At 68.3% G+C, this 55317-nt stretch carries 54 protein-coding genes and 1 riboswitch (2 of these 55 only partly in view); of the genes, 30 read left to right on the forward strand and 24 right to left on the reverse strand.

The window, feature by feature from the left end:
* From LDO27_RS00410 to LDO27_RS00420, 3 genes are all read left to right on the forward strand, one after another.
* On the forward strand, positions 1 to 398 hold the final stretch of the coding sequence (locus LDO27_RS00410) for a LysR substrate-binding domain-containing protein (RefSeq protein ID WP_224038969.1). The gene continues 514 nt to the left of window position 1, outside the view; only the last 398 of its 912 coding nucleotides appear in the window; its start codon lies beyond the left edge, outside the window; its stop codon occupies positions 396 to 398.
* Positions 399 to 519: 121 nt separating this feature from the next.
* On the forward strand, positions 520 to 1452 hold the full coding sequence (locus tag LDO27_RS00415) for a CmcJ/NvfI family oxidoreductase (protein ID WP_224038970.1): 933 nt from the start codon (positions 520 to 522) through the stop codon (positions 1450 to 1452).
* 24 nt (positions 1453 to 1476) lie between these two features.
* A complete protein-coding gene (locus tag LDO27_RS00420; RefSeq protein ID WP_224038971.1) occupies positions 1477 to 2127 on the forward strand; it encodes a 2-hydroxychromene-2-carboxylate isomerase in 651 nt (216 codons plus the stop codon).
* Between the two features lie 56 nt (positions 2128 to 2183).
* Here LDO27_RS00420 and LDO27_RS00425 read toward each other — a convergent pair whose 3' ends face one another.
* From LDO27_RS00425 to LDO27_RS00435, 3 genes are all read right to left on the reverse strand, one after another.
* Positions 2184 to 2636 carry an SRPBCC family protein gene (locus LDO27_RS00425; RefSeq protein WP_224038972.1) on the reverse strand — a complete coding sequence of 151 codons (453 nt, stop codon included), beginning with the start codon at positions 2634 to 2636 and terminating at the stop codon, positions 2184 to 2186.
* An 80-nt stretch (positions 2637 to 2716) separates the two neighbouring features.
* Entirely contained in the window at positions 2717 to 3568 is an 852-nt protein-coding gene (gene fghA / locus LDO27_RS00430) for an S-formylglutathione hydrolase (protein ID WP_224040743.1), read from the reverse strand.
* A gap of 11 nt (positions 3569 to 3579) precedes the next feature.
* On the reverse strand, positions 3580 to 4686 hold the full coding sequence (locus tag LDO27_RS00435) for an S-(hydroxymethyl)glutathione dehydrogenase/class III alcohol dehydrogenase (protein WP_222209214.1): 1107 nt from the start codon (positions 4684 to 4686) through the stop codon (positions 3580 to 3582).
* A 259-nt stretch (positions 4687 to 4945) separates the two neighbouring features.
* Here LDO27_RS00435 and LDO27_RS00440 point away from each other — a divergent pair, with 259 nt between their 5' ends.
* On the forward strand, positions 4946 to 6319 hold the full coding sequence (locus LDO27_RS00440) for a hypothetical protein (protein WP_224038973.1): 1374 nt from the start codon (positions 4946 to 4948) through the stop codon (positions 6317 to 6319).
* Here LDO27_RS00440 and LDO27_RS00445 read toward each other — a convergent pair.
* Positions 6307 to 7050 (reverse strand): alpha/beta hydrolase, encoded by a 744-nt coding sequence (locus LDO27_RS00445; protein ID WP_224040744.1) that lies wholly within the window; start codon positions 7048 to 7050, stop codon positions 6307 to 6309. The two genes, LDO27_RS00440 and LDO27_RS00445, sit on opposite strands and share 13 nt — an antisense overlap.
* Before the next feature lie 501 nt (positions 7051 to 7551).
* On the opposite strand from LDO27_RS00445, the gene LDO27_RS00450 reads away from it, so the two are divergent.
* The 9 genes from LDO27_RS00450 (at position 7552) to LDO27_RS00490 (ending at position 17966) form a co-directional block, all read left to right on the forward strand.
* Positions 7552 to 8325 (forward strand): hypothetical protein, encoded by a 774-nt coding sequence (locus tag LDO27_RS00450; protein ID WP_222209209.1) that lies wholly within the window; start codon positions 7552 to 7554, stop codon positions 8323 to 8325.
* A 92-nt stretch (positions 8326 to 8417) separates the two neighbouring features.
* Positions 8418 to 9158, forward strand: coding sequence for a hypothetical protein (locus LDO27_RS00455; protein ID WP_224038974.1), 741 nt, complete (start codon positions 8418 to 8420; stop codon positions 9156 to 9158).
* A 7-nt stretch (positions 9159 to 9165) separates the two neighbouring features.
* Positions 9166 to 10524, forward strand: coding sequence for a hypothetical protein (locus tag LDO27_RS00460; RefSeq protein WP_224038976.1), 1359 nt, complete (start codon positions 9166 to 9168; stop codon positions 10522 to 10524).
* 22 nt (positions 10525 to 10546) lie between these two features.
* A complete protein-coding gene (locus tag LDO27_RS00465; protein ID WP_224038978.1) occupies positions 10547 to 12463 on the forward strand; it encodes a hypothetical protein in 1917 nt (638 codons plus the stop codon).
* Positions 12464 to 12475: 12 nt separating this feature from the next.
* Positions 12476 to 13498, forward strand: a complete 1023-nt coding sequence (locus tag LDO27_RS00470; RefSeq protein ID WP_224038979.1) for an aminotransferase class I/II-fold pyridoxal phosphate-dependent enzyme — start codon at positions 12476 to 12478, stop codon at positions 13496 to 13498.
* Between the two features lie 77 nt (positions 13499 to 13575).
* Positions 13576 to 14322, forward strand: a complete 747-nt coding sequence (locus LDO27_RS00475) for a hypothetical protein (RefSeq protein ID WP_224038981.1) — start codon at positions 13576 to 13578, stop codon at positions 14320 to 14322.
* Positions 14323 to 14379: 57 nt separating this feature from the next.
* Complete coding sequence (locus LDO27_RS00480) at positions 14380 to 16026, forward strand: penicillin-insensitive murein endopeptidase (RefSeq protein WP_224038983.1); 1647 nt, start codon at positions 14380 to 14382, stop codon at positions 16024 to 16026.
* Between the two features lie 27 nt (positions 16027 to 16053).
* Positions 16054 to 17145 carry a hypothetical protein gene (locus LDO27_RS00485; protein WP_224038985.1) on the forward strand — a complete coding sequence of 364 codons (1092 nt, stop codon included), beginning with the start codon at positions 16054 to 16056 and terminating at the stop codon, positions 17143 to 17145.
* The gene (locus tag LDO27_RS00490; RefSeq protein ID WP_224038987.1) at positions 17142 to 17966 is read left to right on the forward strand and encodes an amidohydrolase family protein; all 825 of its coding nucleotides are present in this window, start codon (positions 17142 to 17144) and stop codon (positions 17964 to 17966) included. The genes LDO27_RS00485 and LDO27_RS00490 overlap by 4 nt, the downstream gene beginning before the upstream one ends.
* Positions 17967 to 17996: 30 nt before the next feature.
* On the opposite strand, the gene LDO27_RS00495 is transcribed toward LDO27_RS00490, so the two are convergent.
* The 9 genes from LDO27_RS00495 to LDO27_RS00535 form a co-directional block, all read right to left on the reverse strand.
* Complete coding sequence (locus LDO27_RS00495; protein WP_224038988.1) at positions 17997 to 19388, reverse strand: sigma-54-dependent transcriptional regulator; 1392 nt, start codon at positions 19386 to 19388, stop codon at positions 17997 to 17999.
* A 331-nt stretch (positions 19389 to 19719) separates the two neighbouring features.
* Positions 19720 to 21012, reverse strand: a complete 1293-nt coding sequence (locus LDO27_RS00500; protein WP_222209368.1) for an NTP/NDP exchange transporter — start codon at positions 21010 to 21012, stop codon at positions 19720 to 19722.
* A 66-nt stretch (positions 21013 to 21078) separates the two neighbouring features.
* Positions 21079 to 22011, reverse strand: a complete 933-nt coding sequence (locus LDO27_RS00505; protein ID WP_224038990.1) for an aldo/keto reductase — start codon at positions 22009 to 22011, stop codon at positions 21079 to 21081.
* Between the two features lie 196 nt (positions 22012 to 22207).
* Positions 22208 to 22996: a DUF6338 family protein gene (locus LDO27_RS00510; protein ID WP_222209166.1), complete on the reverse strand. Its 789-nt coding sequence runs from the start codon at positions 22994 to 22996 to the stop codon at positions 22208 to 22210.
* A gap of 3 nt (positions 22997 to 22999) precedes the next feature.
* Positions 23000 to 23173: a hypothetical protein gene (locus LDO27_RS00515; RefSeq protein ID WP_222209163.1), complete on the reverse strand. Its 174-nt coding sequence runs from the start codon at positions 23171 to 23173 to the stop codon at positions 23000 to 23002.
* 87 nt (positions 23174 to 23260) lie between these two features.
* Positions 23261 to 24622, reverse strand: coding sequence for a GntP family permease (locus LDO27_RS00520; RefSeq protein ID WP_224038991.1), 1362 nt, complete (start codon positions 24620 to 24622; stop codon positions 23261 to 23263).
* 209 nt (positions 24623 to 24831) lie between these two features.
* Positions 24832 to 25224, reverse strand: a complete 393-nt coding sequence (locus LDO27_RS00525) for a RidA family protein (RefSeq protein ID WP_224038993.1) — start codon at positions 25222 to 25224, stop codon at positions 24832 to 24834.
* Positions 25225 to 25250: 26 nt separating this feature from the next.
* Complete coding sequence (locus LDO27_RS00530; protein WP_224038995.1) at positions 25251 to 26732, reverse strand: N-acyl-D-amino-acid deacylase family protein; 1482 nt, start codon at positions 26730 to 26732, stop codon at positions 25251 to 25253.
* Positions 26733 to 26734: 2 nt separating this feature from the next.
* The gene (locus LDO27_RS00535; RefSeq protein ID WP_222209155.1) at positions 26735 to 27631 is read right to left on the reverse strand and encodes a MurR/RpiR family transcriptional regulator; all 897 of its coding nucleotides are present in this window, start codon (positions 27629 to 27631) and stop codon (positions 26735 to 26737) included.
* Positions 27632 to 27819: 188 nt separating this feature from the next.
* Between LDO27_RS00535 and LDO27_RS00540 the strand changes: the two genes are divergently transcribed.
* The 3 genes from LDO27_RS00540 to LDO27_RS00550 all read left to right on the forward strand — a co-directional run bounded on the left by LDO27_RS00540 (position 27820) and on the right by LDO27_RS00550 (position 30794).
* The gene (locus LDO27_RS00540; protein ID WP_224038996.1) at positions 27820 to 29094 is read left to right on the forward strand and encodes an amino acid deaminase; all 1275 of its coding nucleotides are present in this window, start codon (positions 27820 to 27822) and stop codon (positions 29092 to 29094) included.
* Positions 29095 to 29176: 82 nt separating this feature from the next.
* A complete protein-coding gene (locus tag LDO27_RS00545) occupies positions 29177 to 30112 on the forward strand; it encodes a sugar kinase (RefSeq protein ID WP_224038998.1) in 936 nt (311 codons plus the stop codon).
* A 37-nt stretch (positions 30113 to 30149) separates the two neighbouring features.
* Positions 30150 to 30794 carry a bifunctional 4-hydroxy-2-oxoglutarate aldolase/2-dehydro-3-deoxy-phosphogluconate aldolase gene (locus LDO27_RS00550; RefSeq protein WP_222209148.1) on the forward strand — a complete coding sequence of 215 codons (645 nt, stop codon included), beginning with the start codon at positions 30150 to 30152 and terminating at the stop codon, positions 30792 to 30794.
* Positions 30795 to 30950: 156 nt separating this feature from the next.
* Here LDO27_RS00550 and LDO27_RS00555 read toward each other — a convergent pair whose 3' ends face one another.
* Complete coding sequence (locus tag LDO27_RS00555) at positions 30951 to 31817, reverse strand: AraC family transcriptional regulator (RefSeq protein WP_224039000.1); 867 nt, start codon at positions 31815 to 31817, stop codon at positions 30951 to 30953.
* 128 nt (positions 31818 to 31945) lie between these two features.
* Between LDO27_RS00555 and LDO27_RS00560 the strand changes: the two genes are divergently transcribed.
* The 5 genes from LDO27_RS00560 to LDO27_RS00580 all read left to right on the forward strand — a co-directional run bounded on the left by LDO27_RS00560 (position 31946) and on the right by LDO27_RS00580 (position 36599).
* Positions 31946 to 32365: a putative quinol monooxygenase gene (locus LDO27_RS00560; protein ID WP_224039001.1), complete on the forward strand. Its 420-nt coding sequence runs from the start codon at positions 31946 to 31948 to the stop codon at positions 32363 to 32365.
* A 383-nt stretch (positions 32366 to 32748) separates the two neighbouring features.
* A complete protein-coding gene (locus LDO27_RS00565) occupies positions 32749 to 33165 on the forward strand; it encodes a GNAT family N-acetyltransferase (protein ID WP_224039003.1) in 417 nt (138 codons plus the stop codon).
* A gap of 211 nt (positions 33166 to 33376) precedes the next feature.
* Complete coding sequence (locus LDO27_RS00570; RefSeq protein ID WP_224039005.1) at positions 33377 to 33901, forward strand: GNAT family N-acetyltransferase; 525 nt, start codon at positions 33377 to 33379, stop codon at positions 33899 to 33901.
* Between the two features lie 692 nt (positions 33902 to 34593).
* Positions 34594 to 34767 carry a hypothetical protein gene (locus tag LDO27_RS00575; RefSeq protein ID WP_224039007.1) on the forward strand — a complete coding sequence of 58 codons (174 nt, stop codon included), beginning with the start codon at positions 34594 to 34596 and terminating at the stop codon, positions 34765 to 34767.
* Positions 34768 to 34898: 131 nt separating this feature from the next.
* Positions 34899 to 36599: a phospholipase D family protein gene (locus tag LDO27_RS00580; protein WP_224039009.1), complete on the forward strand. Its 1701-nt coding sequence runs from the start codon at positions 34899 to 34901 to the stop codon at positions 36597 to 36599.
* Between the two features lie 136 nt (positions 36600 to 36735).
* On the opposite strand, the gene LDO27_RS00585 is transcribed toward LDO27_RS00580, so the two are convergent.
* The 4 genes from LDO27_RS00585 to LDO27_RS00600 form a co-directional block, all read right to left on the reverse strand.
* Positions 36736 to 36867 carry an entericidin A/B family lipoprotein gene (locus LDO27_RS00585; RefSeq protein ID WP_041680161.1) on the reverse strand — a complete coding sequence of 44 codons (132 nt, stop codon included), beginning with the start codon at positions 36865 to 36867 and terminating at the stop codon, positions 36736 to 36738.
* Positions 36868 to 36985: 118 nt separating this feature from the next.
* Complete coding sequence (locus tag LDO27_RS00590) at positions 36986 to 37486, reverse strand: DUF6644 family protein (protein ID WP_224039011.1); 501 nt, start codon at positions 37484 to 37486, stop codon at positions 36986 to 36988.
* Between the two features lie 42 nt (positions 37487 to 37528).
* Positions 37529 to 37891: a DUF6152 family protein gene (locus LDO27_RS00595; RefSeq protein WP_224039013.1), complete on the reverse strand. Its 363-nt coding sequence runs from the start codon at positions 37889 to 37891 to the stop codon at positions 37529 to 37531.
* A gap of 91 nt (positions 37892 to 37982) precedes the next feature.
* Complete coding sequence (locus LDO27_RS00600) at positions 37983 to 39296, reverse strand: hemolysin family protein (protein ID WP_222205288.1); 1314 nt, start codon at positions 39294 to 39296, stop codon at positions 37983 to 37985.
* A gap of 140 nt (positions 39297 to 39436) precedes the next feature.
* Here LDO27_RS00600 and LDO27_RS00605 point away from each other — a divergent pair, with 140 nt between their 5' ends.
* Positions 39437 to 40345 carry a helix-turn-helix domain-containing protein gene (locus LDO27_RS00605; RefSeq protein WP_224039015.1) on the forward strand — a complete coding sequence of 303 codons (909 nt, stop codon included), beginning with the start codon at positions 39437 to 39439 and terminating at the stop codon, positions 40343 to 40345.
* Here LDO27_RS00605 and LDO27_RS00610 read toward each other — a convergent pair.
* On the reverse strand, positions 40333 to 40947 hold the full coding sequence (locus LDO27_RS00610) for an acyloxyacyl hydrolase (RefSeq protein ID WP_224039016.1): 615 nt from the start codon (positions 40945 to 40947) through the stop codon (positions 40333 to 40335). The two genes, LDO27_RS00605 and LDO27_RS00610, sit on opposite strands and share 13 nt — an antisense overlap.
* A gap of 156 nt (positions 40948 to 41103) precedes the next feature.
* Positions 41104 to 41265: riboswitch (FMN riboswitch) on the forward strand.
* A gap of 216 nt (positions 41266 to 41481) precedes the next feature.
* Here LDO27_RS00610 and ribB point away from each other — a divergent pair.
* Together ribB and LDO27_RS00620 are read left to right on the forward strand one after the other, a co-directional pair.
* Complete coding sequence (ribB, locus tag LDO27_RS00615) at positions 41482 to 42210, forward strand: 3,4-dihydroxy-2-butanone-4-phosphate synthase (protein WP_222205296.1); 729 nt, start codon at positions 41482 to 41484, stop codon at positions 42208 to 42210.
* A gap of 115 nt (positions 42211 to 42325) precedes the next feature.
* Entirely contained in the window at positions 42326 to 42973 is a 648-nt protein-coding gene (locus LDO27_RS00620) for a surface-adhesin E family protein (protein WP_224039018.1), read from the forward strand.
* A gap of 42 nt (positions 42974 to 43015) precedes the next feature.
* Here LDO27_RS00620 and LDO27_RS00625 read toward each other — a convergent pair whose 3' ends face one another.
* Complete coding sequence (locus LDO27_RS00625) at positions 43016 to 43417, reverse strand: hypothetical protein (RefSeq protein WP_224039019.1); 402 nt, start codon at positions 43415 to 43417, stop codon at positions 43016 to 43018.
* A 686-nt stretch (positions 43418 to 44103) separates the two neighbouring features.
* Between LDO27_RS00625 and LDO27_RS00630 the strand changes: the two genes are divergently transcribed.
* Positions 44104 to 45570, forward strand: coding sequence for a glucan biosynthesis protein G (locus LDO27_RS00630; protein ID WP_224039021.1), 1467 nt, complete (start codon positions 44104 to 44106; stop codon positions 45568 to 45570).
* A complete protein-coding gene (mdoH, locus tag LDO27_RS00635; protein ID WP_224039023.1) occupies positions 45543 to 48098 on the forward strand; it encodes a glucans biosynthesis glucosyltransferase MdoH in 2556 nt (851 codons plus the stop codon). Before LDO27_RS00630 ends, mdoH begins: the two co-directional genes overlap by 28 nt.
* 58 nt (positions 48099 to 48156) lie before the next feature.
* On the opposite strand, the gene LDO27_RS00640 is transcribed toward mdoH, so the two are convergent.
* Positions 48157 to 48639, reverse strand: a complete 483-nt coding sequence (locus LDO27_RS00640) for a hypothetical protein (RefSeq protein WP_222206224.1) — start codon at positions 48637 to 48639, stop codon at positions 48157 to 48159.
* Positions 48640 to 49039: 400 nt separating this feature from the next.
* Here LDO27_RS00640 and LDO27_RS00645 point away from each other — a divergent pair, with 400 nt between their 5' ends.
* The 4 genes from LDO27_RS00645 to LDO27_RS00660 all read left to right on the forward strand — a co-directional run bounded on the left by LDO27_RS00645 (position 49040) and on the right by LDO27_RS00660 (position 52025).
* Entirely contained in the window at positions 49040 to 50254 is a 1215-nt protein-coding gene (locus tag LDO27_RS00645) for a Bcr/CflA family multidrug efflux MFS transporter (RefSeq protein WP_224039025.1), read from the forward strand.
* Between the two features lie 335 nt (positions 50255 to 50589).
* Positions 50590 to 50871, forward strand: a complete 282-nt coding sequence (locus tag LDO27_RS00650) for an HU family DNA-binding protein (protein WP_020202816.1) — start codon at positions 50590 to 50592, stop codon at positions 50869 to 50871.
* A gap of 189 nt (positions 50872 to 51060) precedes the next feature.
* A complete protein-coding gene (locus LDO27_RS00655; RefSeq protein ID WP_222205311.1) occupies positions 51061 to 51546 on the forward strand; it encodes an acyl-CoA thioesterase in 486 nt (161 codons plus the stop codon).
* Positions 51543 to 52025, forward strand: coding sequence for a CreA family protein (locus tag LDO27_RS00660; RefSeq protein ID WP_377747412.1), 483 nt, complete (start codon positions 51543 to 51545; stop codon positions 52023 to 52025). The genes LDO27_RS00655 and LDO27_RS00660 overlap by 4 nt, the downstream gene beginning before the upstream one ends.
* A 16-nt stretch (positions 52026 to 52041) precedes the next feature.
* Here the strand turns inward: LDO27_RS00660 and LDO27_RS00665 are convergent, their stop codons facing one another.
* The 3 genes from LDO27_RS00665 to LDO27_RS00675 form a co-directional block, all read right to left on the reverse strand.
* A complete protein-coding gene (locus LDO27_RS00665; protein ID WP_224039027.1) occupies positions 52042 to 53790 on the reverse strand; it encodes a class I adenylate-forming enzyme family protein in 1749 nt (582 codons plus the stop codon).
* Positions 53791 to 53905: 115 nt separating this feature from the next.
* Positions 53906 to 54670 carry an SDR family oxidoreductase gene (locus LDO27_RS00670; RefSeq protein WP_224039028.1) on the reverse strand — a complete coding sequence of 255 codons (765 nt, stop codon included), beginning with the start codon at positions 54668 to 54670 and terminating at the stop codon, positions 53906 to 53908.
* Between the two features lie 185 nt (positions 54671 to 54855).
* Positions 54856 to 55317, reverse strand: the 3' portion of a protein-coding gene (locus LDO27_RS00675) for an arylamine N-acetyltransferase family protein (protein WP_224039029.1). It continues 396 nt past the right edge of the window; only the last 462 of its 858 coding nucleotides appear in the window; the start codon falls outside the window, past its right edge — the gene reads right to left on this strand; the stop codon is at positions 54856 to 54858.

The raw sequence follows: 55317 nt of genomic DNA on the forward strand, positions 1-55317 counted from the left end.
TCTGTCATCCGTCCTTGCCGGTCCAGGGCCTGATGGCGCCGGGAGATCTCGCGGGGCAGGTGCTGCTGGAGTTCGACGATCCCGGCCGGCCCTGGCTTCACTGGGAGGACTGGCTGGCGGCGCTCGGGTGGAGCGGCGCGCGGCCACGCGCCGTGCTGCGCTTCAACCAGTATGACCAGGTCGTGCAGGCTGCCATGGCGGGGCAGGGCATCGCCCTCGGGCGCGTCGCGCTGATCCAGCCGCTGCTCGACGATGCGCGCCTGCGCCGCATGCCGTGCGCAGGCGCGGGTCCGGTCAACGAGCACGCCTACTGGCTGCTGCGGGGCGACGCCGGGCGGCCGGACGTCGACGCGGTGGTGGAATGGATCCTGGCAGAGGCGGGAGAGGTGGCTGGCTAGCGCTTTCGCATGCGCCTTGTGCATGCGAGGCGTGCGTATTCCGCGCTTGAGACGCGCCGGCCGCTGGGCTTGAATGGCAGGCAACCGCGCCGCTTCGGCCCGGCATCCACCGGAGCCTTCCATGACTCTCGCCGCTCCCTCCCTGCTGCCGCAGGGCCCGGCCGCCTCTGCCGCCGTCATCGCCCGTACCGGTCCGCGCTTCGCGCCGGCCCGCCTTTCACCGCCGGCGGTACAGGCGACGCTGAGCTATCTGTCGCCGACCCACGAACGCCCCTACAACTACGCCTACGAGCCGCCGCCCGGCGCGGCCTGGGAAAACTACCGGGCCGATGCGCGCCCGGTATGGATACGGGATGCGCGCGCGCTCGGTGCCGCACCGCTCGTGGACCGCGAGGGATTTGCGCTATGGGACGCGCCTTCGTCGCTGGGGGACCCGGAGGACTTCGCCGACGCTGCGCTCGTGACAGAGCGCTACTACCCCGAAGTCGCCGAACTGGCGCGTGCGGCCACCGGCGCCCCGCACGCCTATGTGTTCGACCATCTGGTGCGCAGGCGCGACGCGCAGGCCGGCCCCCTCGGCTTCGGCCGGCCGGGCCGGGGACAGCCGGCCGGCGCAAACGGCCGGGTGCACAACGACTACACCGAGACGTCGGGTCGCCGCCGGCTCAGGCTCGTGCTGGGAGAGGCCGCCGCCGTCGGGGTCGGCCGCTATGCCATCGTCAATGTGTGGCGCTCGCTGAGCGGCCCGGTGCTCGACACCCCGCTGGCGCTGTGCGACGCGCGCAGCGTCGATGCCGCGGATCTGGTCGGTGCCGATGTCCGCTATCCCAACCGGACCGGCGACATCTACCTGATGCTCCATTCGCCGCGGCATCGCTGGTTCCATTTTTCGGCCATGGATCGGCACGAGGCGCTGGTGTTCAAGCAATACGACTCCAGCATCAGCGGCGTGGCGCGCTTCACGCCGCATGCGGCCTTCGACCACCCCGAGGCTCCTCCCGATGCGCCGCCGCGCGTGAGCATCGAAGCGCGCTGCCTGGTGATCTACGACTGACCACCCCCGATGCCGGAGGCCGCCATGTCCGCTCCCTTGCTCAACCCCGCCGCGCCGCTCGAATTCTGGTTCGAGTTCGGCAGCAACTACTCGTATCCCAGCGTGATGCGTATCGAGGCGCTGGCCCAGCGCCATGGCGTCACCGTGGTGTGGAAGCCCTTTTTGCTTGGCCCGGTGTTCCGGTCGCTGGGCTGGCAGACGTCGCCTTTCGTCGCGCAGCGGGAAAAGGGCGCCTATGTGTGGCGCGACATGGAGCGGCTGTGCGAGCGCTACGCGCTGCCGTGGCGCCGGCCCAGCGCGTTCCCGCGCCGGGCGCTGCTGCCGATGCGCGTGGCGCTGCTCGGCGCGGACCAGCCGTGGATGGGCAAGTACTGCCGCCGCATGATGCTGCTCAATTTTGCCGAGGACCGCGAGATCGATACGCCGGCCGCCGTGGCGCAGGTGCTGGAAGGTATCGGACTGGCCTCCGAACCGTGGATCGAGGCCGCCCAGTCGGCGCTGAACAAGGAGCGGTTGCGCCGGCAGACCGAACGGGCCCGCGAGCGCGGGATCTTCGGCGCGCCGACCTTCTTCGCGGGAGACGAGATGTTCTGGGGCAATGACCGACTGGAGGATGCGCTGGTCTGGGCGGCGAGATCGCGCGGCTGGGGCGGCACCGTCGCGAGCGCTGGATAGCGCGCGGCGCTCCGGCCGAAGTGGACTTCAGCGGTCGGCGATGACGGCGATGACGACTATGCCGGCTCGCGCAGCGCCTGGTCCAGAACGCCAAGCATCTTGTACCAGGCCGCTTCCACCTGCTCCACCTGGCCTTCGGCGCCGGCCGGCAGCGTATGCGTCAGTGCCAGCGCGCAGCCATCGGGCGCTGCCTCGATCGTGACGTTGACCCGGGAGTCGCCGGGCTCGCCGCCGATGGCCCAGGTAAACGTGAGCGCCATCGGCCGATCCAGCCGCAGGTATTCGCCGACATGCTCGATGCGTTCGCCACCCCGCTCCACCAGGAAGGAAAAGCGCCCACCGACCCACGCATCCCGGTTCAGGTGAACGATGCGTTCCTCGCGCACGGCGGGCCCGAACATCCAGCGCCCGAGCATCGCCGGGTCCAGCCAGGCGTCGAACAGCCGTTCGGAAGACACCGGGAACGCTTGCTCGACGTGGGCCGCCGGGAGATTGTGCTGGTCGGTCATGCTGGTGCTCCTTGACTGGGTGAGTGCCTCGGTAAGCCGCATCTTAGACCGCGCGCACACCGCCCGGGCCGTCGCGGCCGTCAGAGCTGCCGCGCGTGGTGCCGGATATGGTCCTCGATGAACGTCGAGATGAAGTAGTAGCCGTGGTCGTAGCCGGCATGCCGGCGCAGCGTCAGCGGCTGTCCGATCCGGGCGCAGGCCGCCTCGAAGGCTTCCGGGTAGAGCTGTTCGGCAAGGAATTTGTCGGCCAGTCCCTGATCTACCAGGATGCCGGCCGGGAAGGGCGGGGCCGCTTGCGCCTGCATCAGTGCCGTGGCGTCATACGCTTCCCACGCGGCGCGGTCTTGCTCGCCCAGATAGCGCCCGAATGCCTTGTGTCCCCACGGACAGCGCGTGGGCGCCGCGATGGGCGCGAAGGCCGACACCGAACGGAAGCGCTCGGGATGGCGCTGCGCCAGCACCAGCGCGCCATGCCCGCCCATCGAATGGCCGAACACCCCGGTACGCGCCCGATCGACGCCCAGCTCGGTGGAGACCAGATCGAAGAGTTCGCGCGCCACGTAGCTTTCCATCTTCCAGTGCGCGTTCCAGGGAGCTTGCGTGGCATCGAGGTAGAAGCCGGCGCCTGCGCCGAAGTCCCACTCGTCCGCCTCGCCGGCGATGCCGGTGTTGCGCGGGCTGGTGTCCGGGGCCACCAGGATCAGGCCATGCTCGGCGGCGAAGCGCTGGGCGCCCGCCTTGATCATGAACGTTTCCTCGGTGCAGGTCAGGCCCGCGAGGTAGAACAGCGCGGGACACGGCCGGTCCGGCTCCGCCAGCGCCCGCGGCGGCAGGAAGACCGAGAAGCGCATCGGCAGCCCGATGACGGCCGAGTCGTGCCGGTAGAAGCGCTGCGCGCCGCCGAAGCACCCGTGTTCGCTGAGCAGTTCCAGCATGGCCATCCTCAGTACAGCACCACCGAGCGGATCGACTCGCCGCGCTTCATCAGGTCGAAGCCTTCGTTGATGCGGTCGAGCGGCAGCGTGTGCGTGATCAGGTCGTCGATATTGAGCTTGCCTTCCATGTACCAGTCGACGATCTTGGGCACGTCCGTGCGCCCGCGCGCGCCGCCGAAGGCCGAGCCCTTCCACTCGCGTCCGGTGACGAGCTGGAACGGGCGGGTGGAGATCTCCGCCCCGGCCTCCGCCACGCCGATGATGATGGACTTGCCCCAGCCCTTGTGGCAGCACTCCAGTGCCTGGCGCATGACCTTGGTATTGCCGATGCATTCGAACGAATAGTCGGCGCCGCCGTCGGTCAGCTGCACGATATGGTCGACCACGTTCTCGACTTCGTTCGGGTTGATGAAATGGGTCATGCCGAACTTGCGCGCCATGGCCTCGCGCGCCGGGTTCAGATCCACGCCGATGATCTTGTCCGCGCCGACCATCTTCGCCGCCTGGATCACGTTCAGGCCGATGCCGCCCAGGCCGAACACCACGACGTTGGCGCCGGCTTCGACCTTGGCGGTAAACAGGACCGCGCCCACGCCGGTCGTCACGCCGCAGCCGATATAGCAGACCTTGTCGAACGGGGCATCGTCGCGGATCTTCGCCAGCGCGATCTCCGGCACCACGATGTGGTTGGCGAAGGTCGAGGTGCCCATGTAGTGGAAGATGGGCTTGCCGCCGATGGAGAAGCGCGAGGTGCCATCCGGCATCAGGCCCTTGCCCTGCGTGGCGCGGATCGCCTGGCACAGGTTGGTCTTGCGCGACAGGCAGAACTTGCACTGGCGGCATTCGGGCGTGTACAGGGGGATCACGTGATCGCCGGGCTTGAGCGAGGTCACGCCCGGGCCCACGTCGGTGACGATGCCCGCGCCTTCGTGGCCCAGGATCGCGGGGAAGATGCCTTCCGGGTCGGCGCCCGAGAGGGTGTAGTAGTCGGTGTGGCAGATACCGGTGGCCTTGACTTCCACCAGCACTTCGCCGGCGCGCGGGCCGTCCAGTTCGACGTCTTCGATGGTGAGGGGAGCACCGGCCTTCCACGCGATGGCGGCTTTGGTTTTCATCTTGATATTCCTTGGATAGCGGCGCGCGGGGCTGCGCCCGCGGCGTTGTCGTCGTGCCGGCATGGCCGGTCCGTCCCATGGGCCGCATTCTAACCGCCGGCAGGGCGCGGCGGAACCCGATGCCGGTATGCGGCACGGTGCGCGAGCCATCGCGCCATCCTGCGGCGTTCGCGAATGCGGAAGCCATGGCGAGTTTGGACAGCGCGCCGATGGACGCGGGCCCAGACTCGCCAGCTTCCCTCTCATCCCTGTCGCTACCATGCCCGCCTCTCCCGATATCGCGCCTCCCGCCGATCGTTTCGCCTTTCTTTCCGCCGACGCCACCGTCGCCAGCCCGGGGCCCAAGATGGCGCTTCCCACGGATGCGGCACAGGCCAGTCACGATCCTGTGACCGCCGACCTCCATCCCCATGCCAAGGCCTGGCGAGGCGCCAGGGACTGGCTGGCACGGCTCGAAGATTCACTGATCGAGGAGGCAGCGGAGAATGCGGCGTCGTGGTGTCTGCGCCAGCGTCTGCATGCCTGCACCAGTGCACTCGTGGAAGTGGAAACCGCTGCGCGCGCCCTCAAGGCAACGCAGGACAGCGCCGGCTTGCCCGCCAGCACCAGGAGCAGGAACGCGATCGCGGATCGGGAGCGGGACGTCCAGCATGCCTGCACCGAGGCGTTCGCTGCGCTCCAGACGCTCGCCATGGCGATCGAACTGCACGACGAGGCGATGGCGCCCGGCAAGACGAAGATCGGTATCCATGCCGTCCTGAGCGCGGCAGCGTTGATCGTGCTGGGCGTGGCGCTGTTCGCCACCAGTGGCGTGGCGCTCGTCGTACTCGCGGCGCTGGCCGGCTTTGCGGTGTTGAACGGCGCCTGCGCCGGTGCCGAGGTAGTCCGGGCCGCGCTGGAAAATCCCCGCGACACGGGCGGCTTCGAGGACGTTCGGGCTGCGCTGCTGGGGCAGATCGAGAGGCTGTCGTGGAAGCCCGCCACCGGGCAGGCGGTCGCATCGGACGAGCCGAGCGTGCCGCCCCCTGTGCCAGTGGAAGACGCGCCAGTGACAGACGCGCCAACGACAAACGCGCAAGCCCCCGCGCCGTTCGTCTTTCCCGAGATCGGGTCGGGTGCCGATATCGTGCGGCTGCTGGCGGCCATCGACCCACGGCTTCCAGCAAAAGCCAGGGCAGACATCCTGAACAGGGTGCGTTTCGCGGCGACGACTTGCCTGCCCATCGAGGAACTGCACGACGCCGCGCAGGCGGTGCTGGCCAGCATCGCAACGTTGCCGGAACAGGAGCGGCTCCGCCTGCTGCCCGGGTTTGCCTACGGGTGTTGCCGCGAGATCGGCTCCGGCGGAAACCGGACGCGCGAGGGCGATGAACTGCTGCTCGCCACGCTGCGCGGCATCCTGGACAGCATCGGCCAACTGAGGCCGGCCGATCGCGTCAGCGCGCTGGTGGGCCTGCACGCCGGTTCGCGGCTCATCTACGGATGGGTGCGCGAGCAGTCCGTGCCGTTGCTCGAAGCGCTGAAGGCGTCGTTGCCTCCCGCCTACCGCGACAGCCTGCAGCGCAGCCTGGACGACTACGTGCCAGACGACTATGGCTACGCGCGCGGGTACGACCAGCGCTATGGCGTCTGAGCCGATCGTCCGGATGCCACGAAGCCCAGTGCCTCGCGCCACCAGGCGTCGTCCACGCGCGTGATCCAGTCGTTGTGCTCGGCGGCCGCCACGCGCGTCAGCCGCTTGGGGTCGCCCAGCGCTTCGTACAGGGCCACACCGAAACGGGCCGGCACGATGCTGTCCCGCTCCGCCACTACCACGAGCACCGGCTTGCCGAACGAAGCCAGGTGCGCCGCGCTGTCGTAGCGGTCGCGCAGCAACCACGACACCGGCAGCCACGGATAGTGATGCGCAGCAATGTGCCGGAGGCTGTCCCACGGCGTGATCAGCATGAGGCCCGCCGTCTCGTCGCGCCGCCGCGCGGCGGCAGCAGCCGCCACGCCTGCACCCAGCGATTCCCCGATGACGAGCACCGGCGCGCCGAACTCGCGGTGTGCGGCGGCAATCGTCCCGGCCGCGTCCGCGACGAGGCTTTCCTCGCCCAGCGCGCCGTCGCGCGGACCGTAGCCGGGATACTCCGCGAGGATCACACGCAGCCCCAGCCGCGTGAGGGTGGTGGCGTAGATCGCGCGGTGGCCGGCGTGCCCGGCATTGCCGTGGAAGACGATGGCGGTGCCCAGCACGGGCCCGGCGGGTTCCGCGATCAGGCCACGGAAGTCGGACGCCGAGGGCCACGCGCGCAGGCCGCCGGATGCCAGCCGTTCGATGCCGGCCTTTTCGGGAAAGTACAGGAAGTGGTTCTGCAGCATGGCAATGGCGCGGTTCGTGGCAAGGCTGGCGATGGCGAACACGAGCAGCGCGGCCAGGCGGTGAAGTGCTCGCGGGGCAGGGCGGCATAACCGATGTCCTTCCAGTCCGCGCCGCGCGGCCGGCGCCTGGCACCGCGTGCCCTGACCGATGGCTTGCTCCATCCCTTCCCCTCGCTGGCCGAGACGGCCGCTTCCTCTCCGCGCATTGTCCTGCCGCGGCACCCGCCGAAGCAACCCTCGCCCCACGTTCCCTCCCGAAGCACGCTTCGGTTTTCCCTTCGCGCGCAGCCTTCGCCCCGAAAGCCGCTTCGGGCCACACGGTTCGCCAATGGCCGCGCCAGCGCGCCAACACCGTGGCCCGAAACGCCGCGCATGCCAGTGCCGGCAAGGGTTTGCGGCGGGCCGGCACAGGCCCGGGCCGGTGGCGGCACGGCTGATGCTTAGTGGCGTCCAGGCGGGGCGGCAAGCCCCACGGCAGCGGGAACCGGACAGGAGGCCAACGTGCGCAACGATGACGAAGGGGATCTGTCGGTGTTCGACAGTGAGAGCGAATTCGAAGACCAGGAAACCGATGCCTTCGAGTTCGAGTTCGAGTCGGGCGGCGACGGGCAGCAGTTCGAGGACGCCGGCGAAATGGACGAGACCGAGGAAATGGAGCTGGCCGCCGAACTGCTCGAAGTGAGCGACGAGGAGGAACTGGACCAGTTCATCGGCAAGCTCATCAAGCGGGCGGGCCGGGCGGTCGGGCACGTGGTTCGCTCCGACGCCGGGCGCGTGCTGGGCCGCATGGTCAAGTCCGCCGCGCGCAAGGCACTGCCCATGCTGGGCGCCGCGGCCGGCGGGCTGGTCGGCGGCGCCGCGGGCAGCAAGGTGGGCGGACAGCTCGCCGCCCGCGCCGGCAGCCTGTTCGGGTTGGAGCTCGAGGGTCTCAGCCGCGAGGACCAGGAGTTCGAAGTCGCGCGCCGCGTGGTGCGCTACGCCGATGCCGCGGTGCGCAAGCTGGCCTCGGCACAGGGTGCGGGCGATCCGGCGCAGGCCGCCAGGGCCGCCGCGCTCGCGGCGGCAAAGCGCCATGCCCCGGGCCTGCGCGGCCCTGTCACTCCCTCGTCCGGCGCCGGCCAGTGCCCCAACTGCGGTGGCTCGACGCGCGGCGGCGGCTGCGGCTGCAAGGGCTCGCAAGGGTGCTCCTGCGGAGGCGGCAAGGGCGCCGGCGGCCGCTGGATCACGCGCGGCCGCCACATCGTGCTGCTTGGCGCCGCCGGCGAGCCGCGCTAGCGGCCAGGCCAGGGCGGCAGCACACCCCGACAGATTCCCGCCGATGCACGCCATTGCATCGGCACGACGAACGAGTGGAACAGGAGAACGCCATGCACGACATCGATCGCACCCTGGGCGAAGTGGATCCCGAGACGGACGAATTCGAGAGCGATGAATTCGAGTTCGAGGAGGAGTTCGAATTCGAGAGCGAGTTCGACGGCGAGACCGACCTCGAAAGTCCCTTCGAGGAATTCGAGGAAATGGAGTTCGCGGCGGAGCTGCTGTCGATCCAGAGCGAGGAGGAACTGGACCAGTTCCTCGGCAAGCTGATCAAGAAGGCGTGGCGCGGCGTGCGCAAGATCGGCGGCAAGATCATCAAACCGCTGGGCGGCGCCCTGAAGGGGCTTGCCAAGAAGGCACTGCCCTTCGTTGGCGGCGCACTCGGCTCCTTTATCCCTATTCCGGGCGTCGGCACGGCCGTGGGCTCCGCGCTGGGCTCCGCGGTGAGCAAGGCCCTCGAGATGGAGTTCGAGGGCATGGACCAGGAAGACCAGGAGTTCGAGATGGCCAAGCGCTTCGTGCGTGTGGCGGGCGCCGCGGCGAAGCAGGCCGCCGCCGCCGGCGCCAATGGCGATCCGCGCGCCGCGGTGAAGGCGGCGGTCGTCGCCGCGGCGCGCCGCCATGTGCCCGGTCTTGCGGGCGGCCGGCAAGGCGGCATGGGCGGCATGGGCGGCATGGGCGGCATGGGCCGCGGCCAGGGCGGCGCCATGTCCGCGGGCGGCAACTATGGCGGCGGCCGCCAGGGGCGCTGGATCCGCCGCGGCCGCAAGATCATCCTGATCGGCGTCTGACGTCGCCATGTCCGCCGCCATGCCTGCCGCCGCGTCCGCCGCCATGTCCATCCACTCGCTCTCCACCTGGATGCTCGCGCAGGAAGCGCGCGGGCTGCTCACACGCCTGGAGCGCGTCAAGCCCTTCGCGCTGGACGAGGCGATGGTGCCGGCGGCCGGGCTGACGCCGGCCGCGCTGCTCGGCGTGGAGCGCTACCTGTTCAAGGGGCGCCGCGAGCTGCGCGCACGGATGCTTGCCTATCTGGCATGGTTGCACAGCCCCGAGGGACGGCGCGCGGGCCCGGAGCAGGCCCAGCATCGGCTCACCTTCCTGCGCCTGCGCTTCAACATGGTGCTGTCCCAGTTCGACCTGTTCGCCGACGTCATCACGCAGCGCAGCCAGGCCGAAGTGGGCGTCTGGCTGGCGGGCCTGGACGAGGTCGCCGCGGATGCGCTGCGCCTGCCGGACTATTTCGCCTCGCCGCCTGTCGTCTGCTATCTGGACCGCGGCGCGGGCGCGGCCATCCGCCGGGCCCGCACACGGCTGCCCGGCGGTGGCGAGAATCCCGTGGCCATCATCCGCGTGCCGCGCGAACGCATGGTCGGCAGCGGCATCGCCTCGTCGCTGATCCACGAGGTCGGGCATCAGGGCGTGGCGCTGCTGGACCTGATTGCCTCGCTGCGGCCGGTGCTCAAGGGCATGGCCGTGGATGCCGGCGAGCACGGCGTGGCGTGGCAGCTGTGGGAGCGCTGGATCTCCGAGATCCTTGCGGATTTCTGGTCGGTGGCCCGGGTGGGAATCGCCTCCACGGTGGGGCTGATCGCGGTGGTCAGCCTGCCGCGCGTGTTCGTGTTCCGCACCGGCGCCGAGGATCCGCATCCCATTCCATGGGTGCGCGTGCAGCTGTCCTGCGCGATGGGCAACGCGCTGTATCCGCATCCGCAATGGGGGCGGCTGGCCGCCGTGTGGGAAGCGCTCTATCCGCTCGACGGCCTGGACGAGGACAAGCGCCGGCTGCTGTCGCTGCTGCGCGCCACCATGCCCGGCTTCATCGCGCTGCTGGTCAACCATCGGCCGCCCGCGCTGCGCGGCAAATCGCTGGCGCAGGTGATGGCGACCGACCAGCGCCAGCCGTCGCGCCTGAACGCCTACTGGCGCGCGTGGCGCCGCGCGCCGGAGCAGATGCGCCGCGCGCCCCCCTCGCTGGCATTCGCGGTGATCGGCCAGGCCAAGGCCCATGCATTGATCACGCCGGAACAGGAAAGCCGACTGCTGAGCCGGCTGCTGACGCAATGGGCGCTGCGCAGCACCTTCGCCAGCGCCCGCGCCTCCATCGTGCAGCCGGCGCTGCCGCTGGCCGTCGTCCGATCCGCCCCTTCCGTCTAACCGTATCAGCCGGAGTCCCGTCATGAGCAAGATGAAAATCGAGTACGAACCCAAGGAAGTGACCGAAGGCATGATCGTCCAGCTCTCGGCCACGCCCCCCGCGGATGGCAGCAAGTTCCAGTACACGTACCGCTGGAAGGCCGACGCCGGATCGATCTCCGGCCCCTCGTCCACAATGGGCGGGGCCGACACGCGCATTGTCCAGTGGCACACGCGCGGACTGGAGCCCGGCGCGTACCGCATCACCGTATCGGCGACGCTGGTCGATCCGCCTCCCGAGCATATGGAGAACATCCGCGAGGCGGAGGCGAGCGTGATGGTCGCCGTGCACCACCGTCCGCTGTCCGCCAGCGACCTGGAACGGATGGCCAGCGGTGCGCGCGAGTTCGCCCGCACGCTCAAGTCCAATATCGACGGCAAGATGGACAGCCTGACCGAGCAGGTCTCGGGCATCGCGCGCGGCATGGACACGCTGGCCCAGTCCGGCGCCAATGGCGGCAACGGTCAGGTGCCCACGCTGAAGGTCGCGCTGCAGCGCTCGTCGCTCGTGCCCACCGCCGACCAGGCCCTGTGGCCGGCGATCCGCCACCACACCGAGATGATCGGCTTCAACCGCTACAGCGAGTTCATCAACCGCGTGCTGTGCCAGGGCAGCGACCTGGACGGCGGCGTGCCCACCGGCGCACTGGAAATGGGCATGCCGACGATCGGCGACCGCAGGGAAGAACTGCTCGACCGGCCGACCATCCATGGCGTGGATTCGTACGAGCTGCTGCGTACCGCGACCGAGGTCTTCCTGATCCTCGAATGCGGCATCCGCATTCGCCACGGCGAACTGCTGGACCTGACCGAGGAAGAGTCCCGGCTCGGCGAGCGGCCCACGCTGGAGGGCATCGTCAGCCGGCTGCAGCAGTACCTGGGCAACACGGCCACGCTGCCGTACCTGACGCGCGTGGTCACCGCGCTGATGGGCCCCGATCCCGGCCGGCGCGACGAACGGCTGCCTTACTGCGACGGCATCCTGCGGCGCCGCTTCACGTGCCCCACGCTGATCGAGCTGATCTGGTCGTACTGGCACGAGGAGGGCATGCTGGTGCAGACCCTCAACGCGATTGCGCTGCGCTTCCAGAACCGCCATCGCGGCGGGGACCGCGACCCGCTGGCGCACCTGGCCATCGACCCGCTGCGGCCGCTGAACAACCTGTTCTGGGGCTATATCCAGAGCGAGTACAAGCGGCTGAGCGTGCCGCGCCGGGCCTACGAGTACGACCACCACTATGGCCTGACGCTGTACGGCAAGGCGGTGCCGCAGATGCGCACGGCGGACAGCCGCTCCAAGTTCCTCGAGGCGTTCCACAACCTGCTGTACCGCGCGGCCGTGTTCTTCCACGAGGATGCGGACACCACCGTCGTCGCCGACGGCTTCCCGCTGCTGACCGCGCTGCGCGAGGTGCATCTGCTGCTGGCCGAGGGCGCGCACAACCAGTTCGGCGACCTGCCGTGGACCGCGCGCGTCGAGATGCTGATCGAGCAGTGGCTGCTGTCGCGGCCGGAGATCCGCGAGTTCCTGCGCGGCCGCGCCATGGTGCCCTACAAGGAACCGTGGATGAGCCAGATCGACACCATGAAGAAGCTGCAGGGATGGGGCGACACCAGCATCACGCATTTCCGCGATCTCGCGGTGTGGGGCGAACAGATCGTGCTGTCGGTGCGCTATGGCGACTGGGTGGATGTCAACGACCAGGAGCAGGCCAAGAACTGGGCGCGCTACTGGAGGCCGGAGATCCAGGGGTATATCCACGCGTATCGCGCCGCGACAGGCGTCGACCTGTCGGCCGACTCCGCCAGCGATGCCAACAACGCCAGGCGCTACCTGCAACCGTCGGTGCACCTGCGCAACCGCCTGGCCGAGCAACAGAAACGCGCGGGGCGGCCATGAGGCGCAGCGACCATGCTCGACTTCACCTCGGCGCTCTACCTGGGGATGCGCCATCCGAGCCATGCGCTGGCGCCGTGGGAGCAGCTCACGGCTGGGCGGCCCGCCGCGTTATGCGAGCGCGCGGAGCAGACCGCGGTTGCCGCGGCGCTGGCCGGACTGGTGGGCTGCGAGGCGGCGCAGATGGGGGCATCGACGCTGCATCTGTTCTGGGACCTTGGCGGCATGCTGGCGCGGGACAGCGCGATCTATCTCGATGCCGGGACCTATGCGGTGGGGCGCTGGGGCGCGCAGCGGGCCGCGGCGCGCGGCATTCCTGTCGCACCCTTTGCCCACTACGACGCCGACGCGCTGGAACGGCGGATGGCGCGGGCGTCGCCGCGTCGCCATCGTGCCGCGCGGCCCGTGGTGGTGGCCGACGGCTTCTGCCCCGGCTGCGGTGCGCCCGCGCCGGTGGCCGACTATGCCCGCCTGGTGGCGCGGCGCGGCGGCCTGCTGGTGCTGGACGATACGCAGGCGCTCGGCATGCTGGGCGAGGGTGCGTGCGCGAACGCGCCGCTGGGCCGCGGGGGCGGCGGCTCGCTGCGCTTTCACGGCGTGGCGGACCCGCATGTGGTGCTGATCGGTTCGCTGGCCAAGGCGTTCGGCGCGCCGCTGGCGGTGCTGGCCGGCAGTGCGGCCATGGTCCGTGCTTTCGCAGCGCGCAGCGAGACCCGCGTGCATACCAGCCCGCCCTCGCTCGCCGCGCTGCGCGCCGCCCAGCATGCGCTGGCCGTCAACCGCGCGCATGGCGACCGGCGGCGCCGGCATCTCGCGCTGTTGGTGCGATGCCTGCGCTGGCGGCTCGCCGAGCGCGGTCTGCATTGCGGCGGGGGGCGCCTTTCCGGTGCAGACACTGGCGCCGGCTTGCGGCATCGATGCGCAAGGGCTCTACGAGGGCTTGCTGGCGCAAGGGGTGCGCACGGTGCTTCACCGTGCGCGGGCCGGTGCCGGAGCCCGGATCAGTTTCCTGCTCACCGCGCGTCATGCGGTGCATGACATCGAGCGCGCGGCGCTGGCGGTCGGGCAGGTTTGCAGCATGCATCACGGTGGATATCTGCGACAGGAGGTGAATCATGAACGATCAATTCCGCTACGAGGCTGACGAGTTCGAGTTCGATACCGAATTCGAGGACGCCGGAGAGTTCGAGGGCGAGGAGGAGGACGGCGGCTACGAGATGGAGGCCGACGGCTTCGGCGAGATGGGCGACGGCGAATACGAGTTCGAGTTCGCCGACGAGATGGGTGGCGGCCGGGGCGGCGCGGACGTGCAGAAGAAGATCCAGCAGCTGCGCAACGCGCACGCCACGCTTTCGCGCGCCGTCGGTGCGATGGGAAAGCACGTCAAGCGAAAGGGCGGCACCATGCGGCTGGCGATCCGCGCGCGCAACGCGCAGGACGCCGCGAACCAGCTCCGAATCAATCCGCGGCTCTTCAACGTGCTGCACAGCTCGCTGAAGCGGCGCAATGCGCAGCTGCGGTCCGGGGGGCGCGCCGGCGCCGCACTCGAAATGGAGGCGAGCGCCGGCTCCTGCCCGGGCCGGACCGAAGTCAAGCCGAGCTGGTGGGGCGTGCAGGTGTGGCTCAACGAGTGCCATACGAAGGCGCTGATCGAAGCGCTCAAGGCGGGCACGGGCGCCGGCGCGCTGTGCGTGGCCGTGGCGCCGCCGCCGCAGGTCAAGCTGGTATGCGGCGTGCTGGCGGCCCTGGGTACGGTGGGTGCGGCCGCCATCGCGGGCATCGATTCCCTGGGCGGCAATCGCGGCATCGTGATCTCGAAGCTGTCCGATCCGGTGACGCCCCCGGTGGTATGGCACCAGTGAGCCATCGTCGCGCGCCGGGGCCGTGATGGCCGGTGCGCGCCACCAGTGGAGTGAGCCATGTCATTCGATCTGCTGTCGGGCCTGCGCAGCGCAGGGCTGCAAGGGGAAACGGCCATGCCGGCGCCGCGGCCGCCCGCGCGCGCGGGCATGGCCGCCGGCGATGCGGCGAGGATTCCGGCCCGCCTGGGCACGCTCGTCGTATCCGCGCCGGGGCGCCAGCTGCGCTATGCGTTCACGGCGGACGACGCGCTATGGACCGCGCGCTTTCTGGTCGGCGAGGCGGGCGGGCGCGACGATGCCGCCAACCGGGCGGTGATCTGGGCCATGCTCAACCGCTACGCGCTGTTCACCCGCAAGTACTACAAGACCTTCCACGCCTTCCTGCGCGCGTATTCGACGCCGCTGCAACCGGTGCTGCGCAGCTGGGGCGCCGCGCGCCGCCATATGGACAAGCCTGCCTTCGTGCGTACCGGCGGCGTCTACAAGCCCCCGCACGACAACATTCCCAAGGGCCAACTGCGGCAGTTCCTCGCCCTGCAGAAGCGGCCCTGGGCCAAGCTGCCGCTGCCGGCGCGCACACTGGCGCTGGCCGCGCTGGGCGGCAGCTTGCCCAACCCGATTCGCAATGCCAGCGAGTTCGGTTCGACTTACGTGTACTTCCACGACCGGCACCGCCGCTATCCGTCCGACGCGGAATGGCGCGCCTTCACCGAGGCGTACGCCCGCGGCAAGGCATGGCGCTGGATCGGGCCCGTCGCCGGGCTGGACCAGAAGCGCAATGCCTTCTTCGTGCAGGCCAAGGTCGCGCGCCTGCCGGCGGGCGCCGTGCGCGTCGAGCCGGCCTCGGCATCGATGGCCGAGGCGATGCGCGAGCAGGCGATGGCGTTCGAGGGCGAGGACGACTGTCCCGATTGCCTGGAGGCGGAATTCACCCCGGACATGGAAGAGGAGTTCCGCCTGGGCGCATATCCGTCCACCGTGCTGGACGCCTTCCGCCAGCGCAACCGCGCCGAGGTGATCAGGCGCGCCGCGCAACAGGGCAGGAGCGCCGAGGACATCGCCAACCTGCTGTTCTACATGGCGCATCCCGAGCGGATCGATGCGTCCGGGGCGGGACGGCCGCTCGCAAAGGGCGAACCGGGCTACGCGAAGCTCGTGAAGGAATGGAAGGCGCTGTACCTGACCGTGCCCGGCCCGCATCCCGAGGTCAATACGCTGATGGCGAAGCAGGGCGTCGGCTTCTACTGCCGCAAGGATGCGGCGATGCGGTGGGGAGTCCCCGAGATGGTGATGGCGCTGACCACGGTGGCGGCGCGCTGGTTCGTGCGGTTTCCGCACGGCCCGCGCATCGTGATCTCTGACCTGAGCAAGCGCGGCGGCGGCTGGCTCAGTCCGCACAAGAGCCACCAGGTCGGGCTCGACGTGGATATCGGGCTGGTGCGCAACGACGGCAAGGAAGGCGGCGCTGTCACGTACAAGTCCGGCAACTACTCGCGCGAACGCACGCGGCATCTGGTCGAGAGCATCCTTGCCAACGGCGTGCTGCCGGTGAAGACGCTCGCGTTCAACGATCCGGCCATCCAGCATCCCAAGGTGGTGCGCTGGTCGGGCCACGACGATCATCTCCACGTGCGCTTCTGCGTGCCGGCCCACTACAAGGCCCTGCGCCAGCGGATTCCGTCGGCGCAGAACTATCGCTGCTGATGCGGCGGACGAGGCGAGGGAACAGCGATGAACAGGCAGACCGGCACGGGGCCCTGCGCGGGGGCGGGCAGGCACGATCCCGGCGTCTTTCCGTCCGCGGTGCGCGCCGCGCTCGGCAAGGGCCAGGAACAGGCAGCGCTGCGGCTGGCATGGCAGGCCGGGCACCGCGACCCGAAGGCGCTCACCAACCTCGTGTTCTTCGCCCGCCATCCCGAGCGGCGCGGCTGCGCGCTGCGCCGTGGCGAGCCGCGCTTCGCCGCGTTGGGCCGGGAATGGCTGCGGATCCGCAGCGATCTGGTGCGGCCGCTGCTCGGCAAGGACGGGGCGGCGACGGCGGTCGCGGGGCCCGCCGGCCTGACGCTGTACCCGCGCATCCCCCTCGGCGCCGAAGGGAAGGCGCAGCCGATCACGGGGATTTATCTGCCCGCAGGCTATCGCCCGACTTCGGCCGTCGACATCATCGTCTACCTGCACGGACACAAGGCACCGTGCGGCGGCAGCGAGGACTGGACCATCGAGTCGATCTGGCGCTCCGCCTTCTTTCCGCTGCGCGAAGGGCTGGACCGCAGCGGACGCAATGCGGTACTCGTGGCTCCCACGCTGGGCGCACGCTCGCAAGCGGGCGACCTGGTCAAGCCCGGCGGGCTGGACCGCTATCTGGAGCGGGTGCGGGCGGCGCTGGCCGCGAGCGCGCCGTTCCGCCAGGCCGGAATCACGCCCGCGATCGGTCGCCTCATCCTCGCCTGCCATTCCGGAGGTGGCGCCCCGATGGCGGTGCTGGCCACCTCGCGCGGCAACCGCCATGCGGCCGCGATCCGGGAATGCTGGGGCTTCGACAGCCAGTATGGCGATCCCTCGGGCTGGGCGCGATGGGCGCGCAGCCGGCCCGACGCGCGGCTCTACCTGTACTACTACACGCGGCCCTGTGCGCGCCCGCCATGCCCGAAGCCGCTGACGCCCGAGGTCCATTCGCGGCGCCTGCAAGGGCAGGGCCTGCCCAACGTCATCGTGGCGGCCACCACGGTATCGCACTGCAAGGTGCCGGCGGCTTTCTGGCAGGCGCGCATCGCCGGCGCGGGCCTGGCGCCGGCCGGCGGCGCGGCAGCGGGGCGGCCATGATCGTCGATTGCCACTGCCATGCGGGCAAGGGCGACGGGCTGACCGGTCCATGGGACACGGCCGCGCCGCTGACGCACTACCTGCGCCGTGCGGCTCGCGCCGGCATCCATCGCACCGTGCTGCTGGCGGCCTTCCACTCGGACTATGCCCGGGCCAACCGCGAGGTCGCGCGCATCGTGGCCACGCGGCCCGACCGCTTCTACGGCTTCGCCTTCGTCAATGCCGCGCAGGATCGCGGGCGGATCGACGAGATGGTGGGGGTCGCGGTCGAGCGCGATGGTTTCGTCGGCATCAAGGTCCATCGGCACGACGCGCGCATCACGCGCGAGATCTGCGAGGCCGCGCGCGCCTACCGGCTGCCGGTGCTGTACGACGTGACCGGCGAGATCGCCGTGGTGGAACTGCTGGCGCAGGAATACCCGGACGTGCGCTTCATCATCCCGCACCTTGGGAGCTTCGCCGACGACTGGCGCGCGCAATCGGGACTGATCGACCCGCTGACGCGGCATCCCAACATCTACGCGGATACGTCGGGCGTGCGGCGTTTCGACCTGCTGCTGCAGGCGGTGCGGCGCGCCGGGCCGCACAAGGTGCTGTTCGGCTCCGATGGTCCGTGGCTGCATCCCGGCGTGGAACTGGCCAAGATCCGGGCCCTGCGCCTGCGCGCTTCGGACGAGGAACTGATCCTGGGCCAGAATTTTCTGCGCCTCGTCGCCGGTGTGAGAACGCGCCGGCTGACCCCGCGCGCGGCCGCGCCGCTGCGGCCCCAGGTCGAGCACGAAGCGCCGGATCCGTGGCTGACCGCCGGCGCCTCCGGATAGCGTCGCGCAAGCGTTGCAGGCATCCGCCGCTCAGTGCGGCTTCGGCGCGCGGGCCTCGCGGACCGTGCCGGCGCGCCGCATCTGCAGCGCGCGGTCGGTGACGCCGAGCCGGTCGGCGGCGCGCCGCAGGCTGCCGTTGGCCTCGTGCACCGCGATGTCCACGGCGATCTGCTCGGCGGCGCGGCCGATCTCCTTCAGGCCCAGCCCCATCGACAGGGCACGCTGGATGGCCTGCTCGAACGACGCGTCCAGCCACGGCTGGCTGGGCGTGGCCGCGGCGGGCCGGTCGTCCTCGGGCACGTCGGCGGCGGTGATTGGCCCGGCGCCGAGGTGGCGGTCCATGATGCGCGAGACCAGTTGCCGCAGCTCCCGCACATTGCCCGGGTACTCGCGCCGCGACAGGTATTGCGACACCGCTTCGTCGAACTCTGGCGCGCAGCCGTCCGGGCGGGCATTGCGCGCGAAGTGCGCGGCGAAATGCCGGGCCATCTCGACGATGTCCTGCGTGCGCTCGCGCAGCGGCGGCAGGCGCAGCGTCCAGCTCGCGATGCGGTAGTACAGGTCATGGCGGAACTCGCCGCGCCGCACCGCTTCGGACAAGTCCCGGTGCGTGGCGCAGACCAGCCGGAAGTCGGTCTCGTGCCAGGTATTGCCGCCCACGCACTTGTAGACGTGCTCCTGCACGACCCGCAGCAACTGCCCCTGCAGCGGCAGCGGCAGTTCGCCCACTTCGTCCAGGAACAGCGTGCCGTTGTGCGCCATCGCGAAGGCGCCCTCGCGGGCCTGCACGGCGCCGGTGAACGCGCCGCGCTCATGGCCGAAGAATTCGCTGCCCGACAACTCCGGCACGATGGTCGTGCAGTCCAGCGTGACCAGGCTGCCCTTGCCGGGTCGCGCATCCAGCGCATGCACGAGCCGCGCCACCAATTCCTTGCCGGTGCCGCTCTCGCCGAGCACCAGCAGATCGGCGTGGGTGAAGTGCGCAAGCTCGACGGTCTGGCGCAGGATCTTGCGCCAGCGCGGACCCTGCCCGATCAGCCCGTCGCGCACGCTCGCCTGTTCCATCAGGCGGTCCACCGTCTCCCAGCGCTGCAGCCGCGCCGCGATGTCCATGGCGGGTGCGCCGGAGCGGTGCCAGCAGAGCAGTTCGGAGGCGCCGGCCTTGAGCAGCTGCCAGGGGTCCGCATGCCAGCCGTTGGGCGAGATGTCGATGGCCAGCACGCGCTCCATCGCCGTGCCGCGCGCCTCCTGTGTCAGGGCGAGGAGGGCTTCGGTGATTTCGCTGAAGAACAGGAGGCGGGGTGTGCAGGACTGTAGCGCGCGCGAGGGCTGGGGAGCGATGCCGGCGTCCGCGAGCGCGGCCAGGATTCGCGGCTTCTGCCGGTCATCGACGGGAGGGACGAAGTCAACCGAGACGTGCATGGGCAGCACCTCTTGCACCAGCGAAGGCCACCGGAAGCCGGCAGCCGACGGGTGCCTGACTTCCGGTTGGCGTTATAGGCGATCGTCCCGGGGGATGCAATGGCGCACGGAAGGCCTGCCCGGCGCGGCACGGCGCGTTAAGAAGCGCTTCATTCAGTGTGTACGGCGGCTTGTCGCGCCACTGATACAGCGCGGGCAGGGGCAGTGCATTAGCCGCTGTGTCTGCGGTCGGCGGATATGCACGCCGACGAATAAAGCCGCTCGCCGCGCGCCGGGCGCGTGCCGATGAAAATTTTTCCGGCGCGGCGCGGCGCGACGGGCCGGCCCGGCGTCAGCCCGGGCGCGACACCATCGCCGCAGGGGCCGCGGTCACCGCGCCTTCATGGCGCCGGCCCAGCCACCATCCCAGCATGGCCCACGCCAGCGCCAGCACCGCGCCGGTCAGCGCCACCGCGGCTGGATGGCCGGCCAGCGCGTCGATGGCCGTCTTGACCCAGGCGCTCACCGCATCGCCCGCGCGGTAGATGGCCGTGTCGATGACGTTCTTGGCCTTGTACTTGGTCTCGGCATCCACCACCGTGAACAGCATTTCGCGGCCGGGGCGGATCATCGCGTATTCGCCCACGCGCCGCAGGATCATGAGGCCGGCGAGCACGGCGAACGTCGGCATCGCCGCCAGCAGCAGGAAGCCCGCCGCCACCGCCAGCGGGATGGCGGTGAGCAGCGCCGTCACGCCGTAGCGCCGCGCCACGCGGCCGGAGAAGAACAGTTGGACCACGATGGTCAGCGCCTGTACCACCGCGTCCAGCGCGCTGAATACCTGCGTCTGCCGCGTGCGATCGGGAAAGGCCTCGGCGACCAGGCGCGCCTGTTCGAAGTAGAGGAAGGTGCTGGCCGTGGCCAGCAGGATCACGAACAGGCCGATGCCCAGCAGATAGCGCGAGCGCAGCACCAGCGTCAGGCCCGCCATCAGCCCGCCGCCGATGGGCTGCGACGGGTCCTGCTGCCGTACGGTCGCGCCCGCCACCGCCTGGCCGGCGCCGCCGCGCCCGCGCCAGCCGAACAGATAGCCCACGCCGGGCAGCGTCGCGCCCAGCAGCATGGCGGACAGCAGCATCAGCCCGGTCAGCCCGATCGTCGGCACCAGCCAGCCGGACAGCACCGGCCCAGCCAGGCCGCCCGCGCTGGCGCCCGCCGCCAGCACCGGGAACAGGCGCTTGGCCTGCTCGGGCCGGAACACGTCCGCCATCAGGCTCCAGGCCACGGAGACCACGAACAGATTGAAGACCGACAGCCACACGTAGAACGTGCGGGCCAGCCACACGTTGTCCGGCGCGGCCCGTGTCGCCAGGGCGAATACCAGCAGGTTGACGATGAAGAAGGCGTAGACCCACGGCACGAAGCGCCGCCGTGGCAGCCGCGCGCTGCACAGCCCGTAGAGCGGAATGGCGGCGAGCATCACGACGAAGGTCGCGGTAAAGAGCCATTGCAGGTTTTTGACGCCGCCCGCGATGCCCATGGTCTCGCGCACCGGCCGCAGCATGAAGTAGCTGGCGAAGAGGCAGAAGAAGAACAGAAAGCCGGCGAGGACCGCGCCGCGCTCGCCGGCGGCCACGCCCAGCAGCGTGCGTGGGGCGCGGGGCTCGGGCCGCGGGGGCGGGGCGCGATGGTCCGGTTCCACGGCGCGGCCTCAGGCGAACAGCGCCGCGATGCGGTCGCGCTGTGCCGCGTCCGGCATGCGGCCCACGCCAGCGCCCAGGTTGTCGCGCATATGGCGGGGGTTGGAGGTGGCCGGAATGGCGGCGGTCACCGCCGGATGGCTGACGATGAACTTGAGCAGCAGCTGGCCCCAGCTGGTGCAGTCGATCTCCTCAGCCCACGGCGGCAACGGCTTGCCCTGCACGCCGCGGAACAGGCGGCCGTCCTGGAACGGCCGGTTGATCAGCACCGCGACGCCGCGCTGCTCGCACAGCGGCAGCAGCGTCCGTTCGGCCTCGCGCTCGGCCACCGAATAGTTGATCTGCATAAAGTCGAGCCGCTCGCTGCGCACGAGCTGCGCCAGCGTGTCGTGCGCGTCGGCGCGGTAGTGCGTCAGGCCGATATAGCGGGTCTTGCCCTGTTCTTTCAGCTGGCGCAGGTAGCGCAGGTTGTCGCGCCAGTCGATCAGGTTGTGGACCTGCAGCAGGTCCACGGTTTCGCTGCCCAGTTCGCGTTGCGACTGCGCCCATTGGGCCTGCGCCGGCACGCCCGATTGCGCGGAGATCTTGGTGGCCAGGAACACCTGCTTGCGCGCGTTGTGGTGGCGCAGCAGCTCGCCGGTGACCCCCTCGGCGGCGCCGTACATCGGCTCGGTGTCGAGGACCGAGCCCGGGGTGCGCAGCAGCAGCTCGAGCACGTTGGACAACGGGCTTTCGCGCACGCCCTGCTTGCTGGCGTCGAAGGTATCGGCCGTTCCCAGGCCGATGACCGGCAGCGTTTCGTTCGTGTTCGGAATGGGGCGCCGGTGCATGGTCCCGGCGGGTGCGCCAGCCGGCGCGGAGGCGGATTGGGCGGCGGTGACGGTCGGCAGGCCGGCGGCTAGCGCGGCGGACCATCCCAGGAAGTTGCGGCGGTCGACGGGCATGGCATCTCCATTCGCAAGGGGGCACCGCGACGCGCCGATATCCCACGCCGTCCGCCCGGGTTCAGTTTTGGTCCGGCCATTGTACGGAATGGGAACGTGGTGCGTTGCAACGAAGATGGCATGGGGTGGAGCGGCGGCAGACGAGACGGGCGTCCGGCGTGCCCCGGCATCGTCATCGCCATCGCGGCGGCACGGTCTAGCGGGGCGCTTCCGCGGCCGGGGTGGGCCCGTCCACGTCTTCCTCGTCGATATCGAGGAACTTCACGTTCAAGGTCGTCCATTCGTTGGAACGCAGGATCAGCCGGTCGCCGTCGATGGGGTAGAAGCGCTCCAGCACTCGCTTGCCCTCGTCTTCGCCCGGATTGCGGTCGTCCGCCAGTTTGCGGCGCATGGCCGAGGCCAGGATGATGCGGTCCAGCTCGCCGTTTTCCTTCAGCTCGTAGTCCATCAGCAGGCCGGTGAACAGGTAGGGCGCATCGTGCAGCGGCACGATGGCGCTGACCACCACGGCCGCGGGGTTGCCCACCACGTCGATGCCGCTGAACAGGTAATGCCACGGGGCCTGCTGGCGGAAGTAGTTCTGGAAGCGGCTGGTGGGCCGGTCGAGCCCGTAGTGGGTCACCAGGAAGCGCCGTACCAGCGCGCCGGCGACGGCGATGCCGAAGGTGCTGAAGAAGTAGGCGAAGATCGGGAGGGGGTGTTCGTTGAGCCATTCGTAGCGCGCTACGGGAATGGCATTGATGGCGGCGGCGCCGGAGAGCATGCGCAGCGCGTCGCCGAGGTACAGCCGGTAGTCCAGCAGGTAGACCGCCACCGCCAGCACGGCGCTGTCGATCAGCAGGCCGAAGGAAACGGATTTGAGGGCGGTGGTGCCGAACGGCGTCATGTCCGCCTGGCGCAGTTCCCGGGCCTGGCTGAAATGGTGATAGATGAAACCGGGCGCGAGCAGCAGGAACAGCAGTACGGCGGGGAGGGCGACGTTCAAGCGCTATCCTTGCGCGGGGATGATCCTGAGCTGGACCTTGCGCTGGCGGTTCTGGTCCTTGAACGTGATGGTGCGGGAATCGTTGACCTTGCCGGTGGCGATGAACTCGCGAAGGGCGTTGGCCGCCTTCGGATCGTTGCGCAGCTTGCGGACGGTCTCACTGATGATGACTTTCATCGCGATCTCCTGTGACTGCCTAAGGATAGCGCATAAGAGGCCATCGCGACACCCGCAGGGGGCGGCTGCCGCCGCCCCGTAGCCTGCTCAGAGCACCGTGGCGAGCGCCAGGGTCAGCACCAGCGCGACCACCGAGATGATCGTCTCGCAGACCGACCACGTCTTGAAGGTCTGGGCGACGGTCATGTTGAAGTACTCCTTGACCAGCCAGAAGCCGCCGTCGTTGACGTGCGACAGGATCAGCGAGCCCGCGCCGGTGGTCAGCACCAGCAGCTCGGGCCGCGTGCCCGGCACGCTGGCGGCGATCGGGGCGACGATGCCGGCGGCCGTGGTCATCGCCACCGTGGCCGAGCCCGTGGCGATCCGGATCATCACCGCCACCAGCCAGCCCAGCATCAGCACCGAGACATTGGCGCCGGTGGCCACGTCCACGATGGCGTTGGACACGCCCGAGTCGCGCAGGATGCGGCCGAAGCCGCCGCCGGCGCCGACCACCAGCGTGATGATGGCGGTGGGCGCCACGCACTCGTTGGTAAAGCGCAGGATGGTCTCGCGGTTGAAGCCGCGCGCCTTGCCGAAGGTATAGAAGCTCACCAGCGCGGCGATGAGCAGCGCGATCACCGAGTTGCCGATCAGCTTCAGGAAATCGTTGGCGAAGGTCTTCGGCGTGGTGAAGAGGTCGGCCCAGCTGCCGATCAGCATCAGCATCACGGGCAGCAGGATCGTGAACACCGTGATGCCGAAGCCGGGCAACTGGTGCGAGGCGGCCACGTCGTCAGCTTCCTCGGTGAACTGGTCGGCGAGCGGGTTGTAATCCGGCAGCTTGACGTAGCGGTCCATCAGGCGGGCAAACAGCGGTCCCGCGATGGCCGCGGTCGGCACGCCGACGATCAGCGCGAACAGGATGGTCTTGCCGATGTCCGCGCCATAGGCGGTCACGGCGAGCAGCGCCGCCGGGTGCGGCGGGATCAGGCCGTGCACGACCGACAGGCCGGCGACCATCGGAATGCCCACCAGCACCATCGACGTGCCGGTGCGCTTGGCCACGTTGAACGCGATCGGCACCAGCAGCACGAAGCCCACCTCGAAGAACACCGGCAGGCCGACGATGAAGGCGATGGTCGCCATCGCCCAGTGCACGTTCTTCTCGCCGAAGAAGTCGATCAGCGTGCGCGCGATGCGCTCGGCGCCGCCGGACTCGGCCATCATCTTGCCCAGCATCGTGCCCAGGCCCACCACCAGCGCGATATGGCCCAGCGTGCCGCCCACCCCGGCTTCGAACGACTTGACGATCTCGGTCATCGGCATGCCGACCGCGAAGCCGAGCAGCACCGACACCACCACCAGCGTGATGAAGGGGTTCAGCTTGAATCTGGCGATCAGCACCACGAGCGCGATCACCGCGATCAGCGCGTATATCAGAAGAGTGGTTCCGGCGACGGTAGCCATCTTGTCTCCTTTGAGCGGGACCTGCCCGGTCGGGGCACCCGCGTCCGCTATGAAAAAAGCCGCGTTGTGAGCGGCCGGTCATGAAACACCGACGGCCATCCCGCAAGGGAAGCCGTCGCGCGCGTTGCCCCCGCGCTGGCGCGCGGCGGCAGGCTCATACGATGACGACGATATGCATCCGGCCTGCTGTCGTGCCGGATGGCCATGGCTTACTGGCCTGGCTTCTTGTAGGCGATGCAGTCCACCTCGACCTTGCAGTCCACCACCATGCTGGACTGCACACAGGCGCGCGCGGGCGGATTGGCGCCGAAGTATTCCTTGAAGATCTTGTTGAACGAGGCGAAGTCGCGGGCGTCGTCCAACCACACGCCGCAGCGCACGACATGCTCGGGGCCGTAGCCGGCCTCGGTGAGGATGGCCAGCACGTTCTGGATGGCCTGGTGCGTCTGCGCGACGATATTGCCCTCGACCACCTCGCCGTCCACCATCGGGACCTGGCCCGACACATACAGCCAGCCGTCGGCCTGCACCGCGCGGGCGAACGGCATGTGCTGGCCGCCGGTGCCGGTGCCGCCTTCGACGCCGAATCGTTTGATTTCCATGAATACTCCTGCTGATCGGTGATGCTTTATCGGGAATCGGCGCCGGCGGTGCCGCGGGGAAGGAAGCGGCCCGCGCGAACGCCGGTGGCTTGCCGCTGCTGCCAGGCGAGCTCGCCGTTGACCCAGACCGCGGCGATGCCTTCGGCCGGTTGCATGGGGTCGGTGAAGCTGGCCGCGTCGCGGATGGTGGCGGCATCGAACAGCACGAGGTCCGCCCAATAGCCTTCGCGCACGAAGCCGCGTCCGGACAGGCCGAAGCGCTCGGCCGACATGCCGGTCATCTTGTTGACGGCGACGGCCAGCGGGAACAGCTCCCGGTCGCGCGCGTAGTGGCCCAGCACCCGGGGAAACGCGCCCCACAGGCGCGGATGCGGCAGCGGGTCGTTGGGCAGGCCGTCGGAGCCCACCACGGTGGCCGGGTGCGAGAGGATGCGGTCCACATCCGCGTCCTCCATGCAGTGATAGACGGCGCCCGCGGGCTGCAGCCGGCGCGCCGCTTCCATCAGATCGACCTCCCACTCGGCGGCGATGTCGGCGAGCAGCCGTCCGCCCATGTCGGGATGGGGCTCGGACCAGGTGACCTGGATATCGAAGTCGCTGGTGACCTGCTTGAGGTCCAGCGTCGACGAACTCGCCGTGTACGGATAGCAGTCGCAGCCCACCGGCTGCCAGCGCTGCGCGCCCTCCAGCGCCTCCAGCACTTCGCCGCTGCGGCCCCAGTTCGCCATGCCGGCGCACTTCAGGTGCGAGATGACGACGGGTACGCGGGCATGGCGGCCGATGCGGAAGGCTTCGTCCATCGCGTCGAGAATCTCGGCGAATTCGCTGCGCAGATGCGTCGCATACAGGCCGCCGGCCTTCGCGAGCGGTTCGGCAAGCGCCAGCACTTCCTCCGTGGGTGCATGGATCGCATTGCCGTAGGCGAGGCCCGTCGACAGGCCCAGCGCGCCGTGGGCCAGCGCTTCGTCTAGCTGCGCGCGCATGGCCGCGATCTCTTCGGCGGTGGCCGCGCGATCGAGCCGGTCCATATGGTTGCTGCGCAAGGCGGTATGGCCAACCAGCGCAGCGACGTTGATGGCAGGGCGTGCCGCGTCGACTGCCTCGACATAGGCGCGGAAGTCCGGGTAGCGGAAATCCGCGGCCTGGCCCAACAGATTCATCGGATCCGGCGGCTCGCCGCGCAGCGAGACCGGCGCGGCGCTGATGCCGCAGTTGCCGACGATCACCGTGGTTACGCCCTGCGACAGCTTGGGGGCCATCTCGGGCTGGCGTACCACGTTGGTGTCATCGTGCGTATGCACGTCGATAAAGCCCGGCGCGAGCACCAGCCCGTCGCCATCCACCACATGGGCCGCGCTGTCCGGATCGATCGGAGTGTCGTCGCCGTCGAGCAGCGCGATGCGGGCGATGCGCCCGTCGCGCACGGCCACGTCGGCGAGGCGCGCGCTGGCGCCGGAGCCGTCGAGCAGCGTCACGCGCCGGATCAGGGTGTCGAACAGATGAGGCATGGTCAGTCTCCCAGCGGCTCGCGGCGATCGAAGCCGGCGGCGGCGCCGCGGTGTGTGTCCAGCACGTACTTGAGCCGGCGCAGCCGCTCCTGGCTGTGGTCCTGCTGCAGCAGCGCGAGCCGCGTCACGAGCACGTCGAGCACGAGCAGCAGCGCGTAGCGCGAGGCCGATGGCTTGAAGATGAAGTCGGTTTCCAGCGCCCGCACCGGCAGCAGCACATCGGCCCGCGCGGCCAGCGCCGAGCCCAGCGCCGTGACCGCGACCACGCGCGCGCCGTATTCGCGGGCGATATCGCAGCTCGCGATCATCTCGGGCACGTTGCCGGTCACCGAGAAGGCCAGCACCACGTCGTCCTTGGCCAGCGTCGCCGCCACCATCTTCTGCAGCAGGGCGTCCTGGTAGCTCGCCACCGGCCGGCCCAGCCGCGCCAGGCGGTAGCGCGCCTCGTCCGACATCAGCGACGAGCCGCCACCCATGCCGAAAGCGTAGATCATGCGGGCGTCCAGCAACAGGCGCGCGGCGCGCTCCACGTGGTCCTCGTCGATCAGCTGGCGATTGACCTCGAGTGTTTCCAGCACGTCCTGGTGCAGCCGGTCGGCGAGCGTTTCGGGCACCGGCGCCTCGCCGCGCGACGCTTCCGCGCGCAGGAAGCGCTGGCCCACGGCGGTGGCCTGCGCCAGCCGCAGCTTGAGGTCGCGCACGTCCCGGCAGCCGATGGCCTTGGCAAAGCGCGTCACGCTGGCCTCGCTGACGCCGGCATTGCGCGCCAGATCGTTGATGCTGGAGGCGGCCGCGCCCGCGAGGTCGGCCAGGATCACCTGGGCAACCTTCTGCTCCGCCAGCCGCAGCGTGGGGCCGCGTTCGGCGATGCGGGTCAGGATGTCGAAGGGCGCGGTCATGGAATGAGCGGAAGGCTTGCCGGATCGGGGCGGCGGGACGATGCTGTAGGGAGCGCGGTGGCGGGGAGCCGGCCCCCTGGTCCGCGCGTGCTTGCCAGGCCTGGCGTGTTACTTTATAACAAAGGTGAAATATCGTAATTTCGGCGATATGATTACGTCAACCGGAATTTTTGCAGGGTGATGACAGCATGCATGAAATAAAGTACCAAAGCGGCATGATCGACCCGTTGAACAAGGCGCTCGGCAAGCTGGACGCCCCGCTGGCCCCCGATCAGGCGGGCGCGCTCCCGGGCTGGCGCCTGCTCGACGAAGCGCTGAGCCTGCCTGCCGCGGTGCTGTATGAAGACCGCCTCGCGCACAATCTGGCGTGGATGCGGCGCTTCATGGACGAATACGGCGTCCGCCTTGCGCCGCATGGAAAGACGACGATGGCCCCAAAGCTGTTCGCGCGCCAGCTTGCCGCGGGCGCCTGGGGCATCACGCTCGCCACCGCGCACCAGACCGCCGCGGCGCACGCGCATGGCGTCAAGCGCGTGCTGATGGCGAACCAGCTGGTGGGCCGCCGCAACATGGAGATCGTCGCGGACCTGCTGCGCGATCCCGCCTTCGAATTCATGTGCCTGGTCGACTCGGCCGAACTGGTCGACCAGCTCGGCGCGTTCTTCCGCGAACGCGGCCAGACGCTGCAGGTGCTGCTGGAGCTGGGCGTGCCCGGCGGGCGCACCGGCGTGCGCGACGACGCGCAGCAGGCCAGCGTGCTGGCCGCGCTGGAGCGCTGGAGCGGTGCCCTCACGCTGGCCGGCGTGGAAGTGTACGAAGGCGTGCTGCAGCAGGAGGAGGACATCCGCGCCTTCCTGCGCCGCACGGTGGCCGTCACGCGGCAATTGGCCGGGGAAGGGCGCTTCGGACGCAGCCCGGTGGTGATGTCCGGAGCCGGCTCGGCGTGGTACGACGTGGTGGCCGAGGAGTTCGCCCGCGCCGACATTGGCGCGCCGATCGACATCGTGCTGCGCCCGGGGTGCTATCTGACCCACGATGTCGGCATCTATCGCGCCGCGCAGCAGCGCATTCTCGCCAGCAACCCCGTCGCGCAGAAGATGCGCGAAGGCCTGCTGCCCGCGTTGCAACTATGGGCCTATGTGCAGTCGATTCCCGAGCCGGAGCGCGTCATCATCGGCATGGGCAAGCGCGATGCGGCCTTCGATGCCGGCATGCCGATCCCCGCGCGCATCCATCGCCCCGGCAGCGGCAACGAGCCCGCCGCGGTACCGGCGCACTGGGAGATCACCGGCATGATGGACCAGCACGCATACCTGAAGATCCAGCCGGGTGACGACGTGCGCGTGGGCGACATGATCGCCTTCGACATCTCGCATCCGTGCCTGACCTTCGACAAATGGCGTCATATACCCGTGCTCGACGCCGACCTTCGCGTGATCGACATCGTGCAGACGTATTTCTAGCGCCCGCCCCGGGCGCGGCCTTGCCTGCGCCCGCGGTGAACCAACCCGAACCACACGGCCAACCGGCCAGGACCAACGGATCATGAGCATCGACATTCTCGCGTTCGGCGAAGCAATGGTGGAGTTCAACCAGCAGCCGGACGATCCCACCCGCTACCTGCAGGGCTATGGCGGCGACACTTCGAACTTCTGCGTGGCCGCGGCGCGCCAGGGCGCGCGCACCGGCTATATCACCGCGGTGGGCGAGGACAGCTTCGGCGAGCGCCTGATGGCGCTGTGGACGCAGGAACGCGTGGACACCCGCCACGTGCGCATCGATCCCGAGGCCCCGACGGGCGTGTATTTCGTCTCGCACGACGCGCACGGCCACCGCTTCGACTACCTGCGCGCCGGCTCGGCGGCGAGCCGCTACAGCCACGAGCACCTGCCGCAGCAGGCCATCGCCGATGCGCGCTTCCTGCATCTGTCCGGCATCAGCCTCGCCATCAGCAACAGCGCCTGCGACAGCGGACTGGCCGCGATGGAGCTCGCCCGTAAGGCCGGCGTGCGCGTCAGCCTGGACACCAACCTGCGCCTGCGGCTATGGTCGCTGGCCCGCGCGCGCGGCATCATGCGCGAGGCGTTCTCGTTCACCGACGTCTGCCTGCCGAGCTGGGACGACATCACCGTGCTCACCGGCCTGGACGATCGCGACGCCATCGTCGACCATCTGCTCGGGCTGGGCATCGGCGTGGTCGCGTTGAAGCTCGGCGAGGAGGGCGCCTATGTCGCGACGCCGGAGGCCCGCTCACTGGTGGCCCCCTATCCCGTACGCGCGCTGGACGCGACCGGCGCCGGCGACTGCTTCGGCGGCAGCTTCATCGCGCGGCTCGCGGCCGGCGACTCGCCGTTCGAGGCCGCCCGCTATGCCAATGTCGCCGCCGCCCTGTCGACCACCGGCTACGGCGCGGTGGCGCCCATCCCCAGTGGCGACACCGTGCTAGCGCGCCTCGCGCAGTCGGTATCGGTGATCGGATAAACGCCACGGACTCACACCAAGGACTACGGACACTGCCATGCAAAGCCAATCTCCCTCGCTGATCGACCGCCTTGCCGGCGTCCCCGTCATCCCCGTGCTCGAATTCTCGTCGGCCGACGAGGCCGTGCACGTCTGCGAAGCGCTGGTGGCCGGCGGGCTCACCGCGCTCGAAATCACGCTGCGCACCCCCGCGGCCCTGGACGCCATCAAGGCAGTGGCCGCCGCGCTGCCGCAAGCCTGCGTCGGCGCGGGCACCGTCCTCACCCAGGACCAGCTGCACGCCGTGCGCGACGCCGGCGCGCAGTTCGCCGTATCGCCGGGCCTGACGCCAACGCTGGCCGAAGCCGCGCGCGGCGCCGGCGTCTCGCTGCTGCCGGGCGTGGCCACCGCCAGCGAAGCCATGTACGCGCTGGAGCAGGGCTTCACCTTCCTGAAGTTCTTCCCCGCGGAAGCCGCGGGCGGCGCGCCGATGCTCAAGTCGCTGGGCGGACCCCTGCCGCAGCTGCGCTTCTGCCCCACCGGCGGTATCGACGCGGCCAAGGCCGCAACATATCTCGCGCTGCCGAATGTCGTGTGCGTTGGCGGTTCGTGGGTGGTACCAAAGGATGCGGTCGCGGGGAAGGACTGGGCGCGTATCCGTCAGCTGGCGACGGAGGCGGCCGGCCTGCGGCGCATGGCCTGACCGGCCTCGCCGCAATCAGACGGGCGGCCTGAATTCCAGCCTATTAGCCGGTTGGGGTATTCCAACGATTGGCTGATGGGATGGGAAGCGCTATCTCCACGGCGCCACAGGGAAGGTTCTGAGAAAGTAGGGCCTTCGGTCAGACGGTACGAATCTTCACCGGTCAGCTGCTGCCTGTTTATCTTTGATCGGTGGCCGGCCGAAGATTCGGCTGTATTCCCGGCTGAACTGCGAGGTGCTTTCGTATCCCACTTCGAGAGCGGCCTGGCTCAAGCGTTTACCTTTGGACAAGATCAGCCGGCGTGCCTCGATCAATCTCAGCTGCTTCTGGAACTGTAGTGGCGACAGCGATGTGATCGCGCGGAAGTGCTGGTGGAACGCTGCTCGGCTCATGCCAGCCGCCGCCGCCAGGCGCTCGATCCGCACTGGTTGGGCGTAGTTCGCACGAAGGATCGCGACAGCGCGTGCGATGCGCCGCACATGGCTATCGGGAAGGCCCAGGTTCCGGACCGCGTGGCCTTGGGGGCCCAGCAGCAACCAATGATGAATTTCCCGAACCAAGCCATTCTTGAGCACCGCGAGCGAATTCGGGCGGTCGAGCAGCATTACCAGCCGACGCAGGGCATCGCACAGATCGCCGCTGGTGTCGTGGGCGGGGCGCGATGAATATGCTTCGGACTCGCTCATCACTAGATCGGTGATCACGGTTGGATCCAGGTCGAGCGCTAACGCAAGATAGGGACTGGCAACGTTGGCCTGGCTGATCCGACTGGCAATCGGCATATTGCCGGTCACCATGAACATGTCTCCAGCTTTATATGACGACACACCACTGCTCAATGAGACCCGCTTGCGTCCCTGCAGTACCAGGCATACCAGCGGATTCACCACGGTGTGCTCCACCTCACTCGGTGTTGTACGGTGGAACAGGTTGAAGCCTTGCACAGGCGTTACCGCCACGCCTTCCACCTGAGGGTGGGATCGCGTGTAGCGAAGGAGCGCATGCTTCAATTCGTCGACCATGTGGAATTTAAGCACATCCGTCTGCACGACCCATCAAGTCCAGACAATTAGGCAAGAAATATCGACGTTTATGCATAGGCCAAGGAAGTGCGGGCACGACACTACTCGCATTCAACGAGGAGACTTGCATGACCCATCTGCCAATCCATTCGCTCGACCCTACACCGGAAATCGTCCACGCACCGCACCGCGGTGTGGAGGTTCTCGGAGAACAAGGTGCTGAAGGCCGCAAGGCATTCTTCATCCGGATCGAAGCCCGCCCCGGTCAGGAAGATGCCGTAGTGCAGATGCTGCGTGATATCCGGGCTTGCGTCGAAGACGAGCCTGCCACGGGCCCGTGGTTCGCCGTCCGGTTTTCACAGACCAGCTTCGCCATTTTCGAAGCATTTCCCGATCTGGCGGGGCGCCAGGCACATGTGGACGGCCGTGGCGGAGACATTTTCCGCGACCGCGAGCGGATGAACGCCATCCTGGCCGATGCGGCAAAGGTGCACCGTGTGGATGTGCTGATGAGTAAGGACTCCTTTTCTCATCTCCATCCACTCTGATAAGACAGCATGGGATCTGTCTCGCAATGTGTGTGTTCCGTAAGCCGAATCATCTGGCGATCTCCTTTCAGGTAAAGGAGATGGCGTCCAGTCCGTACTCGCGCGAAAAGAGTATCGAGTTTGGGATCGGTCTGGGGTTTTAGCGCGAGGTGATGGGAGGGCGACCGTGTTTTTGCGATCAGACGCCGTGAACGCTGCGACATCCGCAACTTGCCAAAGTGTTATCTTCGAAACGCCATCGGTTATGTAGCCTGCGGGATAGGTCGGATCGCCGCCGGCGTTTCGCCATCCTAAGCATTCCGTAAGAGATACTACGAGCGGATTCCGCTACCATCGATGTGTTCTCAAAATCAAAGAGCGCATCGATGTTTCAGATCCGGGTCATGACCATAGACGACTATGACGTCTTGATACAGCTCATGAGGATTACGGCGGGCGTTTCAGTACGGAATGCCGACTCATGGGAATCCACGCTTCGTTATCTCGAGCGTAACCCCGGCCTTAGCTTCGTCGCCGAAATTGGCGGAGCCATCGTTGGGTGCATCATGGCCGGGCATGACGGCAGACGCGGATATCTGCAGCATCTTCTCGTACTGCCAGAGCACAGGCGAAAGGGGATTGCCAACGCGCTCGTTAAGCAGTGTCTGCTAGAACTTGAAGGTCTTGGTATCAAGAAGAGCCACATCGATGTGCTGAAAGCGAATTCAATCGCGTCGAAGTTCTGGACACGCAATGGCTGGAAGCTTCGCACGGACATAGATCGCTATTCGATCATCACCGGAGGTTCCGAGAACGCCTGATTCGATGCAGTCCCGTGGGTTCTGAACGGAAGCGACGGATTGCAGCTATTCAGACGAGTGCCTGGTCGTGGCCGGGGCCGGACGGCCGACGCTAATTTGACGACGACGCACCTATATCGGCCAGTCGAGCTAGCGAGCTTGCATCGATTCTGCCGCGGTAGGTGATTCGGTAACACTGTGCCGGTTTATCGAGGAGCTAAAGAAGGGGCGTATGCACATTGAACGTGTCGACAGAATCGCGCCGGCTGCGTTGGCGGCGGAGGACTTCTCCTTTGACATAGAGTGGGAGGCGGTCGCCCCATTCGATGGGCCCGGCATGCCGAGCGTGGTGCCAGTCGAGCCGCGGACAAAGACCTACGGGGCTGACAAATCGTTATCCGAACTCGACTCCGATCCAGGTCGCTTGCTCCTGGTAGCGAAGGATGGATTCCATGTTGCGGGCTACTTGCTGGCCACCACGGCATGGAACGGCTGCGCGAGCATTGAGGACATTGCCATATCGCGCCGTTACCGTCGCACGGGCATCGGCAAACGCCTGATGGACGAAGCCGTGGCGTGGGCGGCGACCTTGAACCTCAGCGCGATCCGACTCGAAACGCAATCGTCCAATGTGTCCGCTTGCCGCTTCTATGCACGGTACGGTTTTGTGCTGGGGGGCTATGACCGTTATCTGTACAGCCAGCTGGACGAGAATGTCAGGGAGGATGTGGCGTTGTACTGGTATCTGTTCCTGTAGGCCGCGAATTCGGAGACCGCAGGGATGTTTGTCTATCGGGCCAAATCGGGACGGCGGGAAACCTTTTCGCGACAGTAGTGCACCGCTCGCTCTGCGGGTGTAGTGCCCCATTCAAGTGTTCGATCACAGCGCCGTTAACTGGTTGTCCCACTGCGGCTTCTTGCATCGTCCCCAATGACTATCGGCTCCAGCGCTCGGCAATGGTCGGTGGCCGGTGTATCCGCCGGAATATTCTCACCTTGACGCCGACAAACGTTATGCACGCAAGAATAGCCGCCATAGTGCTTCTTCTAAGTTCCGCCTCGCTCGGGGGTTGTGCGGCCGGGGGTGGAGCGGGTGGCGCACCTGGTTTTTCATCGGAAGGGCGGTCGGCGGAGCGTCTGCTCGTTCAGGCTCCTGCGGGGTACGTGGTCGCGCACCAGGGGCAGTCACCCCGCGGCCGGATCGTAGAGTTTGTCCCCAACGGCCAAACGGTGGACAACTGGACCGATATGGTCACGGTGCAGGTGTTCCCACGCCAGAAGGCGAGCAGCCAAGAGTTTGCGACCCATATGCGAACGACCTGGCAGAAGACATGCGGCCCATTCTCCGTCCGCGACCAGTCCGCTCTACCCATCAACGGGTATCCCTCGAACCGGTGGTTGGCGACATGCGATCTGAATCCAAAGACGCGACAGCCCGAGAGTGCCGCTATGGTTTCCATCCGTGGTACGGAAGCGCTGTATGTCGTGCAGGTCGCGACGAAGGCGAAGCCGGAGCCAGACTGGACTGCCCGGACAAAGGCCTACCTCGACACGGTGTTGGTGTGCGACGCCGGCACGTCCGAGCATCCCTGCCCCCAACTGAAGCGGCACAACGAACGATGATGGCTGTGGTGGCCGATCGTTTTTCTGTGGCGGCAGGGGGCCGTATGCCATTCGGTACTGTCGGACAAATGCCGATTGCGTCGCCTCGGCCCGGCACCTAAGCTCCAGATATCTGGACTGATGGAGTCAGCATGGTGGCGCTTTTTGGGCTGGACGCGGCACGCCCCGCTCCGGCCTGGGGCTGGGGCGCGGCGGTATCCCCCCCAGGCTTGCGTGCCTGCTGGCTACGTGTTTTCGCCGCGCTGGTGCTGGCTCTGTCGGCCACCGCCTGTGCCAGCCTGCCTCAGGACGTGCCGCGCAAGCCGTCCACCGCGCTGTCCGACCCTGGCGCGACGCCGCTGGGCCGGCTTACGGCGCAGAGCGCGCCCGACCCGGCGCTGTCCGGTTTCCATCTTGTCGCCTCGGGCGAGGAGGCGTTCGGCACCCTGATGACGCTGGCCGACCGCGCCACTCGTACGCTGGACCTGCAGTACTACATCGTTGAAGCCGACGAGTCTTCCCGCGAGATTTTGCTGCGCGTGCGGGCCGCGGCCGAACGGGGCGTCCGGGTTCGCATGCTGGTCGACGACCTGCACAGCGACGGCAAGGATATCGGCTTCCTGCGCTTCGCCAAGCATCCCAATATCGAAGTCCGCCTGTTCAACCCGTTCCCCGCGGGGCGATTCTCGAAGGTCACGCGCATGCTGAGTTCCGCGGCGGACGTTCGCCGGGTGAACCGGCGCATGCACAACAAGGTCTTCATCGCTGACAACGCGCTGGCCATGACGGGCGGGCGGAACATCGGCAACGCGTATTTCCTGCGCGCGCCGGATACCAATTTCGTGGACCTGGACGTGATCGTGGCGGGGCCGGCGGTGCGCGAGCTCTCCGCGGCCTTCGACGAATACTGGAAGAGTCCTTTCGCGTTCCCGGTCGAGTCGCTGGCCAACCCGAACAACGCCCCGGCCAACCCGGGGGTGGGCGCCGCGGCGGCGTCTTCGCCTGCCGCGCAGGCCAACGCCAACGGGGAACAGGCGGTGCTGGACGAGGACGCGGAACGCAAGCGGCTGGAAGAGCGCGGCATGACCCCGCCCAAACGCATCGACCCGGGCGCCAGCTTCCTCGCCCGCCAGATCCGGAGCAACAAGCTGTCGCTGGAGTGGGCCAAGGCCAGCGTGCTGGTGGACGATCCCGCCAAGGTGTCGCCGCAGAAGACGCCCGACAGCGGCGACACGCTGGCCGACGAGCTCGCGCGGATGATCGCCAACGCCAAACAGGAGGTCATCATCATTTCGCCGTATTTCGTGCCGGGCAAGGAAGGACTGAAGCTGTTGTCCGACCTCGCCGCACGCGGCGTGAAGATCCGGGTGCTGACCAATTCGCTGGCGGCCACCGATGCGCCCATTGTCCACGTCGGCTACAAGCGCTACCGGACCGATCTGCTGAAGGCCGGCGTGGAATTGCACGAGCTCAAATCGCGGCTGAACCGGCCGCAGAAGGCGGTCGGCGACTTCAAGTCTTCGCAGGCGAGCCTGCACGTCAAGGCGGCGGTGGTGGATCGCAGCAATCTGTTCGTCGGCTCGATGAACTTCGATCCGCGCTCGGTCACCCAGAACACCGAGACCGGCATCATCGTGCGCAATGCGCGGCTCGCGGGGCAGGTCGAGCAGCTCTTCAGCGGATCGGTCGGGGAGAACAGCTATCTGCTGCGCCTGTCGGACCAGGGCAAGCTGCAATGGGTGGATGGCGAGGGCGACAAGGCGGTGGTGCACGACATCGAGCCCGATACAACCTGGTCGCAGCGCTTCTGGCTTAACGTGCTGTCGCCGTTCACGCCCGAGGAACTGCTGTAGCCGAGGCACAAAGACAACGCCGGGCAGCGCTTGCACGCTGACCGGCGTCGTTTGATGCTGGAACGCTCCCCTGTGGCGGCATGCCTGCCGCCCTGCTTGGTCTTGTCTGCTGTCTGTCGGTCTGCCGACGACTCGATTACTTGTGGCGATCCGCGGCGCCTTCCAGCTTCTGGCCACCTCGCTGGATATCCTGACCCAGTCCGGCCATGGTGTTGCAGCCGGCCAGCAGCGTGGCAAACAGAACGCACCAGATCCATCCTTTTTTCACAACGGACTCCTTTCGCTGAGTTCAAAAAACTGGCGCAATTCTACCGTTACTTTTTGCCTTGCCGGTGCCCGCGCGAAGGGGGCGATGTGCCATTTTGTAACGCCCGGTTGTCGGGCGGCTACACGTAGGCGATCAGGCGGCCGGCGCAGATGACGAGGGTCCAGGTCAGCAGCGACAGCAGCGCGCAGGCGCGCGTGATGGCGGGCGGGGCGGCATCGACGTTCCAGCTTCGGCCCGGGGCGTCGAGCGTGCGGTACGGACGGACATGGAAATAGAGGGCGTTGGCCAGGCCAAGCGCGATCAACGCCAGCTTGACCAGGAAGGCGCGGTTGGTTGCCAGTTCGTCGGCATGCGCCAGGAACAGCAGCACGCCGCTGGCGACGATGGCGACAAAGGCGCCGATGGTCCACGGCAGCACGTGGCGCAGCAGCGTGGTGACCGGCAGGGCGCGGGCCGCGCCCGCCAGCCGCAGGTCGACCACCGCGATGGTGCCGAACAGCAAGGCCATGCCGGTCAGGTGCACGATTTCGATGGCGGGGTAGGCCCAGGCGGAAGTGCGCAGCGCCGCCGATATCGGCAGCGCTGCCATCTGTGCCCCGAAGTCGGCGAGCGTCGTCACGAAGGCGGATGCGCGGGCGGCGTTCGCGGCCGGCGAACCGGCTCAGCGCAGCTCGACGGTCTGCCCGTCGAGCTTGATGCGTTCCACGCGCATTTCGTTCGCGTCTTCCTTGCTGGGATAGCCGACCAGCGTGACCTCGCGTCCGACCGCGACCTTTTCCTGCGTGGCGCCGCGCGCCTGCATGCGGGAAATCGGCGCGAGGATCGCGAACCAGCGCTTGCCGCCGGCTTCGACGCGGATGGTGGCGTGGGGATTTTCGTAGCGGCTCTCGACCACCTTGCCGGTGACCTCGACCGGCTTGCTGTCGTCGTAGCTGGACCAGCCGTGGTGGGCGCTGGCGGGGCCGGCGAGGGCGGCCAGCGACAGGGCGGCGGTCAGGGCGGCGGTGCGGAAGGGGAGGGACATGGCGGATCTCCGGGCGGCGGCGAAACGGGAATGCCAGTATAGCCGCGGGTCTCCGCCCGGTGGTGACGGCGGCGCGTCGGCGCCGCCGCGCTCAGCCGGTGGTATCCGGCTCCGGGCCGTCCTCGGTCGGCAGCGGGGCCGCCAGCACCTTGTCGATGCGCTTGCCGTCCATGTCGATGATCTCGAACTTCCAGCCGCCCCAGCTCACGGCGTCGGCCGTCTGCGGCAGGCGCCCCAGCAGCAGCAACAGCATGCCGGACAGCGTGTGGTAACGCTCCTTGTCTTCCTCGGGCACCATGCGCAGGCCGATGCGGTCCTTCAGCTCGGGAATCGGGATCAGGCCGTCGAGCAGCCACGAGCCGTCGTCGCGCTGCACCGCCCACTCGTCGCCGGCGATGTCCGGCTTGAACTCGCCGGTAATGGCCTCGATCAGGTCCTGCAGCGTCACGATGCCGAGCACCTCGCCGTACTCGTCGATGACGAAGGCCATCTGTCCGCCCGAGGAGCGGAAGTTCTCCAGCAGCTCCATGCCGGTGACGCTCTCCGGCACGTAGACCGGGGTCTGCATCACGCCGGCCAGGTCGGGGTCCTCGCCGCGCAGCTTGCGCGCCAGCAACTGCCGGGCGCTGACCACGCCGAGCACATCGTGCATGCCGCCGCGCACCACCGGGAAGCGCGAGTGGTCCGATTCCTCGATCCGGCGCAGGTTGTCTTCCAGCGGCAGGTCCAGGTCCAGGCAGACGACATCCCCGCGCGGCACCATCAGCGAGGTGAGCTGGCGGTCGTCGAGGCGGAACACGTTGCGCACCATGGTGTGCTCGTGCCGCTCGATCACGCCGGCTTCCGAGCCCTCCACCAGCAGGGCATGGATTTCCTCTTCGGTGACGACCGGGCCGGCGCCCGACTTCACGCCGAGCAGCCGCAGGACCAGCCGCGTGGAGCCGGACAGCAGCTTGACGAACGGTTTGGAGGCGATGGCCAGCCAGGCCAGGGGCCGGGCCACCAGGCGCGCGATGACTTCGGGCGCGAGCTGGCCGAGCCGCTTGGGCACCAGTTCGCCAAGCACGATGGAGAAATAGGTCAGGCCCGCCACCACGATGGCGGTAGCCACATAGCCGGCGGTAGGCTGCTGCATGCCCAGGCCCTGCAGCCACAGGCCGAGCGGCTGCGCCAGCGTGGCTTCGCCGACCACGCCGTTGAGCACGCCGATCGAGGTAATGCCGATCTGCACGGTGGACAGGAAGCGCGTGGGATCCTCGCCCAGCTCGATCGCGGCGATCGCGCCGCGGTCGCCTTCCTCGACATATTTCTGCAGCCGGGCTCTGCGAGCCGTCACCAGGGCGATCTCGGACATGGCGAACACGCCGTTCAACAAGATCAGCGCCAGCAGTATGGCTATTTCCATCAGGCAGCGCGCCCTATGCGCGCAGGAGTTGTACGGGCCCAAAGCATAACATCGGCGTCAGGCGGGGCCGGCGCCCGGAAGCGGTGGCGATTACCTGAAAGGTCATCGCGGCGCTGCGGCCGTCGTGCTGTAATCACGGCATGGACACCCTGACCCCCGGCTCCGAAACCGCCGTCGACTTCCCCGGCCTGCTGCGCTACTGGCGCGGCAAGCGCGGTTACAGCCAGCTCGCCCTGTCGCTCGCGGCGGGCGTCTCCCAACGGCATATCAGCTTCCTCGAATCCGGCCGCGCCCGGCCCAGCCGCGAGATGATCCTCGCGCTGGCCGACCGGCTCGGCGTGCCGCTGCGCCAGCGCAACCGGCTGCTGCTCGCGGCCGGCTTCGCGCCCGCCTACAGCGAGCATGGCCTGGGCGAGCCGCCGCTGGAGATGGTGCGGCACGCCATCTCGCTGATCCTGGCCAAGCAGGAGCCGTACCCGGCCGTGGTGCTGGACCGCTTCTGGAACATGATCGAGGGTAACGACGCCTACCGGCGCATGCTGGACGTACTGCTCGATGGGCATCCGCCGGCGATGCTGCACATGCCCGGCGCCGGCGAACGCATCAACCTGATGCTGTCGGTGTTCGATCCCGAGGGCTTGTGGTCCCGTATCGTCAATGCCAGGCAGGTCGGGCGCTACCTGCTGCGACGGGTCTGGCAGGAACTGCAGGCGCAGGCGCACGACCAGACCGCGCGCCAGATCTTCGCCCGCATCGCCCAGTGGCATCCCGACATGCTTGGGCCGGCCGGCACGCCGAGGATGGACGACGAGGCCGCCGAAGGTCCGTTGCCGCCGGTACTGCCGGTCGCGCTCGATGCGCCGGGCTTCCGCGCGTCGCTGTTCTCCACGCTGACCACGCTGGGTAACGCGCACGACGTCACGCTGCAGGAGCTGCGCATCGAGTGCTTCTTCCCGGCCGACGATGCCTCCCGCGAAGCGATGGAAGCGCTCGCCGGCGGCGCGGCCCAGGCACGGCAGCATGATAGGCGCGCGGCTCAGAAGCGGTAGCGCAGATAGACGGTGTGGAAGTCCGTGCCGGGATTCGGGGTCTTGATGCCGGCATTGGAGATGTGCTGGTAGCGGTAGCCCGCGGCGAAGCGCTGGTCGCGCCCGTAGGCCACGCCGATGCCCGCCATGTCGGAGAACTGGAAGGCGGTGGAGTACGTATGGTCGTCGGAGGTGCGCGTATCGGTGAGCAACCGCACGCCGATCGACAGCTCCAGGAATGGGACCCAGTTGTGGCGCTGCCAGGCCAGGCGGAAGATCGGTGAGAGGCCGAATTCCCACGGGTTGCGCGGGTTGTTGTCGCTGGTGCTGCGCCAGCGGGCGACGTTGGCCTCCCAGTTCAGGCCCAGCCGGAAACCGTCCGGGTTGCCCCAGCCGAAGCCGGAGTCCCAGGCCAGCGCCAGCTCCACCTTCTCGATGTCGTGCTTGCTGTCGACCGCGTAGCCGAGCTGGACCGAGGGGTCGGCATGCGCGGCGGCCGCCGTGAGCAGTGCGGCGGCGAGTCCCGCCCGGCAGGCCAGCCGCCGGCGGCTCGGGTGGCGCAGCGACGCGGTCGCGGGCAGGCGGAAGAAGGGCGCGGGAAGGCGGGGCGGGCACGGGATCATGGCTGTCGGCGTGTGTGGAAAACGGTCGGCAGGCCCGCGTGGCGCGTCCCGCATGTTCCGTCTAGTTGTAGTACACGCGCGAATCGAACGCATATCGCCGTGATAACATTCCGCCGCCGAGGGGGCGGGCCGCCCGGTCCGTCCCGTCGGCAGTCGTCACGTCTTCAGGGCGGGGTGAAAGTCCCCACCGGCGGTATGCCGCGCGCCATTGGCGCGCGACGAGCCCGCGAGCGCCCGTGCCGCAGCAGCGGTGCGGGGTCAGCAGATCTGGTGAGATGCCAGGGCCGACGGTCATAGTCCGGATGAAAGAAGATGGGCGGTGCTTGCCGTCGTTCGCCTGGCCGGCGAGCCATCCTCGCGATGGCTCGCGCCGGGGCGCGCGTGTCCGCGGCCGATCGGTCCGCGCCATGCCATCGCGCCTCGCCCGGCAGCGTCGTGCCTTCGTGCGGGCCATCGGTCCGTACGTCCGGCATGCCGTCGCGCAACTCCGCTGATCCCCTGAAACGCCCAATCATCTGTTTCAAGGAGCGTTTCATGCTGTCCAATCTGTCCCCGCTGTCCGCGATCTCCCCGTCGCTGCTGTCCGAGTCGCCGGCCGGCGCCCTCGAGGCCGTCGTGCCCGAGGCCGATGCCCGTCCGCTGGAAGTCCGTATCGCGCAGGCGCTCGACGCCATGCGCGAAGGCCGCCCCGTCGTGCTGATGGACGACGACGATCGGGAAAACGAAGCCGACCTGATTCTCGCCGCCGAGCGCCTGACGCAGGCGAACATGGCCATGCTGATCCGCGAATGCAGCGGCATCGTGTGCCTGTGCCTGACCCGCGACAAGGTCGCACGGCTCGGCCTGCGTCCGATGGTCGAGAACAACCGCAGCCGCCACGGCACCGCCTTCACGGTCTCCATCGAGGCCGGCACGGGCGTGAGCACCGGCGTCAGCGCGGCCGACCGCATCACCACCATCCGGGCCGCGATCGCCGACGACGCCGGTCCCGACGCCGTGGTCAGCCCCGGCCATGTGTTCCCGCTCGTGGCCGCCGAGGGCGGCGTGCTGGCGCGGCGCGGCCATACCGAAGGTTCGGTGGAGCTGGCGCGGATGGCGGGCCTGGCGCCGGCCGCCGTGCTGTGCGAGCTGATGAATCCGGATGGCACCATGGCAAGGCGGCCGGAGGCGCTGGCGTTCGCGCATATGTATGGGCTGCCGGTACTGACCATCGCTGATCTTGTCGCGTGGCGCGAGCTGGAGGGCGCGGCGCTGCGCGCGTGAGGGGAAAAGCGCAGAAAAAGCGGGGAATGGCGGCTAAAAGGGCGGTCCAAGGGTGTCGCCGCGTGAACGCGTATGCGACAATGCGGCTGGTTTTGCCCGTCTCGCCTGTTCCGCCATGCCGTTCTCCGCCGCTTTGCCCGCCGTCTTTCCCGCCATTCGTTCCACTGTCTCTCCCATCGCTCCCCGTGCAGCCTCTGCGGCATGGCGCGCGCGCGTCGCCCGCAGGGCCTTCGTCGCGCTGGTCGGCGCGGCGGCCTGCGCACCGCTGCAGGCCGAAACCGCCGCGGAGCCGGGCATCCGTCCCGCCGGAGCGGCCGCCGCGCTGTACGAATGCCAGGGCAGCAACGGCGGCATCGTCTTCCGGGCCTCGCCGCGCGAGGGATGCACGGCCGTCGCCGGGGGCGACCCCGCCACGCTGGACCCGCAGCGTTGGGTGCCGCTGATGGGAGCCAACGGCCTGATTTCCTATCTCGATCAACGCTCGGTGCGACGCTGGGGCAGCGAAGTCGGCGTGGTGCTGATGCGCAACGCCCCGTCGGGCGCGATCCGGACCGCCTCGGGCGAGCCGATCCGTTCCTCGCTGCGCCGCATGGTGCTCAACTGCGCCACGTCGATGTACACCTTGGTCGAGCAGACGCTGTTTCCCCGCCGCTTCGCGCGCGGGGAGGCGCTCTATACCATCCGTGCGTCGCACCGCGGCATGCCGCAGCCGGCCGCCTCAGGCACGGTGCCGGGCGAACTGCTGACGCGCTTCTGCCGCTGAGCGCCGGCCGCCACGGCGCGGCCTATCCCGGCGCCCCGCGCGCTAGTCGCCGACGCGGCGCGACTTCCATTGGCCATTGGCCTGCTTGCAGAACCAGCCGGTCCAGCGTTCCTCGCTGGTGCCGCGCCTGAGTTCGGTCGTCATCCTGCGGCAAGGCTGTCCCTGATCCGTTCTGCTTTCCAGCGCCTTGATGGTGGCATGCACGGGCTCGCGCCGGCCCTGAGCGGGCGAAGTCCATTCCATCGTGTCGCCATCGGCCGTGCTTGCCAGCGCCTTGCCGGCCGCCTGCGAGAACGACTTGGCTTCGGCCTGGGTCATCGAGCCGACGACGGTATTGCTCATGTAGTTCTGCAGGTAGGCGTGTGCCGGGGCGCTGGCGAGAACGAGGGCGCCGGCTAGCGTGGCGGCAAGGCGAGCGGGTCGAACGGCGGGGCGAAACGGCATGGGAACTCCTGTGCTGATCGGGATGACGAGGACGCCCCCGCGGGTGGGGCGGGGGCGAGGCGAACTACGCGCTCGATTGTAGACATGTCGGGTAATGGGCGGTATTGGGCGCGGCGCCATGCGAACTGCACGGCACGGATTACCGGCTTGCGATTTGTCGCCTTGCGCACATGGCGCGCGAAGTCCATATTTATTCACATCCCCCATTTGTGGGGATACCGGCCTTTCCGCGCGCCGATTATCTGCGGCGCGTAGGGAAAGGTAAGTGTCCCAATCGGCGGAATCGGCCATGGAGGCGGCTTTGCGGCAACATGGGTTTCATTTTGTTGCAAAGCTTGCGTGACCGAAACGTGACTTTTCCTGTCTGAATTGTTAAGGTTTTGTCCCGCATTGCAGCATTTACGACATATGCGGATATCACCGCGCGCCCCGATTCGGGGCGACTTGTTTTTTTTGCACGGGGCGGGTCCCGCGTCGCCATGACGCGGCGGACCTATTAGCCGATCCGCACCGTCGCGCATCCGTATTTCCACGGCCTTTCCATTTTGATGAGCCATTAACACACGGCCTTTATGACCGACTTCGTTACATCCTTGTGTCCATCCCCTCCGATCCGTGGCGGCCGCCGGCCGCAGCGCCTGCGCGGCGCGGCAATCGCGAGGTGGCTGTGCGGCGGGGTGCTGGCCATGGCTACGGTCGCCGCCCACGCGTTCAGCTTCGATACGGTCGCCGCCAAGGCGCGGCAGCTGGCCAACGCCCCCTACAAGGCGCCGGCCCAGAACCTGCCCACCGAACTGCGCGAGCTGTCCTACGAACGCTATCGCGAGATCCAGTTCAAGCCCGAGCGCTACCAGTGGCGCGGCGCCAAGCTGCCGTTCGAGCTGTCCTTCTTCCACCAGGGCATGGTCTTCGACCAGCCGGTGCGCATCCATGAAGTGGTGGGCAACAGCGTGCGCGAGATCCGCTTCGATCCCGCAAGCTTCAACTATGGTCCCCACAAGGTAGACCCGGCCAAGCTCAAGGGCCTGGGCTTCGCGGGCTTCCGCGTGCTGCACCCGGTCAACGGCAAGAAAAAGGACGAGGTGGTGTCGTTCGTCGGCGCGAGCTACTTCCGCGGCGTCGGCAAGGATCAGTGGTACGGGCTGTCCGCCCGTGGCCTGGCGGTCGATACCGCGCTCAACTCCGGCGAGGAGTTTCCGCGTTTCGTCGAATACTGGATCGACCGTCCGGCGTCCAACGACAAGCAGCTGGTGATCTACGCGCTGATGGACTCGCGCCGCATGAGCGGTGCCTACCGCTTCGTGATCAAGCCGGGCAACGATACCGAGATGGAGGTCAAGTCGCGGCTGTACCTGCGCGAGAACGTGACCAAGCTCGGACTGGCGCCGCTCACCAGCATGTATCTGTTCGGGGAGAACCAGCCCTCGCCGGTGCCCGACTATCGACCGGAGGTCCATGACTCCGATGGCCTGTCTGTCCAGCTGGGCACCGGTGAATGGATCTGGCGTCCGCTGGTCAATCCCAAGCGCTTGCTCGTGACCTCGTTTGCCGCCACCAATCCGCAAGGCTTCGGGCTGATGCAGCGCGACCGGCAGTTCAACAACTACCAGGAGATCGGCGAGTGGTACGAGCGCCGTCCGAGCGGCTGGGTCGAACCGAAGGGCAACTGGGGTTCGGGCCGCGTCGAGCTGGTGATGATCCCGACGCCGGACGAGACCAACGACAACATCGTGGCGTACTGGGTGCCGGACAACCCGCCCAAGCCCAAGCAGCCGTTCGACCTGGAATATCGCTTGCTTTGGCAGAAGAACGGCGAAAAGTTTCCGCCGCTGTCGTGGGTCGTGCAGACCCGCCGCGGCCAGGGCCTGACGCGCAACAAGGATGACAACAGCTTCTCGCTGATGGTCGACTTCGAAGGGCCGGCATTCAAGAAGCTGCCCGCCGACGTGCGCCTGGAGCCGGTAATTTCTGCCGACAGCAACGCGGAAGTGCTCAGGACCTGGGTGCGCCCGAACGAGACGACGGGTGGATGGCGCATGACGATGTTCCTGCGCCGCAAGGACGACAACAAGCCGGTTGAGTTGCGCGGCTATCTTCGCAACGCCAATACAACCCTGACCGAGACGTGGAGCTACATCTTACCCCCAGGCTAAAGCAGCGTTCGGCCCCGGCGGCGGCATGCGAGCGCTATGTCGATCGCCTGCCGCTCGCACCGGATCAGCGCCGGGAACTGCTTGACGACACCGCCATCCGCAACGGGGCGAACGACCCCGAAGCGGCCCTTCACACGCTGCAGCGCCGGCTCGCCGGCCCGCCGGCGGGTCCGACCCCCGCGGGTCCGGCCTACGCCTCGGTCGAGCGCCGGCTGGAGCTCGCCTATGGCGACCCCAAGGCCGGCGGCGAACCGCTGATCGAGCGCCGCCCCGACGGGACGGTGCATATCGACACCGGCCCCGAGCCGCGGCGCGCCTCGATGGTGCCGCGCCCCTGGCCGCCGCATGTGGTCAGCGGCTTCGTGCGCAACCTGTTCCGCCGCATGTTCGGCAGGCCGCCGGTCCCGGAGACCTGGGACACGCTGCACGACGGGCCCGATGCCGAGGGCAAGTGGCATCCGGCCGGCTCGCACCGGCGCTGGGTGCTGCTCGCGCTGGTGGTGTTGCAGACCGCGCTCGCCACGTATTTCATGACCACGGTGCTGCCCTACAAGGGACGCGATCCGCTGGAGATGGTGACGGCGGGCCTGTTCGCGGTGCTGTTCTCCTGGGTGTCGGCCGGCTTCTGGACCGCCATGATGGGCTTCCTGGTACTGGCCAAGGGCGGCGACCGCCATCTGATCTCGCGTTCGGCGACGGGCACCGAACCGATCGCCGAAGAGGCGCGCACCGCGGTGATCATGCCGATCGCCAACGAGGACGTGACCCGCGTGTTCGCCGGCCTGCGCGCGACCTACGAATCGCTGGAGCGCACCGGCGAGCTGCCGCACTTCGACTTCTTCGTGCTCTCCGACAGCGGCAATGCGGATCTGCGCACGGCGGAGACCGATGCCTGGATGGAGACGTGCCGCGCGGTCAACGGCTTCGGCCGCATCTTCTACCGCTGGCGCCGCCATCGCGTCAAGCGCAAGACCGGCAACGTCGCGGACTTCTGCCGCCGCTGGGGCAGCAAGTATCGCTATATGGTGGTGCTCGATGCGGACAGCGTGATGAGCGGCGATTGCCTGGCCACGCTGGTGCGGCTGATGGAGGCCAATCCCGGCGCCGGCATCATCCAGACCGCGCCGCTCGCGGTGGGCCGCGAGACCATGTACGCACGGGTGCAGCAGTTCGCCACGCGCGTCTATGGGCCGCTGTTTACGGCGGGCCTGCACTACTGGCAGCTCGGCGAGTCGCACTACTGGGGCCACAACGCGATCATCCGCATCAAGCCCTTCATGGAGCACTGCGCGCTGGCGCCGCTACCCGGCAAGGGGCCGCTCGCGGGCGAGATCCTGTCGCACGACTTCGTCGAGGCGGCGCTGATGCGGCGCGCGGGCTGGGGGGTGTGGATCGCCTACGATCTGCCGGGCTCCTTCGAGGAGCTGCCGCCGAACCTGCTCGACGAGGTCAAGCGCGATCGCCGCTGGTGCCAGGGCAACCTGATGAACTTCCGGCTGTGGATGAAGCAGGGCTTCCACATGGTGCACCGCGCGGTGTTCGTGACTGGCGTGATGGCCTACCTGTCGGCGCCGCTGTGGTTCCTGTTCCTGGTGCTGTCGACGGCGATGCTGGCCAAGCATGCGCTGGTGCCGCCCGAGTATTTCTCGCAGCCGTACCAGCTCTATCCGACCTGGCCGGAGTGGCATCCCGAGAAGGCACTGGCGCTGTTCTCGGCCACGGCTACGCTGCTGTTCCTGCCCAAGGTCGCCAGCGTGCTGCTGCTGCTCAAGGATGCACGGGCCTACGGCGGCGCGGTGCGGCTGGTGCTGTCGATGCTGATCGAGGTGGTCATCTCCGCGCTGCTCGCGCCGGTCCGCATGCTGTTCCACACCAAGTTCGTGGTGGCGGCGTACGTGGGCTGGGGCATCACGTGGAAGTCGCCGCCGCGCGAGGACGCGGAAACCACCTGGGGCGAGGCGTTCCGCCGCCACGGCTGGCATACCGTGCTGGGTCTGGCCTGGGGCGCGCTGGTGTACTGGCTCGATCCGTCCTTCGTCTGGTGGCTGCTGCCCATCGTCGGCGCGCTGGCGCTGTCGATCCCGCTGTCCGTCTGGCTGTCGCGCGTCAGCCCGGGCCGCGCGTTGCGCCGCGCCAACCTGTTCGTGATTCCCGAGGAAGCGATGCCGCCGCGCGAGATGCTCGACACGCAGAAGCATGTGGCCGAGAGCGCCGAGCCGCCCGGGTTTGTCGACGCCGTAGTCGATCCGGTCACCAATGCGCTGATGTGCGCGACCGCATCGTCGCGTGTGGTGCAGCCCGCCTCCACGCAGCGCCAGCATGCCGCGCTGGTGCAGCAGGCGCTGACCGCGGGCCCGGAGGCGCTGAGCGCGCAACAGAAGCTGACGCTGCTGAACGATCCGTTCGCGCTGGCGCAACTGCATGAAGCGGTATGGGGTTCGCCGCTGGCCGACGACGGCTGGAAGGCGACGCGGGCCCTGTTGCGGCGCGCGCCCAACGTGGTGCCGCTGCGGCCACGCACCGCCTGAAACGCAAACGGGCCGCGTCCATGACGCGGCCCGTTTTCTATTGGAGCAGGCGAGCCGCTCAGCGCAGCGCGGAAGTGCAGATGGGACCGTTGATATAGACGTCGCCGACCCGGCGCTCGCCGCGGTCGTTGCGCGTCATGTAGCGGAACATCATGCTCACGCCCAGCTTGGTCAGGATCTCGACGTCGCGGTTCGCGCAGATATTGCGCTGGAGCGGGGCGGCGTAGTTGACTTCGAAGCTGGCCAGATCGAGCATCGGTCCGCGGTAGTTGGTCAGTTCGAGGCTGAACAGGATATGTTTGCCCGGCACCGTATGGCAGCGGCGCAGCCGCGTGTCCTTGTCGATCTCGATGGGGAGGGCGTCGTTGAGCTGGCGGCAGGCCCGCGCCAGTGCGCTGTCGGGCCGGGCGCCACCGCGGAGGAATTCCGGCACGCCGGCCGCGCCGGTGTTCTGGCCCGTGGCCGCGCCCTTGAGCATCTGGGTCAGCGCGTCGGCCGCGTCGACCGCCGCGCTCATCGACGCCGAGGCCGGGGATTGCATGATGACCTGCTTCACCGCGGGCGCCGCGTTGGCAAGCGGTGGTGGCAACAACAGCGCCGAGGCGGTCGCGATGCCAAGCAGGGCAGTCGTCTGGATGTGTGTTGTTCTCATGCAGGTAACGTTGCCTGGACCGGCGCCTAGCCTCGCCGCCTTCGTGCCGTCCATGCGACGGCGCCGACGGTGCTGGCAGGGTGGCATTGTACCCTTGCGACCTGACGGGCGGAACCCGACTCACGTTGCATATACGGTCGCCCTGTCGCGAGGAGCGCTATCCTGCCATGAAGGCCTGCCGGCCGGCGCGGTTTGTTACGCTGTGCAACAATTGCGTCCGCGGCGTTGGCCGGCCCGCGGTCCGGCCCCTGCCAACACGTCGCAACGTGATACTTTTCCCGGGATCTTCATGAACGTCTCCACCCGCGCGCCCCGCGGCGCGCGCTTTCCGCTGTGGCTGCTCGTATGCGCTTCGCTGACCGCGCTCGGCCCGCTGTCCATCGATATGTACCTGCCCGCGTTCCCGACCTTGTCGGCCGAACTGGGCGCGGATATCGGCAGCGTGCAGCTCACGCTGGGCACCTTTCTCGTCGGCCTGGCGCTGGGCCAGGCGTTCTACGGCCCGCTCAGCGACCGCTTCGGCCGCAAGCCGCCGCTGTACGTCGGCCTGGCCCTGTATGCGGTGGCCGCGGCAGGCTGCGCGCTGGCGCGCAACGTGGAAGCACTGATGTTCTGGCGCTTCGTCCAGGCGCTCGGCGGCTGTGCCGGCATGGTGGTGGCGCGGGCGATGATTCGCGACCGGCTGCAGGCGCACGAGTCCGCGCGCGCGTTCTCGTCGCTGATGCTGGTGATGGGCCTCGCGCCGATCCTCGCCCCGATCGTCGGCGGCGCGATCCTGACCGCGTTCGGCTGGCGGGCGATCTTTTGGCTGCTGTCGGTCGTCGGCGTGGCCATCCTGCTGTTGGTGCATCTGCGGCTGGAGGAGTCGCTGGACCGCGCTGGCGTGGTGCCGCTGCAGCTGTCCAAGGTGCTGGCCAACTACGGGCAGTTGCTGCGCGACAAGGAATTTCTCGGCTATTCGCTGTGCGCCGGCTTCGCCCAGGCCGGCATGTTCGCCTATATCGCGGGGTCGCCGTTCGTCCTGATCGAGCTGCACGGCATCGACGCCTCGCACTACGGCTTCGTCTTCGGCGCCAACGCGCTCGGCCTGATCGCGATGTCGCAGCTCAATGCCGCGCTCGTGCGCGGGCGCGAACTGGACGGCGTCCTGCGTCTGGCGTTGCTGGGGCCGTGCGTCGCGGGGCTGACCATCGCCGTGGCCTCGGTGGCCGGCCTGGCGATCCTGCCGGTGCTGCTGGCGGGCTTCTTCGTGTTCGTCGGCGCGCTGGGTTGCATCCTGCCGAACGCCTCGGCGATCGCGCTGACGCATCAGGGCCACCGGGCCGGCACGGCGTCCGCGCTGATGGGAACGCTGCAGTTCTCGCTGGGCACGCTGGCCGGCGCTGCCGTCAGCGTCTGGCGCGATGGCACCGCCTTGCCGCTGACGGTGGTGATGGCGTGCTGCGGGATCGGTGCCGTCCTGATGCGCGCATTCGGACGCGCGTCGGCACGGGCGAATGCATAGGCATTGCCATGCGAACGTGTCACGCCGATGTCGCCGTGCACTGGAATGCGGTATCTCTTATAACCGGCGCGGGGATAAAGTGGGGCGGGTTGCACCATTTTGTGGAGCGGCAAAAACTTGAGTCAGGGATAACCCTCCACGGCTTATTTTCAATAGCCGGAATAAAGGGGCAAAATCCCCGCAAACCCGCGTGATACAACGATCTGCCGATTTTCCGTTGCGTCGGTGCTACTGGGGATTGCCCAACCGGCGGGGGCCGGATTAGACTGCGCCGGTCGGTAAATTTGCCGCCTTGCGGTTACGCCGATCACGACGACCAACAAGGGAAATCAGCCATGAATAAAGGTGAACTGGTGTCTGCCATCGCAGCGGACGCCGAACTGAGCAATGCCGCCGCCGAGCGCGCTCTGAATGCAGCGCTGGACAATATCAAGAAGGCAGTCGCCAAGGGCGATTCGGTAACGCTGGTGGGCTTTGGCAGCTTCGGCTCGGGCAAGCGCGCCGCGCGTACCGGCCGCAACCCGCGTACCGGTGAAACGATCAAGATTCCGGCCGCCAAGACCGTGAAATTCTCGGCCGGCCAGGGTTTCAAGGACGCCGTGAACAAGAAGAAGTAAGCGGGCGTATTCAGCCTACAGAAAAAGCGGCCCCGGGGGGCCGCTTTTTCGTTTCCGGAGTTCGCCGCGCCCCGGCGTGCGGAAGTTTCCGGCCGGTCGGCGGACGCTGCGCCCGTGCTCCGCGTTACACTCTGGCCTTCACCGGTGCCCTGCGCGCCCCGGTTTTTCCTCCCGCATCCGCTCCTCACCATGAACGACCTGTCCCACCAGCTTTCCATGACCGTGCTGATGACGCCGGACATGGCCAACTTCTCCGGCAATGTGCACGGCGGCACCATCCTCAAGTATCTCGACATGGTGGCCTATGCGTGCGCGAGCCGCTACGCCGGCCGCTATGTCGTGACGCTGTCGGTGGACCAGGTGGTATTTCGCCAGCCGATCCACGTGGGCGAACTGGTGACCTTCCTGGCCGCGGTCAACTACACCGGCCGCAGCTCGATGGAAATCGGCATCAAGGTGATTACCGAGAATATCCGCAGCAAGCTGGTACGCCATACCAACAGCTGCTATTTCACGATGGTGGCCGTGGACGATGCCGGCGCCCCTACCGAGGTGCCGCCGCTGGTGCCGCGCGATGCGGTCGAGCGCCAGCGCTTCGCCGCGGCGCAGCAGCGCCGCCAGCTGCGCCAGGAAATGGAGCGCCGGCACGACGAGATCAAGGAGGCCACCTCATGAGGGCAACGACCCGTATGGCATGGCGGGCCTGCGCGGCCGCGCTGCTGTCCGTGGCGGCGAGCGCGCATGCCGAGGAACTTGGCAGCGTCAACACCAATTTCCGCGTGACCGGTTCGGATCGCGTCGTGATCGAAGCCTATGACGATCCCGCGGTGGCCGGCGTGACGTGCTACGTCTCCCGTGCGCGTACCGGCGGCATCAAGGGTGCCATCGGCATGGCGGAGGATCCGGCGGAGGCCTCGATCGCGTGCCGCCAGGTCGGGTCGGTCAGCTTCAAGGCGCCGCTGGCCCAGCAGGAGAGTGTGTTCTCCGAACGCATGTCGGTGCTGTTCAAGAGCCTGCACGTGGTGCGCGTGGTGGACCGCAAGCGCAATACGCTGGTCTACCTGACGTATTCGGACCGCATCGTCTCCGGCAGTCCGCAGAACAGCGTGTCGGCGGTGCCGGTGGCGACCAGCACGCCGATTCCGGTCAAGTGAACCGGGCAGGGGCGCGCTAGGCCTGCGCCTCGAACATCTTGCGCAGCACCGATTTGACGATCTTGCCGTTGGCGTTGCGCGGCAGCATCTCGGGGCAGATGATCACGCGCACCGGCACCTTGAACGCCGCCAGCCGCTCGCGCACGAACGCCTGCAGTTCCGCCTCGGTCGCCTGCGCGCCGGGCTTGAGGCTGACCACCGCGCCCGGTTCCTCGCCGAGCGTGCGATGCGCGATGCCGACCAGCGCGGCGTCCATCACGGCAGGGTGCGCGTACAGCACGCTTTCCACCTCGATGCAGTAGATGTTCTCGCCGCCGCGGATCAGCATGTCCTTCATCCGGTCGACGATATAGAGATAGCCTTCCTCGTCCAGCCGCGCGATGTCGCCGGTCCGCAGCCAGCCGTCGACGAACGTCTGCGCCGTGGCCTCGGGCTTGTTCCAGTAGCCGCGCACGACATTGGCGCCGCGCACCATCAGTTCGCCCACTTCCCCCGGAGGCAGCGCATTGCCGCGGCCGTCGACGATCTTCATCTCGCCGATCGGCAGCGCCGGCCCGCTGCTCTCGGGGCGGTGCAGATACTCTTTGGCGTTATGGCTGGTAAAGGTGGCGGAGGTTTCGGTCATGCCCCAGCCGATGCCGGGCGCCGAATGCGGGAACGTCTCCACGATGCGCCGCACCAGTTCCGCCGAGGCGGGCGCGCCGCCGTAGTTCATGTTCTCCAGCGACGACAGGTCGAAGCGCCCCCGTTCGGGATGCTCGACGATCTGCCACGCGATGGTCGGCACGCCGCCCGCGGCCGTGCAGCGCTCGCGCTCGATCAGCTCCATGGCGCGCAGCGTGTCCCAGCGCCGCATCAGCACGATCTTGCTGCCCGCGTGCAGCGCTGCGTTCAGCACCGCCATGCAGCCGGTGACATGGAAGAAGGGCACCGCCAGCAGGTTGGCCTTTTGCGGCGCGTTGGGGTCCGGTTCGGGAAGCGGTTCGCCGCGGCGCAGGAAATTGCGGGCCGGCCCGAACCCGCCGGCCACGGCGACCGAGGTGGCGTTGCGGTGCGTGCCCACCGCGCCTTTGGGCTTGCCGGTGGTGCCGGAGGTGTAGAACAGCGTGGCATCGTCGTCGGGGTCGATGGCGATGTCGGGCAGCGCTGCGTCCGGCAGCGTGTCCCAGTTCTGCACGCTTCCCGTCACGCTTTCCAGCGGAACGATGCGGGCATCGGCATGGCGTCCGCCGTCGCGGCAGACATAGAGGCGGGCGAGGTCGGGGCAGGCGGGAAGATGTTCGAGAATGCGGTCCAGCCGCTCGTTGTCGACGATGGCTACTTTGGTGCCGGAGTCGGCCAGGCCATACTCCAGTTCCGCGCCCGTCCACCAGGCGTTGAGGGGCGTCACGATGGCCCCGGCCAGCACCGCGCCGTAGAAGGCAGCGGGCCACTCCGGCAGGTTGCGCATGGCGATCGCCACGCGGTCGCCCTTGCGCACGCCGTCGGATACCAGCGCATGCGCGATCGCAATGGCTGCCCGCGCGAAGCCTTCGTAGCGCACCCGTTCGTCTTCGTAGACGACGAAGGTCCTGTCGCCGTGCGAGCGCGCCTGCACAAAGAGGTCGCGCAGCGTGGGCGGCGCGTTCTTCCACACCGTGGTGGGCACTCCGCGAATCGTCAGGACCTCTGTCTCGAACGGCGCGCCCGGCGCGGTCAGCCGCGCATGGGCTTCGGCCAGCGAAATCGCGGGCCAGGATGCTGCCGGTGCGGGAGTTGGCGACATGCTTTCCTTCCTCGTGGCATCGCAACGACGATGTGACGCTCGACCGAGAGCGGGCACCGCACGGATACAGCGGCGTAGTGGCCGGGAGCCGTCGTGGCTCCCGGGGGGGCGCGACTCAGATGGTCACGCCGCCATCCACCACCATGGCCTGCCCCGTCATGAACGTGCTCGCGGCCGAGGCCAGGAACACGGCGGCGCCGGCGATCTCGATCGGCTCGCCGATGCGGCGCAGCGGCGCGCCCTGGGTGGACTGCTTGTAGCGCTCGGGATCCTCCCACAGCGCACGGGCGAAGTCGGTCTTGATCAGCCCCGGGGCGATGCAGTTGACGCGCACGTTGTGCGGCCCGAACTCCACGGCGAGATTGCGCGCGAGCTGGAAGTCGGCGGCCTTGGAGACGTTGTATACCCCGATGGTCGGGGAGCCGCGCAGGCCGCCGATGGACGAGACGATGATGATCGAGCCGTCCTTGCGCTCGATCATCTGCGGGGCCACCATCTGGATCAGCCAGTGGTTGGAGATGACGTTGTTGTCGAGCACCTTGCGGAACTGCTCGTCGGTCACCCCGCTCATCGGGCCGTAGTACGGGTTCGATGCGGCATTGCACACCAGCACGTCGATCTTGCCGAAGGCGCGGTTGGTCTCGTCCACCAGGCGCTGCAGGTCTTCCTTCGACGAGATATTGGCCGGTACCGCGATGGCCGTGCCGTTGCCATGCTTGCCGTTGATGGCGTCCACCACTTCCTGGCAGGCCTCGGCCTTGCGCGACGAGATGACGACCTTGGCGCCCTGTACCGCCATCTGCTCCGCGATGGCGCGGCCGATGCCGCGCGAGGATCCGGTGACGATGGCAACCTTGCCGGTCAGGTCGAACAATGACATGGGTGTCTCCTCCTGTATCGATCCGCGCAGCGGGATCGCGATGTGGTTTTGCGCCGGCGCTCGCGGCGCCGCGTCGCGGCCAATTATGGTGGGGCGCCACGCCTCAGTCCACACCGCGGCGTGGCCGGGCGCGCCCTTATCAGCATTCTTTCCGCAGGCAATGCACGCGGTGCATGACGGCGGCCTCAGCGCGCCGGATCCTGCATCGCCTGCTCCAGCCATCCCGCAAGCCCGGCCTCGGTGTCCGGGTCCAGCACCAGCGCGAAGCGTTCGCGCAGCGCCGCCACGATTTCGCGCGGCGTCTCCAGGGTGTGGTGCGTGGCGCTGCCATCGGGCTCGCGCAGCGTCAGCCGGCCATTGGCCAGCGTGTAGCGCGCGCCGTTCTCGGAGCGCGCCACCGCCAGGGTATGGCGGAAGAAACTGTCCGGGTGCGTGCAGACGAACCAGTTGCGCGGCACGAAATCGACCCAGGGCTGGGGCGTCAGGTCGAAGCGGTACAGCGTGATCCAGTCGCCCGCGCCGCGCGCCTCCAGGTCCAGCGGATGAAAGCCGTCGGCGCCGAAGGCATTGGGCGGGGGCGGCACCAGCCGGTACGAGCGCAGCGCTTCGCCCGGCTCGGACAGCGGCATCGCGCACGGCGGGTTCGG

The sequence above is a fragment of the Cupriavidus respiraculi genome (assembly GCF_914271545.1).
In the GTDB taxonomy this organism is placed as follows: domain Bacteria; phylum Pseudomonadota; class Gammaproteobacteria; order Burkholderiales; family Burkholderiaceae; genus Cupriavidus; species Cupriavidus respiraculi.

Excerpts from the sequence above, each read along its gene's own strand:
- LDO27_RS00415 (WP_224038970.1), top strand. The coding sequence starts at position 520 with ATGACTCTCGCCGCTCCCTCCCTGCTGCCGCAGGGCCCGGCCGCCTCT.
- LDO27_RS00420 (WP_224038971.1), top strand. The coding sequence starts at position 1,477 with ATGTCCGCTCCCTTGCTCAACCCCGCCGCGCCGCTCGAATTCTGGTTC.
- LDO27_RS00425 (WP_224038972.1), bottom strand. The coding sequence starts at position 2,636 with ATGACCGACCAGCACAATCTCCCGGCGGCCCACGTCGAGCAAGCGTTC.
- LDO27_RS00435 (WP_222209214.1), bottom strand. The coding sequence starts at position 4,686 with ATGAAAACCAAAGCCGCCATCGCGTGGAAGGCCGGTGCTCCCCTCACC.
- LDO27_RS00440 (WP_224038973.1), top strand. The coding sequence starts at position 4,946 with ATGCCCGCCTCTCCCGATATCGCGCCTCCCGCCGATCGTTTCGCCTTT.
- LDO27_RS00445 (WP_224040744.1), bottom strand. The coding sequence starts at position 7,050 with ATGCTGCAGAACCACTTCCTGTACTTTCCCGAAAAGGCCGGCATCGAA.
- LDO27_RS00455 (WP_224038974.1), top strand. The coding sequence starts at position 8,418 with ATGCACGACATCGATCGCACCCTGGGCGAAGTGGATCCCGAGACGGAC.
- LDO27_RS00460 (WP_224038976.1), top strand. The coding sequence starts at position 9,166 with ATGTCCGCCGCCATGCCTGCCGCCGCGTCCGCCGCCATGTCCATCCAC.
- LDO27_RS00465 (WP_224038978.1), top strand. The coding sequence starts at position 10,547 with ATGAGCAAGATGAAAATCGAGTACGAACCCAAGGAAGTGACCGAAGGC.
- LDO27_RS00470 (WP_224038979.1), top strand. The coding sequence starts at position 12,476 with ATGCTCGACTTCACCTCGGCGCTCTACCTGGGGATGCGCCATCCGAGC.
- LDO27_RS00475 (WP_224038981.1), top strand. The coding sequence starts at position 13,576 with ATGAACGATCAATTCCGCTACGAGGCTGACGAGTTCGAGTTCGATACC.
- LDO27_RS00480 (WP_224038983.1), top strand. The coding sequence starts at position 14,380 with ATGTCATTCGATCTGCTGTCGGGCCTGCGCAGCGCAGGGCTGCAAGGG.
- LDO27_RS00485 (WP_224038985.1), top strand. The coding sequence starts at position 16,054 with ATGAACAGGCAGACCGGCACGGGGCCCTGCGCGGGGGCGGGCAGGCAC.
- LDO27_RS00490 (WP_224038987.1), top strand. The coding sequence starts at position 17,142 with ATGATCGTCGATTGCCACTGCCATGCGGGCAAGGGCGACGGGCTGACC.
- LDO27_RS00495 (WP_224038988.1), bottom strand. The coding sequence starts at position 19,388 with ATGCACGTCTCGGTTGACTTCGTCCCTCCCGTCGATGACCGGCAGAAG.
- LDO27_RS00505 (WP_224038990.1), bottom strand. The coding sequence starts at position 22,011 with ATGCCCGTCGACCGCCGCAACTTCCTGGGATGGTCCGCCGCGCTAGCC.
- LDO27_RS00515 (WP_222209163.1), bottom strand. The coding sequence starts at position 23,173 with ATGAAAGTCATCATCAGTGAGACCGTCCGCAAGCTGCGCAACGATCCG.
- LDO27_RS00520 (WP_224038991.1), bottom strand. The coding sequence starts at position 24,622 with ATGGCTACCGTCGCCGGAACCACTCTTCTGATATACGCGCTGATCGCG.
- LDO27_RS00525 (WP_224038993.1), bottom strand. The coding sequence starts at position 25,224 with ATGGAAATCAAACGATTCGGCGTCGAAGGCGGCACCGGCACCGGCGGC.
- LDO27_RS00530 (WP_224038995.1), bottom strand. The coding sequence starts at position 26,732 with ATGCCTCATCTGTTCGACACCCTGATCCGGCGCGTGACGCTGCTCGAC.
- LDO27_RS00535 (WP_222209155.1), bottom strand. The coding sequence starts at position 27,631 with ATGACCGCGCCCTTCGACATCCTGACCCGCATCGCCGAACGCGGCCCC.
- LDO27_RS00540 (WP_224038996.1), top strand. The coding sequence starts at position 27,820 with ATGCATGAAATAAAGTACCAAAGCGGCATGATCGACCCGTTGAACAAG.
- LDO27_RS00545 (WP_224038998.1), top strand. The coding sequence starts at position 29,177 with ATGAGCATCGACATTCTCGCGTTCGGCGAAGCAATGGTGGAGTTCAAC.
- LDO27_RS00550 (WP_222209148.1), top strand. The coding sequence starts at position 30,150 with ATGCAAAGCCAATCTCCCTCGCTGATCGACCGCCTTGCCGGCGTCCCC.
- LDO27_RS00555 (WP_224039000.1), bottom strand. The coding sequence starts at position 31,817 with ATGGTCGACGAATTGAAGCATGCGCTCCTTCGCTACACGCGATCCCAC.
- LDO27_RS00560 (WP_224039001.1), top strand. The coding sequence starts at position 31,946 with ATGACCCATCTGCCAATCCATTCGCTCGACCCTACACCGGAAATCGTC.
- LDO27_RS00565 (WP_224039003.1), top strand. The coding sequence starts at position 32,749 with ATGACCATAGACGACTATGACGTCTTGATACAGCTCATGAGGATTACG.
- LDO27_RS00570 (WP_224039005.1), top strand. The coding sequence starts at position 33,377 with ATGCACATTGAACGTGTCGACAGAATCGCGCCGGCTGCGTTGGCGGCG.
- LDO27_RS00575 (WP_224039007.1), top strand. The coding sequence starts at position 34,594 with ATGGTTTCCATCCGTGGTACGGAAGCGCTGTATGTCGTGCAGGTCGCG.
- LDO27_RS00580 (WP_224039009.1), top strand. The coding sequence starts at position 34,899 with ATGGTGGCGCTTTTTGGGCTGGACGCGGCACGCCCCGCTCCGGCCTGG.
- LDO27_RS00595 (WP_224039013.1), bottom strand. The coding sequence starts at position 37,891 with ATGTCCCTCCCCTTCCGCACCGCCGCCCTGACCGCCGCCCTGTCGCTG.
- LDO27_RS00600 (WP_222205288.1), bottom strand. The coding sequence starts at position 39,296 with ATGGAAATAGCCATACTGCTGGCGCTGATCTTGTTGAACGGCGTGTTC.
- LDO27_RS00605 (WP_224039015.1), top strand. The coding sequence starts at position 39,437 with ATGGACACCCTGACCCCCGGCTCCGAAACCGCCGTCGACTTCCCCGGC.
- LDO27_RS00610 (WP_224039016.1), bottom strand. The coding sequence starts at position 40,947 with ATGATCCCGTGCCCGCCCCGCCTTCCCGCGCCCTTCTTCCGCCTGCCC.
- ribB (WP_222205296.1), top strand. The coding sequence starts at position 41,482 with ATGCTGTCCAATCTGTCCCCGCTGTCCGCGATCTCCCCGTCGCTGCTG.
- LDO27_RS00620 (WP_224039018.1), top strand. The coding sequence starts at position 42,326 with ATGCCGTTCTCCGCCGCTTTGCCCGCCGTCTTTCCCGCCATTCGTTCC.
- LDO27_RS00625 (WP_224039019.1), bottom strand. The coding sequence starts at position 43,417 with ATGCCGTTTCGCCCCGCCGTTCGACCCGCTCGCCTTGCCGCCACGCTA.
- LDO27_RS00630 (WP_224039021.1), top strand. The coding sequence starts at position 44,104 with ATGGCTACGGTCGCCGCCCACGCGTTCAGCTTCGATACGGTCGCCGCC.
- LDO27_RS00640 (WP_222206224.1), bottom strand. The coding sequence starts at position 48,639 with ATGCAATCCCCGGCCTCGGCGTCGATGAGCGCGGCGGTCGACGCGGCC.
- LDO27_RS00645 (WP_224039025.1), top strand. The coding sequence starts at position 49,040 with ATGAACGTCTCCACCCGCGCGCCCCGCGGCGCGCGCTTTCCGCTGTGG.
- LDO27_RS00650 (WP_020202816.1), top strand. The coding sequence starts at position 50,590 with ATGAATAAAGGTGAACTGGTGTCTGCCATCGCAGCGGACGCCGAACTG.
- LDO27_RS00655 (WP_222205311.1), top strand. The coding sequence starts at position 51,061 with ATGAACGACCTGTCCCACCAGCTTTCCATGACCGTGCTGATGACGCCG.
- LDO27_RS00660 (WP_377747412.1), top strand. The coding sequence starts at position 51,543 with ATGAGGGCAACGACCCGTATGGCATGGCGGGCCTGCGCGGCCGCGCTG.
- LDO27_RS00665 (WP_224039027.1), bottom strand. The coding sequence starts at position 53,790 with ATGTCGCCAACTCCCGCACCGGCAGCATCCTGGCCCGCGATTTCGCTG.
- LDO27_RS00670 (WP_224039028.1), bottom strand. The coding sequence starts at position 54,670 with ATGTCATTGTTCGACCTGACCGGCAAGGTTGCCATCGTCACCGGATCC.